The organism is Effusibacillus dendaii (assembly GCF_015097055.1).
Classification (GTDB): domain Bacteria; phylum Bacillota; class Bacilli; order Tumebacillales; family Effusibacillaceae; genus Effusibacillus; species Effusibacillus dendaii.
In genome coordinates this window covers 472,501-528,809 of record NZ_AP023366.1, presented here as the reverse complement: position 1 = coordinate 528,809, position 56,309 = coordinate 472,501, and the positions used below count along the sequence as shown (strand labels likewise).

Below are 56,309 nucleotides of genomic sequence, written 5' to 3'. Positions count from 1 at the left end.
TTTTAAAAACGATAAATAAATAAGTTATATTGCAGGCTTTCGATTTGCGCCAAATATTGATTTACTTCGTCCTGTACATAATTGTTATTCTCAAAATTAAACCGGGATGGCAACCACCGGATCCCCTCCTGCGGCCTGAATCGCTTGGATGGCAGAAACGGCATCAACATACTCCATGGAAACATACGCAACTCCCTGTTTGCCGTCTTTCTCACTTCGGGAAAATCGCGTCTTGTAAAGATCTCCGTAAATTTCGTCACAATACCCATTTTCCAATAACGCATGCATAATATGTTGCTTGTAATACATGTTCCGCTTTCTGCAAACCGTTCTACTTGCTCTCGGGATATCCGATAACCCGCCGCAATGATCTTGTCGATCATTTCAAGTGAGACCTTGTGGCGCTTCTCGATTACAGGATTACAGAGCAGTTCAATCGCAGGATGTCCCGGCTCCACATAGAATCCAAGAATATGCGCCCGTGTCTTTCTTTCAAAATCATACGCTGATATTTCAATACCGGGTACGATTTCTACACCCAACTCCCGCCCGATGACCATCGCCTGTTCCAGACCTTTTGCAGCAACGGGTATCCTTCATACATTTCAACCAGTATGAGATCTGCTGTTTTTTCCTGCTCAAGCGTACCCAGTTACGCATCAATCCCCAGCGCTTGTGCAGGATTGAGACTGATCTTCCTTACTGCTTGGGGCAAATCGATTCCCTCTGCAACCAACTTGCATACAACTGGCAACATCGTCGATGGATGATAATCGGAGCACAGCACGTCCGCATACCCCGCTTTGATTGCATCGATCGCTTTCATGTTGTTGCCGTGGGAACTGCCGCGAACCACATTTGGCGCACCCACGCAGACATGAATATTTCTTTCCTTTGCTCGGCGCGCCGCCTTCAGATTCACAGGAAACTCACTGATCCTGATACCATACCCAAGCATCTGATCCACTTTGTCCGGCGAATCATCGTCGTGGGAAGCGACGCTAATATTAAGGGACTTTGCGTACCGGGCAAGTTTCTTCAGCCGGTTCCATTCGATTTGTTGCTGCCATGCAATGATTTTCTCAACCATCTCCTTGGCCAGTTCATCCTTAAATCCATAGGTTTTCATGACATACGCTTCATACGTCCCTGGCGCAGCGAATTGCCCCTATCCTGGTGTATGGTCCATATAGGAGAGAAGGTCGATCTTACCCTGCTGCAAAAGATGTTCCACGGCTTGCAGTCCGGGAAGGTTCGTTATCTCGTACCGCAAGTGAACGCGGTGCCGGATCGAAGACCGGGTATTTCGGTGCCGGACAATATTTTCGATAATCTGGACCACCATATCATTGTTCCGAACCCCGACTCCGTCTGCTAACGAGACAGAGTGATACATCGTAGTGATTCCGTTCCCGGGCAGCAAATACATCCTGGTTGCATCCAATGCCTGATCTGATGGCTCGTCTGCTGTAACCGGAAGCCCAGTTGGCCGTATCTCCGCTATGCGATCCCCTTCAACCAAAAGATCGCCTTTTATTACCCGGTCAGGAAGGACCATCTCGGCATTCCGAATGCAAAGCCGCTTTTGACTCATACCGTCACCCTCCCGCCGTTTAATACTCCTTGGTGCATGGTGTAGCGGGAATTCACCACCGAATCCATAAACTCCAGATCATGAAAAATACCGAGCATACTGGTTCCTGCTTTTTAGGCCTGTAACCATCTCTTTGACAGATTCTTTGGAACGGTTGTCAAGCGACGCAACTGGTTCATCGAGTAACAGGAGCTTCGGGCGTCTTACCAACGCTCTTGCCAGATTTAAACGTAACTTTTCCCCGCCGCTAAATGTGTTCGGGTAAGCATCCCACAGCACTTCCGGAAGTTGGAAGTGCCGCAGCATCTGTTTGGCCTCCTCGACTGCTTTCGCCTCATCGCATCCGATTTCCATAAGTCCCTCTGCCACCACACCCAACGCTGTAATCCGGGAAGCACTTTTAAAAATTGGGACACATATCCGATCTCGCACCGTCGGATAGCGATAACCTGCTGTTCGGAAGCAGTTGCGAGGTCGATTGTAGCGAACTGTTCCGATTGAAAACGGATCGATCCCGAAGTAGGAATATAGGTTCGATAGATGCATTTCAGGATGGTGGATTTCCCCGCACCGCTTTATCCGGTTATGCCGACAAATTCACCCTGTTCGATTGTAAAATTTGCCTCTCTGCAGCCAACAATCTGTTTTTGCTGAGTTTGGTGAAGCGTGAATGACTTCGTTAAATTTTCCGTATGCAGTAGCAAGCCCATTATGTTCCCTCCTCAGAGCATCGAATTGATTAAAATCTGGGAATACTCGTGCTGCGGATCCTCCAGGATCTGGTCGGTAAGACCTGCTTCTACCACACGTCCGTTTTTCATTACCAGCGTCCGGTTGGTTAACATTCGAATCACGGAAAAATCATGGCATACTACGATCATTGTGATGCCAAGCGTTCTTTGGATCTGTCGGATCAAATCCAGCACGCGTGCCTGAACAGAAACATCAAGGCCAGTGGTGACCTCATCCAACAACAGCAGCGAAGGATTATTTGCCAACGCTTTCGAGATCTGTACGCGTTGCTGCATCCCGCCGCTGAAATTCTTTGGACAATCGTCCATTCGTTCAATCGGAATTTCCGTTCTTGCAAGCAGTTCTTGTGCCCGTTCCCGGATCTTACCGACATGGTGCCAATCCGCTGTCAACAGCTTCTCCGCGTTATTTCCGCCGCTCGTAAAATCGAGCCGCAGCCCGAGTTGCGGATTCTGGTACACCATACCCATCAAACAATTGCGAACCCGTCTTTTCTTCTGGCTGCTGAGGGCAAGCAGGTTGGTTTTCCCTTCTTCGTAGTTTTGCAAGTACACCTCTCCCGACGAAAATGTGTCATCGAAGTAGAGCGACTTGATCAAGGTGCTTTTACCAGATCCGCTTTCTCCCACAATGCAAAGGATTTCGCCCGGATACACATCAAAGCTGATAGGACCGCCGGCAACGATTGAACCGCATTTCGGACAAATATTGCTTTCTCTCTCAGGTCCCGTTCCTTCCATACATTCCCCACAGCTTCGGCCATAGATTTTACTGACATTCCTTACGCGAAGAAGCGGTTGTTCCGGGACAGCCATTCTTCTATTCATTCCATCGGCCCCCTAATTCCACTGGAATCCCCTGTGCTTTGTTTCGCATTTTCAGACAATAACTTGTATCTGAACAGTAGAAATGACGTTCTCCCGTTTGATTGTCGAACACTTCATCCAGGTAAGAATCGGTGCTCCCGCAATATTCGCAGGATTTTTCGCCAAAATCTTCAACGTGGAAATGATAATCTTCAAACTGGAGCGGAACCACGTCGGTATAAGGAGGAATCGCATAAATCCGTTTCTCCCGGCCCGCACCGAACAGGAACAATGTTTCTGCCTGGTGCAGTTTGGGCACATCAAACCGTGGAATCGGCGAGGGGTCGATCACATAACGACCATTGACTGATACGGGGTATCGGTGAGAAAGTGTAATTTCTCCCCACTTTACGATATCTTCATACAGGAATACCCATCGTTTGCTGTAATCCTTTTCCGCATGCATTCTTCGGGTTTTCCTTTCACTGGGCTCCCCCTAGCGCAGTGCTTCGGGATAGGGAACCTGAAACACCCGTATTTGATGTTCCTTCATTTTCTCTTCCGGAATCCGGTGCCGGGTTTGGATGATGGTTGCCTTCAGTGTGTCCATTGTTGTCTCGACGTTGGTTGTCTCTGCAATCAGTTCACGCAGGTTGCAGGCGTTAACGCTGTCGTCACAGCCTTGGTCAATGACTTTAACGATGTCATCCTTTCCCACAATCGATAATGTAATCTGCAACCCGCCGGTTCCCCAACCTCTCGCGATCGGCAGTTCACGTGATCCAAACGGGACCTGATAGCCGGGAATGGCGACCGCTTTTAACAGCTTTCTGCGGATTTCTTTCTTTGTATTCTCATCAAGAAACCCATAATTGTAGATGCTCATTTTTCATTTGCCCCCGTTTCTGAATCGACCGGACCCAGATCGATTCAGCCTGAAAATCTACATAGTGCGGAAGTTTCCAGTGAGAGACAAATCCGGATGCTTCGATGCCGTCAATAATAAGCAATGCCATCATGGCTCCGGTTTCCCCGCGGGCAAGCGACTGCAGCCGCATGGCGCAGGAAGCCGGAAACTGAATGGAATGCCGAGTGATATCGTCGATCGAATCCTGATTCGCATTGCCCTTATCGCGGTCTTCCAACAGACCTTCACTCCGCAGCAACTCCACGACTTTCGGAAAATCAGGAATGGGCTGATCCGGTTCCGTTTTTACCTCGGAAAGATATTGCTCCGTGAAGGCACGCACATGCTGTTCGGTTTCATCTGCCAGCTCAAACTTGAGCAGCCGCTTCGTATAATCCCGAGTTGGACCCAGGTACTGGCCGCCGGGAATATTCTTGAAAGCGGTCGAAATCCGGCGAACCACCCTGATTTTTCTTCTATTGATTGCCCGGAAAGCATTCAGCAGAAACCTTGAAACTACGTAAAAAACAGGATGCGGCGTGATATTTCTCGCAGCTGACAGGCCCAAAGGCATACTTAGCAATATCCCGAGCACGGTTTCCAAAAGAGCAATTTGGACCGTTTCATACATCGCAACCAGATAGCGCTGTGTACCGGTAAAATCCATCGGAAACATGCGGCCGGTAAAATCAGACATGGCAGCCCTGCCATCTATCAATTCCGGTATGCTAAAGTTGGTTTCTTCTACAGTCCATATCAGGACAAGAACAACAAGCAAAGTAAACAATAGATTTTTGAGGTTGGTTAAAATTCTTCAGCAAGTTCATTACCTGAATCGAGGTCTTTGGGTCCAAACTCACGACCGGTTCATCAGCCAACAGAATGGAAGGTTTCTGTAAAAGAGTGCGTGCGATGGCGACCCGCTGCTGTTGTCCCCCGCTAAGTTGATCCGCTCTCTGGTACATCTTCTCTTTCATCCCGACTCTGTCAAGGCACTGAACCGCGAGCTCCATAATACATTTTCCAAAACAGTGATTCGCTTAACCAGGTTAAATTGTTGAAAGATCATCCCACAAGCGATCGAACCTTTTTCAAGTCTTTCCTGTTTTTTCCCAACTGAATATTATCGACAATTACGGAACCGTGCGTGGGAGTTACCAGTCCATTAATGCAACACAAAAGAGAAGATTTGCCAGCACCGCTGGGGCCAAGAAAAACCACAAATTCACCTTGCTGGATTTCCATATGAATGTCACTGAGCGCTTTAACACCCGTGCCATAGACCTTCTCCAAATTTAGAATCTGAATCATAGGCAAATCCCTCTTTTCACAAGATTTCTCTTCTTATTTTTTCTTAGCCAAATCAATTCCCAAGAGGTTTGCCGCATCACGAACCGGGTTGTAAAATTCCTTGTTTGTTTCCATGTACTTCTCAACTTTGCCAATACCACCAATCGCGCTGGGGTCTTTTTCATGAACACTGATCAAGGCCTGTTTGAGTTTCTTTTTGATTTCAGGATCCAGGTCGCTCCGTACGGCAATGGGTGACCCCGGAATCAGGTCAGATTTCCAGATCACATTGATTTCATCTTGCTTGATCACACCCTGGCTGATCATTGCTTGACACCCCCTTGGTCTTGCCCGTTTATTTCGAGAGAACCACCTCCCCAAAATCAACGAGACACTGGTTCATATCGCCGCGAATCCGGGTTATTCCGTATTCAACCGGAAACCCGTCCGGATGATGCATCACACTTTCAATCCGTAAAATGGGCACATCTTCCGGCATATTTAAAACTGCCGCATCCTTAATAGTCGGAAATATTGCCGAGAAAACGGATCTTTTCCGAAGCGGAGTGAAATGATAATTCTCCTTTAATAGTCCGTAAAGCGACCGGAAGTCCTTGAGGTATCTCTCGAGACCAGGCACCATTTTTTCCGGTAACACAGATGTTGTTACGGACAATGTTCATGTTGTCCGTAAACCGGAAGGAATCCCCGTTTGTCTTTGAATCATAGGTCCCCTCCCCTTCTGGCCATGAAAGCAAAAAAGCGGGAACATTGAGACCGGTTCCAATACCTCCGATTTAGTTTAACGGTCGATATGGAACTTACGAGTTTTGGAACGAATTCTGTCTGTCAAAAGCTGAGAATTCACAAAATCTCTTTTCCGAATCACCGGTGCCGAATCGACATATTTCTTTGCAAATTCCATGAAAAAGGATTCCGGTTTCCCGTACCGCTCAATTACTTGTTGTCTGGTCAATCCGTGTACCATTTCGCAATGTACCGTTGTCAACAATTCCAACAATTCCGAGCAAACTGGGCATTTTACCACCCGCACCGCTCCTTTTCCCTGTGTTGCAATTAAGTTACCAAATATGTATGAAGATCTTGTTTTCGGACTGTTAATTTTTTGTATAGAGAGAAAGGCTTCCAGTTAGTATACTCTCTTACAATTTCTTAATGAATCGACCATAAAATCTCCATAATATAACGCTACACTGAAGCTGTAATTGAAATCTGGTTTACAGGAGTTTGATAGTGATGGAACCTGTTATCACGCTGGCTGAAAGAGAAGATTTTGCCGAAATGATACAATTGGCAGATTTAACGCTGCCTGACAGAATGAACCTGCATGAGTTGAAAAAGTACTTTGAACTGTTTCCCGATTTGATTTTCAAGGCAACATATGAACGTAAGATCATTGCATTTTGTTGCGCCGGCATCGATATGTATCAATCTACCGGGTGGCTGCTGTTCAATATCGTAAAAAAAGAATTTCAAGGGAATGGAATCGGGAAACGATTGATCCGGACCCGGCTGACAGCTCTTGAAAAATTTCCGACTGTAAACCGGGTATTGGTTACCGTAAGTGAACTGAATAGGCCCTCCATCCGTGCGTTAGAATCATTCGGATTTAAATTCGTAGAAAGAGAACCCAATTATTACGGGCCGGGTAAGCACCGCGACATTTTTGAGCTGCCAATCGTCAGAAAACAACCGAAAGCATCCCCACTTGTTGCTTCTTTCCTATGACGAATGGTTTTTGATCATCCGCTGCCATACGTTTTCACTCGCAGTCTCACTGTTTTCAATTCGTTCGATAGCCATTTGGACCTGCATTCCGACTTCAAACTCAGGGTCGTTTTGGGCAGCGCACAGAGCTGGAATGGCTGACTTGTCCCCTACTTCGTACAAGAATCGTGCGGCACGCCAGCGAACGATTTTACTTGGATCTTTTAGCGCCTCCTGCATGGGGCCGATAGCAGTTGGATCCCCGAATCCACAGACATACCGATGTGGGATAGGTCCAGAGAAATAGTTGTTCCCGCCAAATGAGTATCTGTCTCTTTCATTAACTCCAGGAATTCGTTTTTAGCCCTCATGCATTCTTCGGCTATTCGGGTATTTTCCCCTATGTATTCAAGAGAAAAAAAATATCCCTTCTTTGTTAGATCTAACGCCTTCGCAATTCCATCTCTCCTCGTTTCCCCTGTTACGAAACGCTTGGCTGCACGAAGTAATAAAGGATACAACTCTGTCGAATTTTGAATATACTCCTTAATTTGCACATTCCGGGCAATCGATTTCAATGCGCTTGCTGCAAGCATTTCTTCGTTGGACATCGTATGTAAACCCCTTTCCATCCATTTGATCAACTAAACTTTTTATTTCTAAAATACCGTGGTAAACTGGTTTCCAGTAGAGCCACTTATAATTCATTTTGTTGGTGGAATTTTACCAATTCAACGGCGTGTTCAATTGATTCAGTTCGCCCGAACAGCTGGCTGCTACATTGTGGAGGATGATTACGACAGTGAATTTCGTTATGAAGGAGCTCCTCTTAATTCCTTGCAGGGGCTGGACCCGGATCGAGTCATCTATATCGGGACATTCAGCAAAATACTATCTCCTGCACTTCGACTTGGATATTTGATTTCCCCCCCCTCTTTGACAGAGCGTTTCCGAAACCTCAAATGGTTTACGAATCTACATACGCCGTCACTGAAACAATTGACTCTTGCCCGATTTATTGAAGAAGGACATTTAAAACGCCATATCGCAAAAATGAAAAAAACATATCACAAACGTCGGGATTATTTGATCGATTCCTTAACCCGATATTTCCCGACTCGGATAAATATTTTCGGTCATTCCACCGGGCTGCATCTGGTGGTTGAATTTTCGGACGTGGAATTTACTCAACCGTTGCTGGAAAAAATCGAACAAAACGGTGCTCGGGTATACCCGGTTGAAATCCATGCCATTGAGAAAGGCGACATCAAAATCGGGTAATTTTGGGGTATGGGAATTTGACTGAAGAGAAGATTGAAGAAGGGATTCATAGATTATATGAGGTATTATCCTAAATACATATGGAAACCACACCATGCGGATGTGGGTTTCCAAGTTCGCAGATTCCGCATCCTGCCTCATTGATATTGGCTCATATCATATTTACGCAACAAGCTTTCCAATTTCAACGCCTCTCCGATATTCCCTTTGATTTTCAGCTTGCCTGTCATGAAAGCGGCTGTTCCGTTCAAGTTTCCAAGTAGAAAGTCTTTAACATTATCTACCGACATTTCGAATACGCAGGCGGCCTCAGCGGGTGCACCATTTTCGACCTTTGCTGTTCCGTCGGATAAATGTAGCTGGTAGATTCCGGCCTCATTTCCGGACAAATCGTATTGATATACGACATTCATACCTTGAATCGGTTCCGGATTTGCATTCAATACCTTTTCTATTTGCTGAAAAATTTCCTCTACGCTCGAATTTTTAATCATTTCCCATTCTCCTTTCTTTTCTGAAAAATAAATGTATAGCTCACACGCTTTAGAGACCGGCCGCAATGACTTTTTTCTGAATTTGATTTGTCATCATCCATTCCCTAAGCTGTTAAAAAAGGACAGGTTCAGCCAATTAAATGGCTCCCCTGTCCCTTTTAATTTATTTTTCCGGTATTTCGGCAAAAAAACGCCGGGGGTACAAGTTTTGCAGGTAAACGTTTTAAAGAAGAAAGCAATAGACGATCATAATACTTTCTTGCCCAGACTTGTATCCCCAAAGGCATCCCTGCCTGATCAAGGCCTACCGGAATAGATGCTGCCGGGATGCCTGTGATACTGCTAATCACCGTCATCAGCGGATCGCAGGTAGATTGAAGGCCTGCAGGAGCAGATCCCAAAGTGGAAGGAAGCATCACGATATCAAATTCATCAAATAGAAGATCCACTTGTGCACTTAATTCATTTCGCCTATTCAAAGCTTCAAAATACGAATCGATTGTAATTTTTTTGCCGTCTTCAATCACGCCTCTTATTTCTTCCCCTACTTTTTCCCTATCGCCTTGCTCCACGATGAAACCAAGCAAATCACTTGCCTCTGCCAGAAAAATAGGCTGGTATATTTTTTCTGCAGACAAAAACCAATCCGGCAAAGGGATTTCCTTAACACGATACCCTTCTTCTTTAAGTCGGCGAGTATACTCCTTCATTGCCTGACTCATTTCAGGGCTCAAAGAGACCTGCTTGTCGCAATCAAACACCCCAATGGTTAAATCGGAAGAAAATTCCTGTGGGGGCGCTAAATAACTTGATGACGGATCCTTTCTATCGTACTGAGCAAGAACTTCAAACACACTTGTTATATCTTCCGGACTGCGGGCAAGTATACCCGGATGGTCGAAGGAGCGGGTTAAATGCGTCATACCGGCGGAACTGATGACACCGAAACTTGGTTTAAAGCCATATATACCGCAAAAGCTGGCAGGCCGGATTGTTGAACCCTTTGTTTGGCTTCCGATTGCAACCGGAACCATGCCTGCCGCAACGGCAGCCGCAGAACCGCTGCTTGATCCGCCAGGCGTATGTTTTAAGTTATGAGGATTTCTCGTTGGGCCAGGGCGGAACCAACAAAATTCGGTCAATTTGGTCGTTCCCAATATGATGCCGCCGGCATTTTCAATCAGACGTACCAAAGTTGCATCCGCTTCCGGTATTTTTACAGGTTTCACGTTGGCGCCGTTGCCTGGTGGACGCCCTGCAATTTCAAAAATATCTTTTAATCCGATTATCAGTCCTTTCAGCGGACCAGACTTCGTACCGCGATCCAGCAAGTCTGCCTTAACACGAGCTGAATCTTCAAAAACGGTTTCCCAGGCATGCAACTGATGATCCATACTTGCGATCGCCGCAAGACAAGCTTCCACATTCTCACGTACAGATTTGAATTGATTTCCCATTGATTCGCCTCCTCAATTCCCTTTGATGATTTGCTGTATTATATAAGTAATTCAACTAGTTAAAATTTAAACCTTCGAAATCCGTCGATGTGAGCATACATAAGAGTCCATTCAACAAATTGTTTACCCCTGAGCCGTTATTGATGAGCAGAAGTTCCAACTCCTCGGCAGGCAGAGCATCACTGATCAGATAGCCTTGTACTTCGTCACAGCTTTGCATGCACTGGAAAAGCAGCTGGTCTCCCGTCCGAATAGTTGATATAAAGTTTCCATCCATGAAAGCCCTTGGCGTCCCACTTTTGGGATCTATTAAGAGTACGGTTGCCTGGTGCGCTTCCTCGCCGCAGTTGCGATTTTCTTTCCAGAACCCCGGCAGCCTTTAGTCCAAGTGTTTCAATATTTGGTAAGTAACCTGCCTTTACGCTAAATACCGCATTATTTAAAATTACTTCTCGGATAACGGGGTAAGTAAAACCTTCTTTCGAGGAATGTGCCATATATGCTTCCTTAACTGCCTGTATCACACTTTCAAAAGTGAGTACACGTTTTAAATCATTTGTTGAAAGACATAAAATATCGGTCATTAGCTCTACACGCCTCCAAATTCATTTACCCTAATTTTTTTCTTTTAACTTCGTCCAGATACCCGTATATGGTCAATAGCTCCTTTTATTAAAAACAGCCCTTTTTCATTAAGGAAAGAAACAATTTTTATTTTGTCAGCTTTCGTCATTTCTTCAATCGAAACCGGATATTCATTGACGGCATGCCGGATCATATCTGTTACTACATTCCATACGTTATCAACGATCTCACTTTCTTCTTGAGAGGGATCTTCCTCATCAATTCGTAAAAATTCATCCAGAAATGAATTGGATTTCAGCAAATCGCCGATATCGAAATTAATACAAAAGGCCCCCACCGTTACGCCATCATCATCACGAATTAAAGCGGTTGTAGACTTAATGATTTTCCCGTTTGGTGTTGTGATTTTGTAATTACTAAGATAGTCGTTTCGAAATTTCCCTGACCGTAATACTTGGTAAAATAAATGACGGAACGACTCCCCTACTTTACGGTCTGTCACCCATCAGTTTTTTTGTGTATACTACGGAAGATTGGGGACGCGTTAGATCATGAAGCACAATTTCACACCGTGAACCGAATGTTTCAGCGACTGATTCGGCGATAGGAATAAATCTGGCAATATATTTATTGATCTGATTGTCAAATTCTTGTGACACAACAGTCCTCCTAACGAAATTTCCTCAACTCTATTGTAATAGACTAGAAAATACATTCATAAAAAATTATCTACAAAGAATAAAATTTTATCGATCACAACATCATATGCACAGCCCATAAAATAAAGGGATGACCCTAATTATCGGTCCATCCCCATCGCTCTCATTTCCTTACATCAGAACATCAGAATATTATTTTCATTTTCTCCAGGAAACATTACAATAAGATCAATGCGTAAAGCTAAGTCTTATTTTGACAGGAGGGGTTGCGATGAAAGATCAAAAAGAAGAGTGCGCAATCGACCACACTCTTCAAGATGTAAAGGAGAAGCTGCAGCCATTTCTTGCATTGGAATTTGGAACAAAATTAAGTACGCTTCTGGAGCAAGAAAAATTTAACCAGCAGCAACTCAATGAATTATTTCATCACTTGAAGAAGCTTACTAAATACCAAGATAAAATTAATGAGATCATTGAAGAAGTCAATTAAAAACTCCCCGTCTTGCCTAATGGAGAAAATCCGGCGCATCTTTCAATAGATTCCGCAATCGCCAATACTTTTTCTTTCTCGTGGAAGCCTCCAACAATTTGAATACCAAAGGGGAAACCCTCTTTCGTCCTTCCCACGGGCACAGTCGCCGCCGGATATCCCATTGCGTTCACAAAAACAAGATACGGGACAATCCGCCTTCCCAAATTCGCATGGACACGGTTCGTAACAAAACCGTGTTTGGGGGCTTCCACTGGAAAGACCGGGGTCAGTAACACCCCGTTTCCTTGAACGAGTTCCGTAAACCTCAGCCGTAAACGCTCCACTTCATCCATAAGAGTCCGTACCTTTTCCTCACTCGGAGCAAACAATCTCGCCCCTAAAAGAACAGACAGTATCCAACGATCGTAACGGCTCTTTGCAAAGAGAGACTTGAAATACTCCCGGTAAAAATGGAATTTTTCATCCTCTTTTATTTCTTCAATAATCTGCTCCCCTTTGTCTTGCAGAATGATTGACTGCCAGAGAGAAACAACCCCTTTTAAGTGTTTTCCGTCCATTTCCCGGACCGGACTGCGCAGTTCCATTTCCAACTCCTTGATCACTTTCCGACAAGTATCCAGGATATAAGACTTAACGGGTGCTCCAGGAATCTCCGGCATCCAAAACAATGGAAAGCTCTTCAAATCGACAGATTTGGGTTGGTGATCACTTAAAACAGAATAAAGAATCTTGAGATCGCCTGCTTCTCTCTCCAAAGATCCGATCGAATTCATATGCGCCTGGTGTTCAATATGTGGGTACTCACTATCAGTGGGAATACGATCATAGGAAGGTCGTATTCTGGTCGTTTTATTGAAGTATCCTTAGATCATTATTAGACTCACTTGATAATATACAGAATCGTCAAAAATACGGTTTTAGAAAAATCCCCCTACTAAAGTAGGAGGTAAATGAATCAAGGCTTACAGATCTTCAGATTTCTCATTTTGCGGATGAGCGTGGAATGGTCAATTTGCAGACTGGCAGCCGCCTGTCGGATGCTCCCGTGTTTATGAAGCGCATTTTGGATCATTGCATATTCTACCTGTTCAAGAGCCTGTTTAAGACCCCCGTGATGGTTCCTCTCATCTGACAGAAGAGTTATTGTTTCCGGTTCCTTTGCGGCTAGATATTGCGGTTCCGGTTGATTTTTCATGCAGTCAGGAAGGTGTGTGGGCAAAATTTCAAAAGAGGTCGTAGACACAATCAAATTTTCAAGCAGGTTACGCAGTTCCCGAATGTTGCCGGGCCAGTGATAAGATCTGAGACAGTCCAGCGTATCAGGCGCTATACGTTTCTTGATCCCGTATTCCTTACCGTATTTATGCATGTAATAGTCCAGCAAAAGGGGTATATCTTCAATCCGTTGGCGGAGCGGCGGAATGTGGATGTCGATGACGTTCAGCCTGTAGTACAGATCCTCACGAAATTGGCCGATCTTCACCAGTTTTTTTAAATCTTTGTTGGTCGCCGAAATTACCCGAATATCAATCGGGATCGTTTTGGTACTGCCTACCCGCCGTAGTTCCCGCTCCTGGATCACACGAAGCAATTTGGCTTGAAGATTGAGCGGCAAATCCCCAATTTCGTCCAGCAGGATCGTCCCACCAACGGCAAGTTCAAACAGCCCCGGTTTACCGTTTGGATGAGCACCTGAGAAAGCCCCTTTTTCATACCCGAACAGTTCCGATTCGAGCAAATTTTCCGGCAGAGCTGAACAATTTACTTTAATGAACGGTTTTTTTCGCACGGGGACTGTAGTGATGGATCATGGAAGCAATCACCTCTTTGCCGACACCTGTCTCCCCTTGCAATAGAACAAAAGTCGGAAATAATGAGATTCGTCTGATCCGTCTTACAATTTCTTTCATTGCCTCGCTTTGCAGGGGGAATTCTGCCTCAACCGGGCTGCCAAACCGAAATTGGGAAATTCCCCTCGAGAAGGTCTCATTTGATTCTCTTGCTTTCTCCACTTCTGCTTCGAGAGCTTTCAAATATGTGATATCACGCGCATGGTGGACTACCAGACTGATGTTTTCCTCTTCATTCTTTACAGGTGTACCCGTCACCAGGATCTCTTTCTGGTTTGCCAGCTTCTGAATCCGACTGACGGCAGTTTTAGACGTTAACACCTGAAGGGTAACCGATTCTGAAATCAGCCCCTTCTCCTCCAGCCAGCTGATATGTTTCCCAATCAGATCTTCCCGTTTGAATCCGATCATTTTTTCATAAGCAGTATTCACGCGCAGCGTATATCCATCACCATCTGTCAGATAAAGACCGTCTTGGCAAGATTCAAAGATTGCATCCAATTGGTGAGCCAATTTTTTATAGGTATCCAATTCTTTTATGATTGGTTCGAAGTGGGAAAGGTCCTGCAAAATCCCGACAGCTCCGTAAAGTTTGTTGTCGATGTTGTTCATGTGTGAATTCTCCCCCTTTGCTTGGTTCGTATTGACACCGATTGGTTCAAAGCTGCACCGTCAGTCTTCGTTATATCTGCCACAAATGGTGCAATCAAACACCGAAAGAAATGCTCATTATACTCAGTCTATTCATTTTCCTGAAAAAATAGGGTTGGCATGGAGATTGCAAGATATCCTTCTGAAATATATTCAAGGAGGTTCAGAATATGGCAACCCCAAAACTATATGTACTTGATACAGGAAGAATGAAAATGGACAAAGGCTTTATGGTGGCTATGCATAACCCTGCATCCGTACTGAATCCGAATCCCCCCGCCGAATTCGTAGAGTTCCCCGTCTATGCGGTTTTGATCGATCACCCGGAAGGAAAAATCCTGTTTGACACCGGGTGCAATCCGGAAGGAATGGGAGATCATGGCCGCTGGCCGCAAGGTGTACAGCAATTGTTTCCGTTTACGGCATCGGAAGAATGTTACCTCATCAATCGTTTGGCCCAATTACGCGTTCGCCCTGAAGATATTAAATACGTGGTAGCTTCTCATCTGCACCTTGATCATGCCGGATGTCTCGAAATGTTCAAAAACGCGACGATCATTGTGCATGAAACCGAACTGTCCAACACGATGAAAACCTACGCAATTAACAAGGACATGGGCGCATATGTATGGGCTGATATTGACGCGTGGGTAAGAACCGGACTGAACTGGCATCCGATTCGTCCAACCGAGGATGAAATTCCCCTGGTGGAAGGGGTGAAAATCCTCAACTTTGGCGCTGGCCATGCGTGGGGCATGTTGGGGCTGCACGTTACACTCCCCGAAAACGGAGGAATTCTTTTAGCTTCCGATGCGATTTACTCCGCGCAAAATTATGGGCCTCCGGCAAGAATTCCTGGCATCATCTACGATTCGGTTGGATATATCAATACAGTACAGCGGATTCGTGAATATGCGGCCCGGACCCATTCTCAGGTCTGGTTTGGGCATGACAGTGAGCAGTTTGAAACGTTTATCAAATCGACCGAAGGTTGCTACGAATAATCGAATTTCTGAAAAGTCGGGAGGGATTTTTGTATGACAGGAAAAGTAGCGGTAATGACGGAACCGGGAAAATTGGTGTTTGCCCAATATGACCTGCCGGAAGCGGAACCGGGCGCTGTGTTGGTAAAAGTGATTCGGACCAATGTATGCGGATCCGAATTGCACATTTGGCAAGGCCATCATCCGACTAAAAAATCAGGTGTCATGGGTCATGAAATGGTAGGTCAAATCGAAAGGCTCGGCGTCGGCGTGGAAACAGATTTTGCCGGCAGTCCGGTTCAAGTTGGCGATCGAATCGCTGCCGCCTATTTTTTGACTTGCCGGAAATGCACGCCTTGCCAGCAAGGCCAGTTCCATCTTTGCGAAAATGCATACCGTTTCTGGACGAAGGATCCGGAAGAAGCGCCCCACTTTCACGGATCATTTGCGACTCATTATTACATCCATCCCGATCAGTATTTTTACAAAGTTCCCGACAATGTTCCGGATTCTGCGGCCGCAAGCGCAAACTGTGCGTTATCCCAGGTGTATTTCGGGATTGAAAAAGCCCATTTGCGTTATGGCGAAACCATTGTGATTCAGGGAGCCGGCGGTCTGGGCCTGAATGCGGCAGCCGTAGCCAAGGAGTTTGGCGCGACTGTTATCGTGATCGACGCTGTACCCGGACGTTTGGAAAAAGCAAAGCAGTTCGGAGCCGATCATCTGATCAACATGAAAGAATATGATACAACTGAAAAACGGGCCAAAGCGGTATATCAACTGACTGGCGGCAAGGGTGCCGATGTGGGAATGGAATTGACAGGTGTACCAGCCGCATTTAATGAGGGAATTCAACTCATTCGTCCCGGCGGTCGCTACGTCAGTATCGGGAATATTTCACCAGGACAAATGACTCCTTTTGATCCGGGACTGATGACCAGGAAATCGATTGAGATCATTCCGGTTGTGCGTTATGATCCCTGGTATTTGAATAAGGCATTGCAATTCCTTTCCAGGACAATCGACAAATATCCGTTTGGCGAGATGCTCGACGCGGATTTTACCCTTGAGGAAATCGGTCTTGCCCTGGACAAATCGGCCAGCCGGGAGATCACTCGGGCTTCCATTATTGCAAACCCGTAAACGAAACAGGGAGGAATTCAATTGACGGAACAATTGAAAATGTATATCGGTGGGTGCTGGGTTGGGAGCAAGTCAGGAGAAACATTTGCTACTATCAATCCGGCAACGACCGAACCGATTGCTTATGTCCCACGTGGAAACGCATCAGATATTGATATGGCTGTCCGAGCGGCACAAAACGCATTTGAAGCAAGTGAATGGAGAGATATCGTTCCGTCTGAACGGGGCCGGTTATTATTCAAAATCTCCCAACTGATTCGAGAACAGAAGAATGAGTTGGCACATTTGGAAACACTTGATACCGGAAAGCCTCTCGCACAGGCTCAGAACGATGTAGAAGTGGCAGCTCGTTATTTCGAGTATTACGCGGGGGTAGCCGACAAAATTCTCGGTGAAACGATTCCTGTACGGCCAGAAATTTTAAACTTTACGGTGCGAGAGCCACTTGGTGTAACCGCTCATATTGTACCGTGGAATTATCCGATTCAAATTGCCTCTCGCAGTCTTGCTCCGGCTCTTGCGACAGGCAACACGGCAGTTATCAAGCCGGCGGAAGACACTCCGCTTACCGCTTTGCGGTTGGCGGCAATTTGTGAGACGGTTGGAATTCCACCAGGGGTTGTTAATGTAGTGACCGGATATGGAACAGAAGCGGGAGCCGCTCTCGCTGCGCATCCGAATATTGACCATGTAACGTTTACAGGCTCCGTTACAACCGGTACTTTCGTAATGAAGGCGGCTGCCGAAAATATTAAACCCATTACGCTTGAATTAGGCGGAAAATCGCCAAACATCGTTTTTTCTGATGCTAATTTAAACGAAGCGGCGCAATGGGTGGTGCGTTCTATTATCCAAAATGCGGGCCAAACTTGTTCAGCCGGTTCCCGACTTTTAGTGGAAAGAACCATCCACGAATCATTTGTTTTGAAAGTGTCGGAACTTATGAAACAGTTGCGGATTGGTCCTGGTATTGATAATTCCGATATCGGACCTATCATATCCGAAAAACAACTGAACCGGATCGAATCGTTTATAAACCTGGCGAAACAAGAAGGTATTTCGGTGCATCTGGGTGGACAGCGGATGAAAGATGCCGGTAACGGGTTCTTCTTTGAACCGACTATCCTTGATTCGGTATCTCCCAATAGCCGCCTTGCCCAGGAAGAGATATTCGGGCCTGTTCTTGCAGTTCTGCCTTTCGATACGATTGAGGAGGCGTTATCACTTGCTAACAGTACAGAGTATGGCCTCGTGACAGGTATCTGGACATCAAACCTTGACAAAGCCCATTGGCTTGCCAACCGTGTACGCTCCGGACAGGTGTTTATCAACAACTACGGTGCCGGTGGAGGCGTGGAAATGACATTTGGCGGCTATCGAAAAAGCGGGTTTGGACGAGAAAAAGGCCTTGAGGCTCTTAAACACTATACACAGGTAAAAAATATAGCGGTCAAGATTCAGATATAAAGTTTCGGCGCCTCCTATCGACATTGTGCCAATAGGAGGCTGTTTTTTATCCTTTTCACTCACCTCGTTTCTGCTGAAAGATCCCGGGAAAAAAGACCCCACCGATGGGACGAAAGTTTGATTACCCAGAAAACAAAAGAGCCTCTCGGCCCAATTGTTTAGAACGTGTTATATACGTTTTCGCAAGTTTCGGCGGTTGGTTCATAAAAGCAGTGGAGCTTATAACGTCCCGCAAACGGCTGATTGTACCATTGCGGCGGACAAACTCCCGTTTCCGGTCGAAAATACCACAAACTGTATTTTGCCGGCCAATGTCTCTCTCCGTTAATGCACCGACGAGCCAACGCTTTTTCTCTTTCTCTTGCTTTTTGATAGAAATAGCTATGGATAACAGCCTCAAAAGCATGTGGTTGAAAAACCATTTGTGGAATGGTACGAATCCCTTTAAAATCGGAACAATTCGCTCTTATCCGGTTAATTCCTACATTTCCGACCAGCAGCATACCGAATTTGCCTTCTCCTTCCGCCTCTGCCCGGAGTAACCTTCCTAAGAGCGCAACGTCAGATGCCCTGGCTTTCACAACTGCCATAGCTTCACCCTCCTGAAGTATTCTAACGACAGGATATGTGCGCCATAGGATCTTGTTACCTGATGATCCTTTGTTCTCGCAGTTGCTGCAGCTCCTCGTCCGGCACCCCCAACTGGGACAGCACTTCATCCGTGTGCTGACCGAGCAACGGGGATCTTTTAGCCATTCCGGTTTTTCTAACACCTTTGTGCAAAACCTTCCCATGTTCGTTGGTTAGCCGCCCCCAGCATCACATACCCGTTTTTTGTACGAAACGCTTGGTACGGCGCGGATACCCGGTGACGTCCCCCGGTCGGCTGCGGGATCATTCCGTTCCCAAAGAAAGCGGCTGCCTCCCATATAAACCAAGCCAACCCGGATTTCAGCAGCGATACGTCCAGATGCTGACCCTTTCCCGTCTTCTGCTTATAAATGTAGGCGGACAAAATACTGTACAGGGCGGTCTGTCCCGCTCCAATATCAAACAGGGCAATCCCTGCTTTTACCGGCCGTTGTCCCGGCAGTCCGGTCATGCTCATCAGACCGCTCATCCCCTGCACGATCAAGTCAAAACCGCCCTGCTTCACATAGGGACCCGTTTGGCCAAACCCGGAAATCGAACAGTAAATGATGCCGGGATTCAGATGGCGGATGGTCTCATAATCGCAGTGCCGGAATACTCTCCTCCTACATCCATAGGAACGGCCCAGGCCGGACCGATCACACACTCTAAGAAAAACATGGAGGCGGTCAAACAGTATACAGCCGTATAGGGATTGGAAGTGTTGCGGCAGGTATAAGACAAATGGCCGAACCGAGCATTCCCGTTATGGCGTTATGGCCACAACTTTTCGCGCAAATTTCGTGTTTTTCGTTTTTTCCAAAATTTTGTCCGTTATGATTCCTCCTACGGTATCTCCAATCACTCCGGCAAATAAGGGGAGAGAAGCAAATAACCCCATTTTGACCAGAGAAAAGTGGCGATAATCAACGAGGTAGGTAGGCAGCCATGTTACAAAGAAATACAGACAATAATTGTAGCAGGCGTAAGCCGCCATAATGTACCACATATTGGAATTTGCCAGCAGAGTCCTCCAGGGCACTTTCGGCTTTTTCTTCGTATCAAACGGTTTATTAATATTTCCCTGTTCGTCTAAGCCCCTGATATGAGCTAATTCAGACTTGTTCACCCATTTATGTTCCTCCGGGATGTTGCGGTACACAATGAAAAAGAGGAAAGCCCAAACAAGACCTAATCAGAAAACATTTCGATCATCTCCTTCTCCGTTGAACTATAAGATAGAATGCGTGTTTTTTTGTACGATTTAACAAGCAATAACCATGCCAACTAGTTTCCGCCGCAAACGAAGCAGGTTTAGGAAGATAAAATGTTCGAAAGTGAAACGGAAGTGACTTACATAAAAAAAGCCATGACTTTTTTTCAAGTCATGGCGTTGGCGTTTGCCCCGTTATTGTTTTTTGGTCATCCAATCGGGCTTTCCGAAACCTTTAAACTGATCGTCGATCGTTTGTTCAAATTCTTTTGATTGAATGGCTGCTTTCAAATCTTTCGTAAACTGTGCGTCAAGGTCTTTCGTTTTGACTGCCAGTATATTTCGATACTCTTCCGGCATATTTTCCAATTTAATAGCGGATAAAAGATCCATCTTGGCTGCCAGTGCAAAGTTTCCCGGAACTGCCGACACATCTACTGTATCCACTGCGCGAGGAAGCTGTGCGGCTTCGAGAGGCGTAATTTTCAGGTTTTTGGGGTTTTCCGCAATGTCTTTTTCAGATGCTTTCGTAGGATCGACATCGCTTTTGATCTTAATTAAACCTACATTCTGCAGCAAAATCAGTGTTCTGGCCAAGTTGGACGGGTCATTCGCGATAGCGACCGTGCTGCCCGGCTTGATTTCGTCAAGTGATTTGTATTTCTTCGAATACAGTCCCATCGGGGCTGTTGGAACACTGATGACGGCAGAAAGATCGAGTCCTTTGTCAGCCGCAAATTTCTTTAGGTATAACGTATGTTGAAACAGGTTTGCGTCAATCGATCCATTCGCAAGGGCTAAATTCGGCTGCACGTAATCCTGAAATTCAACAACGTCTACCTTATATCCTTTCTTTTCCATAATCGGCTTAATGGCTTTTGTCACCATATCGCTGTAAGGTCCTGCTGTAGCCCCGATTTTTAACTCCTTCTTTTCGGTCGGCTGCGAGCCCTGTTGAGCTGTCGATTCGGTTTTGCCGCCGCCGCAGCCTGCCAACAAGGAAACTGACAGGCCAAGTGCTGTGATGACTTTCCATGCTTTTTTCATCTTGTTCTCTCCTACTCCTTAAAAATTTTTTATGTTTACCGCTTGTCCACTTTGTTTCTTGCCCAGTCACCCAGAAACTGAATGATTTGAACAAGTGCAATAAGGATAAGAACGGTCACCAACATGATTTCATTATCGTAACGATAATAGCCGAACCGAATGGCCAAGTCGCCAATTCCGCCGCCGCCGACAATACCGGCCATCGCGGAAAAACCCAGCAGACTGATGGCGGTGATGGTTAACCCCGCAATGATGCCGGGTCGCGCTTCTGGAAGCAATACTTCTCGGATAATGAGCCAGGGGGACGCTCCGGTTGAAATGGCCGCTTCGATTACCCCTTTATTGATCTCACGCAGGGATGATTCAACGAGACGTGCGTAAAAAGGTATCGCTGCAACTGATAATGGGACAGAAGCAGCAGTAGGGCCGATTGTGGACCCGATTAAAAATTGGGTAAATGGCAGTAAAGCAACCAGCAGTATAATGAACGGAACCGACCTGACAATATTGGCCAAGGTCCCAAGCAACAAATTGATGAACCGGTTTTCAAAAAACAAGCCTTTATCGGTCACGAACAGAAGTATTCCCAGCGGAATTCCGATAACGATCGAGATGAAAAGCGATACTCCCACCATATACATCGTGTCATTAAACGCTTTCATCAGGTCGGGCAGGAGTTCAATCACTTTATTTAAGGACATCCGCGATCACCTCCAATTCAGAAGTTCTTTCCCGTAGGAGACCGAGTGCTTTATCCACTTCTTGTGAATCACCGCTCAACTCCATAATGAATATGCCAAGCGGCACATTTTGAATATATTCGATTTTTCCGTGCAGAATATTTCCTTTTACCTTGCAGGATTGTAGAACGTCAGACACAATGCTCTCTTCCGCAATTTCGCCTTTAAATTGTATTTTCACCAGAATTCCGTGCGGATTCCGATGCTGTAAAACCTCACTGGGTAACTCAAAATGCAGAACCGTCTCGATAAACTCTCTTGTAAGAGATTGCTTCGGATTCGCAAAAATATCGTAGACATTGCCCACTTCGATAATGTCTCCTTCTTTCATGACAGCCACCCGATGGCAGATTTCTTTGATGACTTCCATCTCGTGGGTGATCAAAACGATCGTTAATCCGAGTTTTTCATTGATTTCTTTTAACAAGGCGAGTATCGATTTGGTAGTCTTCGGATCAAGAGCGGAGGTCGCTTCATCACAAAGCAAAACATGCGGGTCATTTGCCAATGCCCTTGCAATCCCCACTCTTTGTTTTTGGCCTCCGCTGAGTTGACTGGGATATTGGTCTGCCTTATCGGCTAACCCTACCAATGCAAGCAGCTCCGGCACCCGTTTTTCAATAAAGTCCTTTGACTTGTTGGCAGCTTTTAAGGCAAAAGCAACGTTTTGAAAAACGGTTCGACTGCTGTTCAGGTTAAAGTGTTGAAAAATCATGCCTATCTTTTGACGTGCTTGACGCAGTTCTTGCGTGTTTAATGTCGTCAAATCCACATCATTCAACCGCACAACTCCTGTTGTGGGTCGTTCCAACAGATTCATGCAACGTAGCAGGGAACTTTTTCCCGCCCCACTGTATCCTACAATCCCGAAAATTTCTCCCGGTTCGATCTTTAGACTTACATGGTTAACAGCAATCACTTTTCCACGTTTTGTTTGGTACTCTTTATATAAATCTACCAGTTCAATCATGGCCATACCCCCAAAATGAAAAATGCCTTTTCAACAACGAAAAGGCATGGACACGTTCTGCGATGCCTTATCTGCCAGGATCCTATCCTGCTGGAGTTAGCACCTTACCGAAAACCGGTAGGTTGCTGGACGTCATAGGGCCAGTCCCTCGGTCAGCTCTTGATAAGGATATATTAGGTTGTTTAATTTGTTAGACAAACTAATAATTATATTATTCGACAAGATTTTGCATGTCAACAGGCGGAACGGAGAATTTGTCACATTTCACGGGAAGCCGTTAAAGGTTAAGCCGTTTTTCGCGGTCTACTCGTGTATAAGTTCTGTGTAAACAACGGAATTACACGCTTGAGTTAACTGGTCTGTATACTGCCCTATCCGTTTGGAAACGGCGTTCTTATTGAATCGTTCGCCTCACTTTGCATGAAAAGAACCAACAGATTCGCATGTACGAGAAACTCGCGTTCAAAGCTGGCTCTAAACGGCAGGCTGTTTGATTCTGCTGATCCGTTGATTTTCTTTGTAAAATGCCAGAAGATCTTGCCAAAATTCACGTCTTCTGTGTCAAATAAACAACGGTAGGCCTCCGACAGGTTTTTGTATGCGGCTTCATAATCCTTCTTCTTATAACGCTCCAACGCTTTCATAAGAAAATCGGCGTGCGTATTCAGACCACGCATAATGTTATCCTTGGACTGAGGGTTTCGGGACAGGAAGAAATCAAACAGTTCCTTTTGATACTGTATAAAACGAGGTTCCACCATCTTCTTCCAGTCCTGATCGTTGCGGTCTATGTTTTTGATCGCATCTACACATAGATCAATCTGTTCGCCCCAGATTTTCTGAAACTCTTTCTTGGCATTTTGCCCATAAATCAAACCAACGGCGGATGCAAGAGAACTTGCGTTCTGCTTAAGCGCGTGGATGTCAGCCTCCAAATCTGCAGACTTCGCATGTTTTTTCATCAAATCAATCGTTAGATCAAGATGTTCCAGAAACAAATATGTAACCGAGATTTGGGCCTCCTCATCTCCCGTATTAAGTTTTACATCTTGCTTGACTTCCACCAGAGCTCCCTCTGCCGAGACATATCCAGCAGGAATGCTTGTCGTTAAAAAAGATGCCATGCTGACCGACAACAGTTTCATTTTCCAATACATCGTATCCCACTTCCCTTCATTATTTAATCTTGATTAAGGTTTAACGTCCAATTGCTCATATGCTGGCAAAGTGGGCATCATGCAATCTTTGTGGAATGGATATGACGCCCACTCACTGGTCTCCCCGCCTCTTGCGGAAAACATAACGGTACTCGGCCAGAGAGTAAATAAAGGACAGAACGCTCATGGTGTTCATGAAATGCGACAAACCAATCCCATAAAGATTCGGAGCTGCTCGTAAGGGGATAGATGAACTTGCAGCTAAAGCAATACTCACTACTTGTGCAATGGTTCCCCGCTCTACATGATTTCTGTTTTCATGAATTGCCCGCTTAAAACCGTTCAAACGGTGTCCGGCAGTTCTTCTGACTGGTCGCTTGGCCATGAATAGAATCACATGTCTTTTGGCTAAGGCCTTCACACAAACACCTCCTATGTGTTATCGAAATAGGTTTATGTGCGTTCGATATTGTCCTACCACAAAAAACGGATCCCCAGATGTGGAGATCCGTCGTAGTCCGAACACTGTGTTTGGTTTTCACTAATCGTTAATATCCGGCACTATAATTATTCCAGCCGTATGATCGCATATTGGTCTTCCTTGACTCGCAAGTATCCAAGTTCAATCAGTTCCCGTAAATTGCTTCTGACCTTGAATAATGGCAATTTCATTTTTGTCGAGATTTCTGCACTTGTTGCTGGTTTCTCTTGGATTACGCTTAAATAAGCGTTTATTTCAGATTGTGTCAGTGAACTTTCCGATTTTCCGCAGGCCATACAACCGCTCTCCTAGATTTTCAAATCTTTTTTCGCCAAATACCAATCAATCACTTCCAGACTTTCATCGTTCACCCGTTCTTCCGCCAATTGTTGCGAAGCGGGCGGCGGAACGAGAACTTTATCTCCGGGCACCCAATTCGCGGGAGTGGAGACTTTATGATTGGCGGTTGTTTGCAGTGCTTTCACCAATCTGAGGATTTCCTCCATGTTTCGACCTGTTGACAATGGGTAGTAGATGATGGCACGAATGATTTGACTTTCATCAATCACAAAGACGGCTCTGTTTGTCTCGGTTGAACTTTCTCCCGGATGGATCATGCCGTATTTCATCGCAACATTTTTGTTCAAGTCGGCAATAACAGGGAATTCAATTTTGGTTCCTTGCGTTTGCTCAATATTGCGGACCCAGGCAATATGTGAAGAAACACTGTCCACACTGATTCCCAACAGCTCACAGTTCAATTCTCGCAGTTGGGGATATATTTCTTGGAAAGCTACAAATTCGGTCGTACACACCGGTGTAAAATCTGCCGGATGAGAGAACAGGATTAACCAGGAACCCTTATAATCCTCCAATTTGATCGTTCCTTGTGTTGTAACAGCCTCAAATTGAGGAGCTGGATCTCCAATTCGCGGCAAGCTGGGTAAAACTTGGACGTTTTCGTTTGACAATCTAAACTCCTCCTTTAAGGTATACTGGCCGCTCAATCTAGGAACAAAGTCGCCTAGTCGCCTATTTATTCTTTAAAAATGTCGTTCCAATCCCAGTACGTTTACTACCAGTATAGTAACAAACGAACGGCGAGCTGTATGTGAGACAAATTACATTCCGGTCAATAACCGGTTGGCCAATTTGACAGCAATCGCTTGCTTTTCACCCCGTTTGCACAAGAATACTCAAGGGCACGGCAAACAAATTTGCGCGTATCCTGCGGGTCTATCAGATCGTCAATCAAATGCTTTCCGGCCGCCCAGTGCCTCCGGCGATATAGCGATTTGCCCAACTTCGCCGATTTTGCAAGGTTCATCTTTTTCATTTAGGATGGCCGCTTCCACCAATGAAGATGGCGCTCCCATATACCCTTTTTTAAAATCGGTCTTGCCATCGCGGACAGGCATGCCATAATTGCTTGCGATCTCCATGATTTCCCGTCGGGAATACCCCTTGTACAGGTCATCCGGCGTTCCTTCCGTTTCATCCAGTTCATGGATTAAACCTGAGAATCCGGCTCCGGATTCCGTTTGACCAAAACCGACAGTGACAAAATCAATGCCGAATCTTTTGGCCACCTGATAGTGATATTCGGGGAGCGGCTGCATGTGGACTTTATTTAATGAGTTTCTTCGATCGTCCGGTTTTTCCGCTTTCAAAAGCCAGGGGATCATGACATCCAGCAGTGTGGCGACAGGCGAGCCGCTTTTATGGATTCTGTCCCCAAAATGATGCAGGCTGAATTTATCCCATGCGGCAACCGAGCACCCTACAAAAGCTTCCCGTGCAATATTAAAAAATGCCCCGCCGACATGATAAAGCGGAAGGTCGTTGTAAATGACATCTTCTCTGTTCAGCAGCTTTCTCTTAAATGTGTAGCCATTGATCCAACGAAACGGCTGCGCCACACCTTTGGAGGGACCTGTGGTGCCTGACGTATAAATAATATTGGCTGTATCCCCAAAGTTTAACTCCACGCTCAAATTGTCCGATTTACCCTTCTTTACCTGTTCAAACGATACTTCGGCAAATTGTTGATCCAGCTTGCTGTCCGCCAGTTCAGGCTGAAAATCATGGTCTGTCAGCTGCGGATCGTGGACCACGACGGTTACGCTTTCGGGCAATAGACAGCCCCTGCCTTCCAGATCGCAAACAATGATAATGTGGCGATCAACGAGTTTCGCAAAAAAAACGGATATTCTGTCCCCTTTTTGAATGCCCAAGTCCTGCAAACTATGCGCTATGCGGTTCGTCAGCCGGTTAAACTCTCTATAGGGGTGAAAAGCCGATTTTCCTCACCGTAAAAAAAGAAGGGGCTGTCGCCGGCTGTGTCAGCCCATTTTTCCAGATATCGGGTGACTACTTCTTCCTTTGCGATTTCCGACACGCACTCATTCCCTCTTCTGTTTAGAACAGTTTCTTCAGTTCTTCTTTTTTGACCTTTCCTGTCGTGGTCAAAGGAAACTCACTTATAATCCGGATTTCCGGCACTTTGTACGTCGCCATATTTTGTCTGCACCAAGCATCCAGGTCCGCTTCTGATAAGAGAGCTCCCTCACAGAGCTTAATGAATGCAACAGGCACTTCTCCTTTTTCTGCGTCCGGTCGTCCTACCACGGCGCTCCCCTCAATCGCAGGATGGCGTCCCAGCAGGGTTTCGATTTCGGAAGGAAACACACTCATGCCGCGCACTTTCAGCATTTCCTTTTTCCGGCCAAGAAAATGAAGAAATCCTTGTTCATCGAGCACGCCAATGTCCCCTGTGTAAAACCACCCGTTTTGAAGCGATTGTTGACTCGCTTCCGGTTTGTTCCAATACGACTTGAGCAGTGACGGCGTACGAATCACAATTTCTCCTTTTTCTCCTAAAGGAAGCAGTTCCCGCGTGGCAAAATCGACGATTTTAAATTCAGTTCCCGGCATGGGCAATCCGCAAAAAACAGGTTCACTTAAAAGGTCCATGTTATTCTCCTGAAATCCATTGGTAAACGTATCCATCGTGTGCGTTTCCGTCATTCCGTAAGCACCTTCACGTATGACACACTGAGCACCGGCAATCTCTTGCCAACGCCGCCGGTAGCTCACATTCATTTTTTTGATAAAACTCATCGCAAGGACAGTTTTAAGACTGGTCAGATCATATTCCGGAACCCGTGGATGCTCCATAAGTTCCACCAGATTATCGACAACTCCGCCGGTATTGGTGACTTTGTAAAGATCGATCGCGGTAAGAACCGCTTCCGCGTCCCATCTTGTCAGCAATATGCATGTATTCCCTGTAAAGACCGGCGCGATCAGCCCGCTGTTTTCGCCTGCAATCCAAAAAATAGGCACATAGATCAGGCTGATGTCGCCCGGTTTAGATTCAATGGTGTAAGTTGCACTGGTGGCAGCCGTATAGATCATATCCCGCTGCGTGTGCTCGCAGCCCTTTGGCATCCCTGTCGTGCCGCCGGTGTAGTTAAAAGCCACTACATCGTCCAAGCCTACATCCATGTTCGGATAATCCGCCTTTTGCAGAAGAAGTGTCTCCATAAAGGGAACGGTTCCCGTAAGATCCACATTTGCATCCGTCATCGTTTTGTGAACAGGAATCGTCGGATTTTGCGGCAAAAAATCGGAGAACCGCGTCACAAGCACCGTATGTACGGGCGTTTGATCCACGACAGATTGGACCAGCGGCACAAACTGATCCAATGTGACAATCACACGGGCGCCACTGTCACTGAGTTCATAAATAAGTTCCAGTTCTTTAAACATGGGATTAACCGGAACATGGACACAGCCCAGTTTCAAAATTCCGTAAAACGCGATATGAAACTGCGGGCAATTCGGCAGGAAAACAGCCACCCTATCCCCTTTTGTAAGCCCCAAATCGGCAAGACAGGAAGAAAACCGGCTGCTGAGATCATCCAGTTCGCGAAAACTCACTTCCCGCCCGTAATAGATCAAAACCGGATGATCGGGCTGCCTTTCTGCCCATCTTTGCAGATAGGTTGTCAGCGGAACTTCGCCAAAAGGATAGTTCGGTTCCGACGGCAAATGATTGGGCCACTGCTGTTTCCAAAGAGTTCGCAGGGTTTCCAGATACATTTCTTCTTGCATACTCTCACCTCATAACAATTTTATTCATAAAGAAAACAGGCGATTTGACGATCCTCCGCCACAGTAAGAGGCGTCGGTTCTTCCGTTTTGCAGCGCTCCATGGCCGTTGGACAGCGGGTATGAAACCGGCACCCTTTTGGCGGATTGGAGGGGCTTGGAAGATCCCCGCTTAAAACGATCCGCTCCCGTTCGCGGCGACTCGGATCCGGTTCCGGGACAGCAGAAAGAAGAGCTTTCGTATAGGGATGCAGAGGATTGGAAAAAAGAGAATCTCCCTCAGCCTGCTCGACGATTTTCCCCAGATACATGACAGCAATCTTGTGGCTGACATATTTAACGGCTTGCAGTCCATGTGAGATAAACAAATACGAAATTCCCAGATCCTGTTGGATATCCGTGAGAAGATTAAGGATTTGCGCCTGAATCGATACATCAAGCGCCGATATCGGTTCATCACAGACAATCAGTTTTGGAGAGAGGGCTAACGCTCTGGCAATCCCGATCCGCTGACGCTGACCTCCCGAAAATTCATCAGGATAGCGGCTTGCATGATAGGAGGCAAGTCCGACCCGCTCCAGGAGTTCATCCACCCGTTTATCCCGTTCCGCCCTGCTTCCCCAATTTTGCAGCAAAAGCGGTTCCGCAACGATTTGCCGAATGACCATGCGGGGGTTGAGGGATGCATACGGATCCTGGAACACCATTTGCAAATTTTTGCCCGCATTACGCCGGATTGTCTTTTCCGCAATCGATTGGCCCTGAAAGAAAATCTCTCCGTCTGTCGGTGCCAACAGGCCTACAATCATCCTGCCTGTCGTAGATTTTCCGCAGCCCGACTCGCCGACAAGCCCCAGCGTTTCCCCTTGCCCGATAGCAAAACTGACACCATCGACCGCCTTTACGGCGCGACGCGTTTTCCTGAACATTCCTCCGCCTGCGGAGAAATGCCGTTTTATGTTTTGCACGGAAAGAAGCGGCTCAGACATACGATTCCTCCCTGTTCAGAGGATTCCAGCACGCAGCAGATTGATTGGTATGCTTTGAAATGGCAGGAAACTCCGCCTTGCATGGATCTGTTGCATAAAAACACCGCGCGTGAAACGGACAGCCTTGCGGCAGATCAAATGGACTCGGTACAGTACCTGGAATCGAAGCAAGACGTTCATTCTTTCCATCCAGTTTGGGAACACTTTGCAGAAGCGCCCTTGTATAGGGATGCAACGGCCGCTCGAAAATAGCAGCCACATCCCCCTCTTCCACAATTCGCCCCGCATACATCACAAGTACCCGGTCTGCCATTTCCGCAACCACACCCAGATCATGAGTAATCAGCAAAATGGAAACTCCCGTCTGTTCTTGCTGTTGTTTCATGATCTGAAGCACTTGCGCTTGTATCGTCACGTCAAGTGCGGTTGTAGGTTCATCGGCAATCAGCAAAGAAGGTTTACAAGCAAGCGCCATCGCAATCATGACACGTTGCCGCATGCCGCCTGACAGTTGATGGGGATATTCGTCAAGCCGTTTTTCCGGATCGGATATACCCACTTGCTCCAAAAGCTGTTTGGCGGCGCCCAGCGCCTCTTGTTTGCTTTTCTTTTGATGAAGCAAAATCGGTTCCATGATCTGCTTCTTAATTTTGTGCACTGGGTTTAGCGATACCATCGGATCCTGAAATATCATCGATATTTGATTGCCGCGTATGTCTTGCATCACCTTGTTTGGCAGATCGAGCAGCTCCTGTTCATGGAAACGAATGGAACTGTCGGCTCCATAACGGATTCCTGCGCCATGCAGCCGCATAACCGAAAGAGCAGTGACACTCTTGCCGCTTCCCGATTCGCCAACAAGCGCTACAATCTCCCCTTTATTTACATGAAACGATACGTCATGGATCACAGAAATATGCCCCGCATCTGCAGGAAACGAGACTTGCAGATGGCTCACCTCAAGGAGGGGACGTTGTTCACCCATACTTTTCCTCCTCATGTCCGTTTCATTTTCGGGTCAACGGCGACACGCAGTCCGTCTCCAAAGAAATTCCCGGCCAGGACGGTAAAAAGAATGGCAAGTCCCGGGAACACCATCAACCACGCATTTTGATAGATTTTGGTATAGGCTTGTTGCAGCATCATCCCCCAACTAATCTGGGGCGATTGTGCGCCAAGTCCCAAGAAGCTTAGAGAGGCTTCCACTAATACGGCAAAACTAAAACTAAAAGATGCTTGCACAATAATCGGAGACAGGGTATTGGGAATAATATGTTTGCACATAATCCAAAACGGACCCGCTCCCGCAATCTGCGCCGCTTCTACATAGGCGGATTTCCGAATTTGCAGCGTTTGCCCCCGCGCGAGTCTAGCAAATTGCGGCGTAAACACAATACCGATTGCAATCATCGCATTTTTAAGGCTTACGCCAAGCGCACCGGTAATTCCCAAGGCCAGAAGAATGGCTGGAAACGACAAGATGGCATCTACAACCCGCATAAAAATATCATCCAAGACGCCCCCGATATACCCTGATACAATCCCTATCGGAACGCCAATCACCAGCGGGATCAAAATCGCAACAAAACCGGCTTCAATTGCCGCTCGTGAACCAAACAGCAATCTGCTCAATACGTCTCGGCCCAGTTCATCCGTCCCAAACCAGTGATGGGCATCGGGAGGCTGCATAACAGCATTCAGATTTTGCGCTTGCGGATCATGGGGAGAAATCCAGGGTGCAATCAGCGCAATAACTATCAATGCTATCAAATAAAAGAAGCTTGCCAAGGCCAACTTTTCTTTCCTGAACCGTTTCCAAATGGCTGCTGCACGCAACCCTATCCCCCCTAATACTCGATTCTTGGATCGACAATCGCATAGATCACATCCGTTATGAAATTGATGGCAAGAACGAGAATCACCATGACTAGAACAACGCCCTGTAGCATCGGAAAATCACGCTGCAAAATGGATGAGACGGCAAGCTGCCCCATACCCGGTATAGCAAACAGGGTTTCAACAACTACGGTAGCTCCCAGCAGGCTCCCAAACAAAAGGCCAATTGTGGTTACCACCGGCACAAAAGAGTTCCGCAGCCCATGCTTCCATATGACTCCCCACAGCCCAAGTCCTTTCGCATATGCCGTACGAATGTAATCGGCATCCAGAACTTCCAGCAGGGAAGAACGAAGCTGTCTGGTAATTTGCGCCGCACCAAAAGCACCCAGGGAGATCGCAGGCATGACGGCATTTTCCAGAAACTTGCCAGGATTCTCCGTGATACTCACAAACCCTGTTGCAGGAAGCCATTTCATTTTTACACTGAACAGAAAAACGAGCAGCATCGCCAGCCAAAAGTTGGGAACGGCCGTACCCAGCATGGCGATCAGCCGCGCAATGTAATCCAGCCAACTGTTGGGGCGAATCACCGATATGATGGCAAAAAACATGCCCACAAGAATCGCAATGAGCATCGCAAATACAACCAGTTGCAGTGTCACACCGACCCGGGTACCAATCGCAGAACTTACAATTTCCCCCGTAAAGAGGGATCTGCCCAGATCCCCATGCAGCGCACGAACAAGCCAGTCTGCGTACTGTACGTAAATCGGCTGATCAAGACCCAGTTGATGGTTCAACTGGGCAATTTTCTCTTCCGTAGCGTTCTCTCCCAGCAGTGCCAAAGCCGGATTTCCGGGAATGAGAAGAATCAGGGAAAAAACAACAAGTGTCGTTACGAGAACCATAGGCACCACGTACAGGAGTCGGCGCAACAAAAACCTTAGTAACATCGTTCTCCCTCCTCTTCCTCCACGGCTATTCAAGCCGCAGGAAAGCGAATCGCGGTTTTCCCAAGGCTGTCGGTTCAAACCCTTTCACATGGCTGTTCATTGCACCTGTCTGCTTCAGAAACAGAATCGGAATATCCATCGCTTCCTGTACAATCGCGATCTTGTTGATCTGATCGTAGAGTTTGGCCCGTTTCACTTGATCGGTTTCTTGTGCCGCTTGCGAGATTAAAGACTCTTTTTCCGGCACCGTATAACCGCCAGCGTTATAGAACCCTTTCGAACCTAGGAAAAGATTGACCGTTTGCTGCGGATCCGGTCGGCCCGTCCAGTACGATAGAAAAGCAGGCACTTGCTTTTCTGAAAAATAGGTAGCGACCGCTTTTGTCAACTCTGCCGGCTTGATATTGACCGTAATGCCGATTTGTTTAAGCTGCTGCTGCACTGCTTCCGCAATTCTTTGGTCACGGGCATTGGCTGCCACTTCCATATCAAACGAGACAATGCTTAAACCCGAATTTTGCAGATATTGTTTCGCTTTGTCAGGATCATACGGAACCATTTGATCAGAATGCGCCCAGTATCCGCTCGGGAAGGTGGAATATGCAGGTTCACCGATTCCATTAAATAGACCTTTCACAATTTGCGGTCGATCAATGCCATACAGCAGCGCTAAACGTACATTCTTGTTGTCAAACGGTGGTTTCGTCGTATTGAGATAGATATTGGCAAATAGGAAGGTCATTTTTCCGCTTAACGTAATGCTGGAGTCGTTTTGCAGCGTTGCGTAATTATCCGGTGAGACGTTCCAGTAAAATTGCACCTGACCGGATTTGAGCGCATTTAAACGTGAATTTTCATCTGGCATGATTTTAACGGTGATTTTATTGAGATGCACTTGATCCTTTTGCCAGTAGTCAGCAAATTTTTCATATTGAATTTCTCCGCTGTGCACCCAGTTGACCATCTTAAATGGACCGGCTCCTACAGGATGCTGCGAATAATCGTTTCCGTATTTTTTAACGGCGGCGGGAGATACCATCATGCCCGCACGGTCTGAGAGAGCCAGAATAATCGAAGAATCAGGTTGTTTCAGGTGAATTTTAACAGTGTGAGGATCAGCCGCTTCGACCGACTCTACATTTTTCAGGTCGGAAACCTTGGATGAATCAGAATTGGCACGTTCGATGTTGAATTTGACAGCTTCCGCATTAAAATCTGTACCGTCCTGGAATTTGACATTTTCCTGCAGGTGAAGTGTAATGGTCTTTTTGTCGTCAGAGAACTCCCACGATTTTGCAAGACCGGGTTGCGGCTGCATCTCGCCATTATAATTAACAAGAGTTTCATAGGCCAAATAGAGCATCGCGTGGTCATTGCCGGAGCTTCCCAGGATTGGATCAAAATTGGTGACATCGCTGTCATATGCCACAACCAGCTCCCCACCGCTTTGTCCGGACGAAGAGGGCTTGTTGTCCGATCCGCATCCGGACAGTACAATACCCAGTGCGAGAGTCATGAGGGCAAGCAGTGATAGAAACGGTCTATGTTTCCTATCCATAAAACATGAACCCCTCCCTTAAAATGAATTGCTAAGATAGATAGTTTTAGTTAGCAACGCCTCCTAATTTCACAATATTCGGATTAATGGCCCCGTATGTTGAGACTGAAAATTATTGAAAGATTTTCCATCAAAATTTAAAATGATCCCGAGGTGATCTAAATGTCGCAATTTGTTCAATCTCTTCCGGAATGCCAGCCCTATCAAACAAGAGATGGGGGTAAGCTCTTTGTTCGGCACTATCCCGCAAAATCTTCTATCGCTATGATTATCCTGCATGGAATCTCAGAAGACAGCAAATACCTGAAACCGCTTGCTGAATTTATTTCAGCCAACAATCTTGCGAACGTATATACACCCGATCTTAGGGGATATGGCGAAAACCCGGTACGCAGAGGCGACGTGGATTACATTGGACAAATTGAAGATGACATAGCCGATCTGATCGAATGGATTGCGACATCCCACTGCCCTGCCAAAATAATTTTGGCGGGACACTCGGCTGGCGGGGGAACGGCCATCCGTTTTGCAGGAAGCAAGTATGTAAAGCTTGTTCAAGCGTACCTTCTGTTAGCTCCGCTTTTAGGTCCCGGCGCTCCAACCGAAAGACCGTCCGATGGCACGCTTCAGATCAATAAGAAACGTCTAATCACCCTTTTCCTCTTAAATGGCATAGGGATTAAAAAATGGAATTACCTTCCGGTGATGAAAAATAACAAGCCGGAAGAACTCAGACACGGCAGCGAAACGCTCGAATTCAGTTTTCGCCTGCTTATTTCCCGAACGCCCATGAAATACAAAAGAGATTTGCAGAAACTCAACAAACCTACACTTGTTTTGGCTGGCTCCAATGACGAAGTATTCGCTTCCGACCAGTATGAGCCTGTTTTTTCTGAATATACCAAAGCTAAGGTTGCAATCGTTCCAAATGAATCTCACGATGGGATACTATCTAACGCTGAGATTCATCAACTCGTGAAAGACTGGATTGCCAATTTGGATCTTTGAAAAAAAAACCGGAATTAAGTTCCGGCTATACTCCATGCTGCCTGCGGCAGCTTTCAATAATTTTTCTGTATAAGCTGATCAAGCCTTTTAAATTCGTATCCCTTTTGCCTGGCGTCATCAATGATTCTTCCCAACGCCTTGGCGTTATCCTTGGACACGGAATGCAGCAAAATCACGGCGCCAGGATGAAGTTGGTTCATCACTTTCTCATACGCGTAGTTGGCCCCCTTTTGGTCCTTGATATCCCAGTCTTTATAGGCAATCGACCAAAAGACGTTTGTATACCCGAGTTCTCTGCTGTACGCCAATGTTCGTTCACTAAAAATCCCTCTCGGTGTACGTAAAAAACGCATCTCCTTTTGCCCGGTCACCTCTGTCACACGCTGTTTCACTTGATCCAGCTCTTCCTTCATTTGTTCGTTTGAAATTTGAGTGACATCCGGATGATTCCATGAATGATTGCCGATCAGATGTCCTTCCGCCACCATCTGTTTCAATAACTCCGGTTGATCTTTTATATACTGACCCGTCACAAAGAAGATGGCCGGCACCTTTTTTTTCTTCAAGGTTTCCAAAATTTGCTTGGTGTACCCATTTTCATATCCATTGTCAAAGGTAAGGTACAGCTCTTTTTTTGTGGTGTCCCCCAAAAAGATGGCGCCATTTTTTTGCAGAAACTCCTTAAATCCTTCCTGGTCAATAGAGGGAAGCTGACCGTTTTTACTTTTCTTAAAGCCAAAGTGATAGGGAACATCCGAAACCGCGATGGCTGAGTTCTGCAATAACCCAACACATGCCAATGCAAAAACAACGGAAAGAATCAAATACCGTTTCATTGTTTCTGTTTCACTCCTTTGTAATGGGATCTCCTGTGTTTTTCCAGCACCTACTGTAATATCCCACCAAATTCAAAAAGTTATTTTGGAGTGAATGCAGAAAAAAACTTGGCTTTCGCCAAGCATGGTCGAAGGTATTGGCATGATGAAAGGTATTATACAAAATCGACTGCCAAATCAAATTCTTCTTCAAATTGTTGGCAACAGCCCACTTTTCTGCTGCGCTCCATTGAAATGCTTTTGCCATTTCATCGATCAACAGAGGATAGACAGCAGCAAGCGAATCTCGTTTGAAAAACAGCCGTCCCGTCCTTCGAATCAGACAATCACTGATATGGACTACCATTTCTTGCTCGATACCATACCATAACTCGGCGACTGCCAACCGTTGCTGCGGATCGTATGATGAGTCGTTGACTCGCCCCATTTTGTCTATAAAGCAATGGTGATTAACCTGCTCACGCGGTATGGCAAAGATCATGCGCCCGTCCGATACATCAAAATAAACGGATTGCTGCAGGGGGAGCTTGGAGTGCGGAACCACAAGATGGACTCCCTTCGTAAGGTGAAGACGTTTGCCGTACAGGGAGTTGTCTTTTGATCACAACTGATCCACCCACGGACCGGCGGCGTTAACGATTTTTCTTGCGAATATCTGATACTCGGTTTGGGAAAGAAGTTCGGTTACAACAACACCGATTGCTTTTTGATCCTGGTAAATGAAGCGGGTGGCTTCCGCATAATTGGCGCAGAGCGCTCCATAGGCAGCAGCGGTTTTGATCACCTCAATCACAAGCCTTGCATCGTCAGTCCGATATTCAATATAGAGCCCGCTTCCCTTTAAAATATCTTTGCGCAGCAAGGGCTCCTGTTTCTCTGTTGCCTGTTTGGACAGCATGACACGCCGTTCTTCTTTTTTTACACCGGCCAGCCGGTCATAGAGCCAGAGAGCAAACGAAGTGGCAAGTTTTCCGTAGGTGCCATTTGTGACTATCGGCAATAACATTTTCTCCAGAATTACGATGTGGGGAGCGTTTCGATAGAGTATGGCCCGTTCCCTTCCCACTTCTTTTACCAGTTGTAATTCGCCTTGTTTCAAATAACGCAAACCGCCATGGATCAATTTGGTGGATCGGCTGCTTGTGCCTGCAGCAAAGTCCTGCTTCTCCACAAGTCCAACCGTTAATCCGCGAGACGATGCATCTAACGCAAGCCCGGCACCGGTAATGCCGCCGCCTCTCACCAATAAGTCCAATCGCTGCTGAGCCATTTCCTGCAGTTTGTTGATTCTTGTAAAAGAAGATAGTGCTCCTGTTTTCTCCATGTTCCTCCCGAAAATCCTATTCTTCGTCCTTTTCCCAGCTCATCGTTCGCTTAACCGCTTTTTGCCATCCTTTGTACAATTTGGTTCTGGTTTGTTCATCCATTTGAGGTTCAAATACGGCATTCAACTGCGAATTATTCGCAATCTCCCCCATATCCCAGAAACCTGTTGCCAACCCCGCCAAAAAAGCCGCCCCAAGTGCGGTTGTTTCCGTCACCGCAGGGCGTTCGACTTTCACCCCCAAAATATCCGACTGGAATTGCATCAGCAAATTGTTCGCCACCGCTCCTCCATCCACTCGCAAAGCCTGCAATCTGATTCCGGAATCATCTTCCATCGCCCGCAAAACATCTCTGGTCTGATAGGCCAGCGCTTCCAGCGTAGCTCGAATGATATGTTCCTTGCTTGTTCCCCGAGTCAATCCAAAAATCGCGCCGCGAGCGTACATATCCCAGTAAGGAGCCCCCAATCCGGCAAAAGCGGGAACCACGTAAACACCGTCCGTATCCTTTACCTTTAGCGCATAATACTCCGAATCAGGTGCTGAATCGATCAGTTTCAGTCCGTCCCGCAGCCATTGTACGGCAGCTCCGGCAATAAATATGCTTCCTTCCAGCGCATACTCGACTTTTCCATGAATTCCCTTGCTCTCTTCTCGATTTATAAACAAATAACGGTGGTACTCTGAGAATTTGTCAGCCCCTGTCGCTGCTATACCAACATCCTACAGCTGCATGAGATGTTGTCAATTAGGGACGGTTTTTTTCATTTGACTGCTCTCAAAGAAATTAGTGGCCGCTGCAACGGGAATCGTCTGATACGAAACCAGTTCTTCAAAAAATGCCAAGTCTGCCAGATGGGTATCCAACAGCCCACGATGGCTCGGGCGGTCGAAGTGCCGCTTCCTGAACAGATATGCGACAATGAATTTTCGTCCGTTTCCGTCCTGTTTGGCCTGATCTTCTGCTTCCTTCAGAATCTGAACCAACTGGAACACGTCGACCAAATAGTCGGCAAACGCCTTCAGATGATAGGTCATGACTGCTTCCGACTGTTGCCAAATCTGCTGCAAGCTTTCCTGAATTTCCTGCAGGGCGCTCCGCAAAACGGGTTTAAACGGTTCTGACAAAGGGTTCTGCAGAGCGGCAATGTCCCGTGTCAGAATGCGGAAAAACGACTGGTGCCCATTCTCCTTTTTCATCACCCGAACCAGATCCAGTGCCAAAATATTGGCTGTTCCTTCCCAAACGGTCAGCACCTGCGAATCCCGCAGCAGGCGCGGTGTCACGTACTCTTCGATAAATCCGTTGCCGCCGTGTGTTTCAAGCGATTGATGGGCTGCTTTTATCGCCAGTTCACCGGTCCTGTATTTTAAAAGTGGAATCAGGAACCGGGCCATCGCTTTTTCATCCTCGGAAGCCGCTTGGTCTGTAACCATCTTGTCGAAATAATGGATCATTTCAAAGCACGACCCTGTATTGACCTCCAGTTCCACCAGCAGGTCTGCCAACGTTTCTTGCACCATGGAATACTGAATGATGGGCTTGCCAAACGCCTTCCGGCCTGACGCGTACTGAACCGCCTCATAAAAGGCGCGCCGCATGATTCCAAGCGATGCGATTGCATTGCAAATTCGGGAAATATTGAGAGCTTCCGCCATATACTTGAATCCTTTATCGGCGTCTCCGATCAAATACCCTTCCGCATCTTCCAGAATCACCTCGGCGGAGGGAACTGCGTTCACTCCCAGTTTTTCTTTTAACCGGCGCACATAGATCTGGTTTTTTTGCCCATCTGGCTTTATCCACGGAACCAAAAACAACCCTAACCCTTTTGTGCCGGGCAATTCCGGATTGATTCTAGCCAGCACGGTTGCCACCATGGCCCCCGCATTGCTGGCGAAAAATTTTTCGCCCGTTAGCCGATACACTCCCTCCCCTTGCTCCGGATCAGGTACTGCCATGGTCAAGTTGGCGCCCACATCCGACCCGCCTTGCCTTTCCGTGAGCCAAGTGGCTCCTTCATACAAAAAAACCAGGTTCCGCCTGGCTGAGCAGGTACCCTTGTAAATACGAATAGGCATAAGGGGCTTTCTCGTTCAGTTCCGGAATCTCATGATATAAGTAGCCGACAATACCGGATTCATAAACCTCTTTAACGGTCTGCTTGTAACCGTCATTCGTGATAATTTCGGAAATGTCTTCTCCCAGCCGATTGTATTTCTTCAGTTTTGGACGGCCTTCCCCATCGGTAAAAAAGGCCCGCTGATCTACAGGGCCGGCAATCAAGGCGCCGAACCGGGTTAATTCGCGATCTGCCCATTCCTGCAACTTTTCTGGCAAATAACGCCTCATCAAATATTGGATATTTGCATCCTCTGTATAAAAATTCGCATCTGGTTTGGGACGCGGCAGATTATCCGAATAAAGAGACCGGTCAATTTCCTTTTGAATATTTCGCATGTTAAACACCCCTATCGTCAGGTTTTTTTGTATTTGGGATCACGGGCAGCAGGATGTGTGACGGATACTGTTCGTTATGGAAAATGACTTGCTGCGCTTTTTCATTTCCGCACTTTCGATCGTGGTGCCTCCCGTATTTGGATAACCGGCGTAAACACCCCGTGCGCCCCGGGTCCAATAATCAATTTTTGCCAGGTTCGAGCTCTCTCGCCAGGGGCTTTTTCCCGCATTTCCGTAAAGTTTTTTAGTGTCGGACCGAGAAAGCAGTCATACCATCCGCCCAGATGATAAGCGGGAACATCCAAAATCGGGTATTCTTCGACGATGCTGAGCTTTTCCCATACCGGTTCCTCCAGCTTATGATTCAAAATGGCCGTTAAATGAGGAGGACGCTGGGTGGCACCCTCTTACATCCTGAACGATCACCACCTATCCGTTGCCGGCAAACCGAATCGGGTCCACAAAGCGGTGTACATACCGGGGAAGATCCTTGTTGTAGGGCAGTCTTGTCAACAGCACAGAATATTTTTCCGCATCGTTTGGCCGGTAAATATCGGCGCGCAAAATCGTGCCGTCCCTCATTGGGCAAGGTACGTTTTTCTCTACCAAAACTTGCATGGTATCCAATCAATAGGCCTCCTTTACGACTTGACCGGATTTTTTCCGATTGTATGAATTGCGTAATTAATCTGACTATATTCCATATTCGCTTCTAATATCCTGCGTCCCGTATCGAATCAGTACCGAAAACAGTGATGTAAAATCTGATGGGGCCAATGCAAAAAACTGACCTGTTTCAGGTCAGTTCGAATTGTTGTGTCCGAGTTTAGTACATCATCTGCAGCTGGCTCTTCACATTTTCATCCTCTAAATACTCATCGTACGTCATCACTTTATCAACCAGACCCTTTGGCGTAATTTCAATAATCCGGTTGGCAATCGTCTGCACAAATTGATGGTCATGGGAGACAAACAAAAGACTTCCCGGGAAGTTTATCAATCCGTTGTTGAGTGCGGTGATCGATTCCAGGTCCAAATGGTTGGTCGGTTCATCCAGCAACAGGACATTCGCGCCTGTACACATCATCCTGGCCAACATGCAGCGAACTTTCTCGCCTCCGGAAAGAACATTTGCTTTCTTTAGCGATTCTTCACCGGAGAACAACATCCGTCCCAGAAAACTCCTGATAAATGTTTCATCCTGCTCTTTCGAATATTGACGCAGCCAATTGACCAAATTCAAATCAGTTTGAAAGTATTCGGCGTTATCTTTTGGAAAATAGGCTTGTGTCGATGTGATTCCCCATTTGAATTTCCCGGAATCCGGCGTCAATTCGCCCATCAACGTTTTGAACAGCGTCGTTTTCGCCATTTCATTCGGCCCGACAAAAGCGATTTTGTCCCCTTTATTGACAGTAAAGCTGATATCGTCGAGGATTTTCTCCCCTTCTACCGTTACCGTCAAATTGTTTACGGTCAATATATCATTTCCCGCTTCGCGCTCCGGTTTAAAATCGATGAACGGATACTTGCGCGAAGACGGCTTAATGTCATCCAGGGTGATTTTTTCAAGCTGTTTTTTGCGGGAGGTTGCCTGTTTCGATTTGGAGGCATTGGCGCTGAAACGCCGGATAAATTCCTCCAGTTCCTTAATCTTCTCTTCCTTTTTCTTATTGGCGTTTTTCGATAATTGCAAAGCCAGTTGGCTCGATTCATACCAAAAATCATAGTTGCCTACATACAACTGGATTTTTCCAAAATCGATATCGGCAATATGTGTACACACCTGATTCAGAAAATGCCTGTCGTGCGAGACCACGATCACCGTATTCGGATAATCCAAAAGGAAATTCTCCAGCCACTTGATCGATTCCATGTCCAGGTGGTTGGTCGGCTCATCCAACAACAGAATATCGGGATTGCCAAACAACGCCTGCGCCAAGAGCACACGCACTTTCTCACTGCCGTCCAGTTCTTTCATCTTTTTCGAATGAAGCTCGACAGGAATGCCCAGTCCCTGCAATAAATCGGCCGCTTCCGGTTCGGCCGACCAGCCGTTCAAATCAGCAAATTCGCCTTCCAATTCGGCCGCACGCATGCCATCCTCTTCGGAAAAATCGCCTTTTGCATAAATGGCATCCTTCTCTTCCATAATTTCATACAGCCGTCTGTGACCCATAATGACCGTTTTCAACACTTCAAATTCATCAAATTCGAAGTGATTTTGTTTCAAAATCGCAAGCCGTTCACCGGGGGTAATCAGAACTTCCCCGTGAGTCGCCTCGATTTCACCGGAAAGAATTTTCAGGAAGGTTGATTTGCCGGCCCCATTGGCTCCAATCAATCCATAACAGTTGCCTGGCGTGAATTTTATCGTTACATCTTCAAATAATGCCCGTTTTCCATATCGAAGCGTAATGCCGTTTGTGCTGATCAATCAAACAACCACCTTTTTTGAAAATAACCCATAACTTATTTACTTTACCATGAAATTTCGGCAGTGTCATGAAATAGGGCAAAAATAAAAGAAAGGCCCGTTCTAGCGGACCCTCCCCGGATTGGATGAATGCGAACCTACCGGCTGTTCTTCTTGCCCGTTTTGGCCAAGCCGTTAGATTTCGGTTTTGCCTGGAATGGCTTCTGATCCACAAATTCACCTTTAAAAAGCGTTTTCTTTCGAATCGGAATCCCGAGGTGTTTGCCAAACTTTTTTAACAGCCCTTCCTGGTTTTCCGTAATGATGGAAATTACCGTTCCGGCTGCCCCCATCCGGCCCGTCCGGCCTGATCGATGTATGTATTGATCCGGCGTGTCCGGCGCATCAAAATGAATGACATGAGTAATTCCTTCAATATCCAATCCCCTGGCGGCCAGATCGGTCGCAAGCAGCAACGGGAACTTGCCTGCCCGGAAGTTTTTCATGATTGTCTCCCGTTCCGTTTTACTGCGTTCGCCGTGTAAAACTTGCACAGGTATCCCTTTATATTCCAGTTTTGCGGCCAGTTCGTTAAAATCGCTGGTGCCGTTGACAAAGGCAATCGCCTTAGAAGCACCCATTTTTACAACTCGGCGCAGCAGATCAATCTTTTCTCGTTTCTCACAGATCAGATAGATGTGTTCGACTGGCGAAAAAGCAAGGTTCGCCCGGCTGACCCGTATCACTTCCGGCTGTTTCATCATGTGTTTTCCTGTTTGCTCGACACGGTCCGTAACGGTGGCGGAGAAAAACAAGAGTTGACGGTCTTTCAGTGTAGTTTTGACCACTTCTTTGATCGTGTCGAGCAGATGCATCTCCATCATCTGGTCCGCTTCATCGACGACAATCGTTTTGACTTCATGCATTTTCATTTTTTTCACTTTGATTAACTCTTGAATGCGCGCAGGCGTTCCTGCGACAATCTGCGGGTGTGTTTTTAATTTCTCGATTTGCCTTTTTATATCCGCTCCGCCAACCAGGGCGATTCCTCTGATGCCACCTTTTTCGGCGAACTTTTGTATCTCTCCCTGAATCTGCATGACCAATTCGCGGGTAGGAGCCAGAATGACAGCCTGGATATCCTTTCGATCCGGATCCATCCGTTCCAATACAGGCAACAAATAGGTAAGCGTCTTGCCGGTACCGGTAGGTGATTCTGCGATTACATCCTTTCCTTCCAAAATCAGCGGAATCGATGTCTGCTGGATTTCTGTAAAGGAAGCGAAACCGGATTTTGTCCAGGTTTCCTGCAAAAATGGTTTCATTTCGGTTATCGAAAACATATTGTTCATCTTTCAATCTCCCTGCGAACCCCTTGTTTAGCCCAGGCTTCCACATTCCATTCTTCCGTAATCCAGTCTTTGTAAAACTCCGGTTCGTGGGAAACGAGCAGAATAGTGCCTTTATAGTTTTTCAATGCAATGGCCAACTCTTCTTTCGCCTCCACATCCAGATGGTTGGTCGGTTCGTCCAGCAGCATCCAATTGCTCGGCGTCAGCATCAGTTTGCAAAGACGCACTTTTGCCTGCTCGCCCCCTGACAACGCAGACAACTTCGATGTGATATGTTCGTTGCCGAGACCGCAGCGAGCCAAATTCGCCCGTACCTCCTGATTGGCAAGATGCGGGAAAGATTCCCAGACATCTTCCAGCGCTGTTACATTTTTAATGATTTTGCTCTCCTGTTCAAAATAAGCCGGATGCAAATAGTCACCTAACTCAACAGAACCGGCCAGCGGCTGTAAAATCCCCATCAGCGTTTTGAGCAGAGTCGACTTGCCCATGCCGTTGCAGCCGGTGATCGCAATCTTCTTGCCTCTTTCCACCGAAATGGAAAGTTCCGGAAGCAAAGGGAACGAATAGCCGATCTGCAGGTTTTTGGCAGTGACCACTTCTTTTGAAGACAGTCGCGCTTCCGCAAACTGGAAGGACGGCCGCGGGTAGGTAACGGGCCGTTCGATTCGTTCCATTTTGTCCAGCATTTTTTGCCGCGATTTGGCCCGTCCGGACGTTGCCGCCCGTGCTTTATTGCGTGCGATAAAATCTTCCAGGCGGGAGATTTCATCCTGCTGGCGTTCATACGCATCTGCGTGCTGCTGGCGTTTCTGTTCATATACTCGCAGAAACTGCTCGTAATCTCCCGCATAAGCGGACAGTTTGCCGCCCTCCAGATGATAAATCCGGTTGACCACATCGTTCATAAACAGCGTATCATGTGAAATCAGCAGAAAACTGTACGGATATTCCTGCAGGTAGCGGGTTAACCATTCGATATGTTCGGCATCCAAATAGTTGGTAGGTTCGTCAAGCAGCAGCACATTCGGCTTTTCCAACAACAATTTGGCCAATAATACTTTTGTCCGCTGGCCGCCCGACAAATCGTTCACATCCCGGTCAAGACCGACTGCGGTAAGGCCCAACCCTTTTGCCAACTCTTCAATTTGCGCATCAATCATATAGAAACCGCTGAGATCCAATCGTTCCTGGACTTCACCCATGTCCTCAAGCAGTTTTTCCAATTCTTCAGGCGATGCGTCCGCCATTTTTTCAGCGATTACGGTCAATTCCTGTTCCAATTCAAACAACGGACGGAAAGCATCACGAAGAATGTCGCGGATCGTTTTGCCGGGTGTCAGTTTCGTATGCTGATCGAGATAGCCGACAGTTGCCCGGGTGGACCATTCGATTTTGCCTTCGTCCGGTTCGATCGTTCCTGTAATGATATTCATCAGGGTAGACTTGCCAACTCCATTGGCGCCTACCAGTCCGATCCGCTCACCGCGCAGCAGGCGAAATGATATTTTCGTAAACAGGGTCCGAGCACCAAACCCATGGGAAACGTCTGTTACAGTTAAAATACTCATGCCGACCCTCCGTTTCTATCAATAGGCACAACTTATAATTATATCATATCTGCTGATTCGGAGGTAAAATTTATCGGAATGACTTGTTTATCTTTCGCCATGATGCGGATCGATTGCCGCCCCGACCGCGTATCCCAGGAAAGCCAGGATCACTCCCGCTGTGTAACTGATTGCCAGGTACCAAATGAGCGCTTTCCATTGTTTTTTCTCGCCGAGTTGTAAAGACTCCCATTTGAAAGTGGAGAAGGTCGTAAAAGCGCCCATAAATCCGGTTCCAAATAAGAGGCTGACGGCAGGCGCCCATCTGCCGCCGGTTATCAGCCCCAATAAAAAGGATCCCAGCAGATTCACAAATAACGTACCGTAAGGGAACACAGAGGGAAACCGCTTGCCAAACCATTGGCTGGCTATGTACCGGGCGACCGCTCCGAAGAAACCTCCCGTTGCCACCAGTAAAGCGTTAACGATCATGCCGATTCCGCCTCCTTCGCCCTTTTTTGCAATTGGGACCGGGCAATTCTGCAGCCGACCCAAGCCATCAAGAGTCCTCCCCATAAGCTCAATAGAACATAAAGCAGTGCAACGCCCCATAGATCCCGTTTTAACAGCTCCACCGTCTCCAGACTGAATGTCGAAAAAGTGGTGAACGAACCAATCAGCCCTGTTCCAAATCCAAGACGAATCCATGTCTGGAAGGAACCCGGTTTCAAAAGCCGTGTCGTAATCCATGCCAGAGCCACACACCCGATCAAGTTGGTCAACAGCGTCCCTAAAGGAAACGGAGATTGCCACCAAAAATGAACGTAGAGACCCAGCAAGTAACGCAGCAATGCTCCCAAAATACCTCCTACTCCGACAATCAAGTAGGGCACAGCGGCCACCTCCCCTTTCATGCAGCACTAAAAAACAAATTCCTACCAGCAAGAGACTGGTAGGAGTCATTAGCCAAACGGCGGTTATGGCGAACTCCATCGCCTATCCATTTGATTGATCTTTCATTGATTTAACCCCAGTATATTGTAAAAAATCGACATGCGCAATCTGCATCTTCGTTTGACGTCTAGTGGTTCAGAGTCCTCGCCAGTTCGATAAAAAACGGGAGCGATTCCGGATTTCCCATCGAGTCGGGATTGACCGCTTTTTCAATCGGAAAACCGAGCAGGATTTTACGGATTGGCACTTCCATTTTCTTGCCGTTTAATGTTCGGGGTATTTGTGAAACTTGATAGATTTCGTCCGGAACGTGGCGCGGTGAAACAAACTGGCGAACCCGGTCTTTGATTGTTTTTTTCAACTCTTCCGTGAGGGAAACGCCTTCTTTCAGCACCACAAAACAGGGTAGGAATGATTGTCGGCCCAAATGTTCCAGATCCACCACCAAACTGTCGATCACTTCGTCAACACCTTCAACAGCCTGATAAATCTCACTCGTTCCCATCCGAACGCCCTGCCGGTTGATGGTGGAGTCGGAACGTCCGTAAATGACGCAGCCGCCGCCTGATTTGATTTTAATCCAGTCACCGTGCCGCCAGTAACCGGGGTACATGTCGAAGTAACTTTCCCGATAACGCGTTCCGTCAGGATCGTTCCAAAAATAGACCGGCATTGTCGGCATTGGCAGCGTAATCACCAGTTCGCCCACTTCATCCACAACGGAATTTCCGTTATCATCAAACGCTTCTGCCTTCACGCCGAGCACCCGGCATTGGATCTCGCCTGCCCGAACCGGAAGCGACGGAGTTCCACCGACAAAAGCGGTGCATACGTCGGTGCCGCCGCTTGTCGAGTTCAGCCACAAATCCTTTTTCACGTGTTGATAGGTCCAGTGAAATCCGTCGGAAGTGAGCGGCGCGCCTGTCACGCCGATTCCTTTCAATTTGCTCAAATCATACTGATCGCCAGGACGGATGCCCGATTTCATGCAAATGCTGATAAACGCGGGACTGATTCCCATAAATGTAATGCCTGATTTTTCAGCGAGTTCCCAAAGAACATGCGAACCCGGATAAGCGGGGCTTCCGTCATACTGGACTACGGTCGCGCCAACCAGCAGTGTGCTGACCAAATAGTTCCACATCATCCAGCCGGTTGTCGTAAACCAGAAGAAACGGTCCTCCGGGGTCAGTGCGTTTTGAATGCAAAATGTGGTCAGATGCTGCAGTATAATGCCGCCTTGCGGATGTACAATCGCTTTTGGGATACCGGTGGTTCCGGACGAGTACAAAATCCAGAGCGGATGGTCAAACGGAAGCTGTTCATAAGCTAGCTCCGCTTTTTCCTCCAGAAGATCCGGGAACAGGACTGCGTTTTCCAATCCGTCCGTGTTCGAATGCTCGTGGAGATACGGAACGAAAATCGTCTTTTGCAAGCTGGGGAGCGATTCTTGCAGTTCTGCCACAACCGATTTTCGATCAAATGATTTGCCGTTGTAACGATATCCGTCTACCGCGAAAAGCACTTTCGGTTCGATCTGTTTAAACCGGTCAACAACGCTCGGGGTTCCAAAATCAGGCGAGCAGCTTGACCAAATCGCGCCAATGCTGGCACATGCCAAAAAAGCGATGATTGCCTGCGGGATATTCGGTATGTATCCGACGACCCGATCCCCCGGCTTTACGCCATATTCACGCAGCGTTTTCGCAATGGAAGCTGTTTTTTGTTCCAGTTCCGCCCAGGAGATTTCGGTGAGTGGAACATGCTCCGATTGGAATAAGACAGCCGGCTGGGTGTCCCGCACATTGCGAAACACATGTTCGGCGTAGTTGAGCCTGGCGCCGGTAAACCACTTGGCTCCGGGCATCACACGTTTTTCCAGCACTGCCGGATAGGCCGTGGATGACCGGATATTGAGGTATTCCCAAACGCTCTCCCAAAAATCTTCCAACGAATCGACTGACCAATTCCATAACGAATGGTAGTCCGTAAAGATCAGACCTTTATTTTGAGCCAGCCAGTTGATAAATTTTTGCACGCCTGATTCGTTTACCCGGTCTTCACTCGGTTGCCAAAGTACCGTTCCTTCTGTGAGTATTGTCATTTGATCACCTCATTATGATTCGATGATTGCCATCGCCCGGATCTGTCCTCCTGTCGCTCCCAGATACGGAATCGGAGCACCGGAAAACAGGAATCGGGCTTTCGGAATTTGGTCGATATGCACAAGATTTTCAATGATGGCGATAAAATCGGAGTTATCGAGTCCAAGGGAACGCGGCCGCAAAAAATTCATATGCACCGGATGCGCCATATCATGTGCATCCAGATTGCAGGAATCAATCCCGACCGTCCTGACTTTTTTCTCACGCAGCCATTCACCGGCGTCTTTCGCCAGTCCCATAAAATGGGTCGAGTACTCCGCCGGATCTGTAACGGAAGACCAGCCCGTATGAATCAACACGATATCGTTCGGAAGAATGGAAGCGCCGGAACGAAATTCCGCCTCTTGCAAATCTTTTGCGGAAATCTGTCCTTTCGGTTTGAATTTATGGGAAACATCGAGCCAGATCGCGTTCCCAAACCCGCATTCAAGCGGCATGCGGTCAATCGTGTAACCGCTTTCAGGATCCGCATGAAAGCAGGAATCCATGTGAGTTCCTGTATGACCGCATACAATAATCTGTTCGTTTTGGAAGGATACGCAATCGTCAGGATCATATGGATTGGGATATTCCAACCGTTTCCAAAAGTCGTGACTGCGTGTTCCCGACAAAAATACAGGCGACTTGCCATGCGCCGGATGTTGCGCCATTCCTTCCTGAATGACTCTCGTCAAATCAATGATTTTCATACGGTTCCTCCTTGCCCGCCTAAAGATTGCGACTAGTTTAATCATAACAAGAGTTTTGAAAATTCGCTAGAAACAAAACAAAACCGACCCTTCCTGGAGTCGGTGAGCTTGTCCTCTTGAATCGAATCATACATGTACAAGTTAGGATGATTTGGGATTTTTGTTTTTGTCGATAGATTGCTTGATTTCCAAAGGAAAATGTGAAAAGGCGGCCGCCCGTTGCGCAAAGTCGTTGATCGTTTCGATGAGGCTTGCATTCTCTTTGACCACCTGGTTGTATTGTTCCTGCAGGTGGTTGTTTTTTGTACGTTCTTCCCGCAATTTGCTTTCCAACTGATCAATTCGATGCTGGCTCTCCGATCGCACCCGGTTCAGATCCACCATCAACTGTTTGTTAGCCAATTCTTGTTCGCGCAATACATTTTGCAATTGCTGATATTTGCTTGCGCTGTCCTCCCGAAACTCTTGGAATTCATCGTTCAGTTGATCGTTTCGGATTTTGCTGGTCAGCAGTTGTTCTTTCAACCGTTCCACTTCTGTTTCGAGATTTCCGATTTTCTCCAGTAAATACTCTTTTTCGTTTGTAAGATTGCGAACATGTTCTTCCGAATCGTAAAATTGCTGTTCCGTTCCCCGCAATTGGTTGGCGATTTCCTGCCGGGATTGCAGCAATTCCATAAACGACTCAAAGCATTTGGTAGCGACTGCATCCGTCAATAATTGGGTGTTTATCTCCTCATAGTCGGAACCGTCATCTGGTTTATTGGAATTCGTCTGATCTTTTTTGATGAGAGAAGTTACTTTGCCAATGTCTTTTATTTTCGATATTAGCATTCTACCACCCAACCCTTTCTCGGGTCTTTCCCTTTTAAAAATTATATTTTAAATTCCGACATTCTTCAACACATTTTGCTTCTGGATTCTATTTTCTACCAAAGCAACTCCCCCTTACGCTTTTACGGGAGAAAATGGTATGATCAGAGAGATGTGTTTGAAAATTCACGACTTTGGAGGAAACCCAGTTGAAACTTTATCTGGTTCGTCATGGTGAATCTGAGCATAATGTGGATCGTTTTCGAATGGCGGAAATTCACGATTCCAAGCATAGCCTTACCGAATTGGGAGTCAAACAGGCGCAGTTGACCGCCCGATTTTTAAAAGATCTTCTGCAAGGAAGCACCGTATTATATGTATCGCCTTATCGGCGCACGATGCAGACAGCCAGAGCGATTCACGCACTGCTGCCGGAATCTACCCCATTCTTTGAAAATCCACTGCTTCGCGAATGGGAACTGGGAAATTTATACGATTTCAACAACCGCACACCGGAGGCAAAAAGAGAGTTTAAAGCGGCAGGTCCTTTTTATTTTCGGTATCAAAACGGGGAATCGCTGGCGGATGTGTATCTTCGCTCTGCTATGTTCATGCATACCGTTGTAAATCCTCTTATCCAGCGACAACGTTATGAAAATATGGTTGTCGTAACCCATGCCGCTTTTATTCAAACGATGCTGGCCTTTTTGATGAATTGGCCGGTCGAACAACTGGAGGGCTTTCAACCTGTCGAAAACGCATCTGTAATCGCCGTGCAGGAACAACAGGGCGAGTATCAGTACGAGAAGATTTTTGTGCCTGTTGTTACGGATTAAAGGATTTCCAGAGAGAGCCTTGTGTGTCGATGATATTTTTTAATTCATCAAATGAGATTTTATATTCCGGAAACCCATACGCATACGGAGTGTGCTCATAAGGATAGAAATATACCACCACACCGTCGTCTGTCACATAAAAACCGTCTTGTTCCGTGACACCCGGAAACGGCTTGAAAATATCCAGGCGGTGGTCCGTATCTTTCGCCCGGACCAAATCGCTGAGCACCTTCAGATACTCGCTGTTTTCTTGAAACAGATCTTTCATTTGATAGGTCTCTCCTGTTTCCAGATTGACCATTACCGCTTTCCGGTCCGGCATGCCGTGCGCGCCCCCGGTGTACACATAGCTGTTAAACAGGAACGTGACCAAATTTCCTTTTTGCAATTTGACTTCGTAATTGGCCGTATAGTCAACCAGATTCGGGTCGTTCTGGGTATATTGCGCCTGTTGTTTCAACAACGCGTTGATTTTATCCTGTACCTGCTGATCGGGCAATCCATTGATGTGAGGATAAGAGATTTTCAGCCGGGAATCTTCGGATTGCCAATCGATCTTCTGAATGGTTACATTTTGCAAAGGGCCGCTTGCGGCGATCGTACGGCTGCCAATCTGGATAGCCTGATTGCTTTCGTCATAATCAACCGGAAGTCCCAGCAGTTTGGAAAGGAACCGAATGGATACATACGCTCTCCCGTTATAGGCAAGTGAAACGGGTGAGTTTTGCTGGAATGATGAGTTCGAGTAGTCGGGCGGTGTTTTATCGATCCCGTTCACTACAAATTTGTACGCGCCAGAAACAGCCTCTATATGATCAGCGAAAGCAACTCCGCCAATGGTTAACAACACGCCTGCCGTAAAACTGGCTGCCATTTTGGCTCGTATCCTGTTTGTGGACATGTTTATTCCTTTCCTCCTGTGTGGTCGTGTAAGACCTGATTTACCTTCTCTTTTAATTCGTTGGAAAAGGTGTACTGACCTGCTTCAACGGCAGACGATACATGTCCGGTTTTGGTAGCGCCTACGATTGCGGAAGTGATCTGTGGGTTGCTGAGTACCCAGGCAAGGGCAAACTGGGCCACTGTGAGCCCACTTTCCTCCGCAACAGGACGCAGCCGCTCCACTAACCTGAAGTTGTTAGGGGTAAACAGCTTATACAGGTTTCGTTCACCGTGAAACGCGCGGCTTTCCTCCGGCACATCATCTGAGCTTTTGTATTTTCCTGATAACATGCCGCGTGCCATCGGACTGTACACGATCACACCGACATTTTCAGACTGGCAAAAGGGAAGCAGCTCCGCCTCAATATCTCTCACCAATAAACTGTACTGGGGTTGGACCGATACAAATTTTTCGAGATTACGTGTTTCACTGATCGCATAGGATTTTGCGATTTGCCAGGCGGCAAAGTTGGAACAGCCGATATATCGGACCTTCCCTTGACGGACCAAATCGTCCAGCGCCCGCAGGGTTTCTTCCAGCGGTGTGCGGGGGTCAAAACGATGCACCTGATAAAGGTCGATATAATCGGTCTGCAAACGGCGCAGCGACTCTTCCGCCTGATGCATGATATGAACCCGCGACAAACCGGATTGGTTGGGACCATACCCCATCGCCAATCCTACTTTGGTTGCCAGTACGACATCGTGCCTGCGACCTTTTAAGGCGCGGCCTAAAATCTCTTCGCACTCGCCGGTACCAACGGGCTGCTCTGCATCTTGCCCTTTTCCATAGAAATTCGCGGTATCGATAAAGTTAATCCCATGTTCAAGCGCTTGCTGCAAAATTGCATTTGACGTTTTTTCATCAATCCACCTGCCAAAACTCATGGTTCCCAGGCATAATGTGGATACCTGCAATCCCGTTCTGCCCAATTTTTTATAATTCATCCGTTTCTTCCCCCCTTTTAAAAATCAACAACCATCACCACAAGATGTTTCGGGCCGTGCACACCTTTCACAATTTCGAGGGCAATATCGGCACTCGTGGTGGGACCGGAGATAAAATTGGTGTACGACGGCAGCGTGTTTGTTTCCGTCATGCGATGCATTTCCTGCATAATCCCGGACCACCTTGCATGAATTTGCTCCTTTTTCACAAAAACCAGATGGGTTTGCGGCAGAAGGCTGACAAGGCGTCCTTTTCCGGCACGGTTCTGCAAAACGATCGTGCCTGTTTCCGCACAAGCGGCATCTGCCCATGTAATACCCAATTGCGAAGCTTCCACCTGCATCGTCAACTGACGTTGGTCGTTTTCTCCTGACCAACGGGTGCATGCAATTCCCTGCTCCGCGAAAAACGATTCTAACTGCAGGTCGTTCAGTCGCGGATCGTCCCATATGGCCACTCGCTTGACAGCTCCTTTTTCAAGAACTGTTTGCAGCTCCTCATACATTTGGTTGCGGTCGGTTACTACGATCACTTTGGCAGATTGGGATGTCAACGCCTCCTGAAAAATCCGGCAAAAATCATCTGCCGTTTTCCCTTCACAATAGGAATCCCAAGGATTCGTCCGATAATTTAGTTTCACAATTTGGCTTGCATGACGTCTGGGCCGTCCCAACCGGGCTGCTACTTGATCGAGAAATTGCGGCTGTTCCATCAACGTTCTCCCCCTTTGTGCTGTCTCCACCAGTCGCGAAACGTCTGTTTGGCGGGTTCTGGCAAGTCCCGATTCTCCTGCCATGCTTTCATCGGACCGGCTGCAGATGACAAAAAGGGCAACCGGGCTGCTTTTTGCCCCATTTCATACAAAGAAGGATGGGCAGTGGCCGTTCCAAACAAATGGGCCACCATTCGTTCCGACCATGTATCTTCTGAAGTTTCCGTCACATCGTGACGCAGTTCAATCAGATACTCGTGGAGCGGAATCTTGACTGGACAGGCTTCGGTGCAAGCTCCGCACAAACTGGAAGCAAAGGCAAGTTCTTTCCACTCCGGCAAATTTTCCATCAGAGGCGTAATGACTGCGCCAATTGGACCGTTGTAGACGCCCCCGTAAGCATGCCCGCCGATGTGCCGGTACACGGGGCAAACATTCGAACAATTCCCGCAACGGATGCAGTTTAACGCCTGTTGATATTTGGTTCCCAGTAGTTTGGAACGGCCGTTGTCAACAATCACCACATGCCACTCTTCCGGTCCATCCAGATCATTTTCCCGTTTCGGGCCATGTATGGCCGTTGCGTAACTGATCGTTCTTTGCCCGGTGGCGCTTCTTGGCAGCAGACTAATTAACACGTCCAATTCCTCCCAGCTTGGAACCAGACGTTCCATTCCCATCACCACCACATGCACACGCGGGAGAGAACTGGTCATTTCGACATTTCCCTCATTGCTGACAATCACAACCGAACCGGATTCGGCCACTCCGAAATTGCAGCCGGTAATTCCCATATCCGCCCTGAAAAATTTGTCCCGCAGATATTCCCGGGCAAACCGTCCTAACTCTTGTGCATCGGCCGGCAAAGTTTCGCCCGCTTTTTTTGAAAAAATCTCGGCCACCTGCTGTTTTGATTTGTGCATGGCCGGTCCGACAATATGTGACGGTCGGTCGTTGTCCAGTTGTATAATAAATTCCCCTAAATCTGTTTCGAATACTTCCACCCCGATATCCTCCAACGCGCCGTTCAGGTGGATTTCTTCCGTCACCATCGATTTGGATTTGACCACCGTTTTGACCTCGTGTTGTTTCGCGACCGATTGAATATAGCGGTTTGCCTCTGCAGCGTCAGCGGCAAATGCTACATGGCCGCCATTTTTTTGAATGTTTTCGGAGAACATTTCCAGGTAGGCGTCCAGATTTTCAATCGTATGGGATCGGATTTGCGCTGCCCGTTCCCGCCATTCCTCTACATTGCCAAGTTCCTCGAAAATGTTATTGCGCATCGCCCGGAAATAATCCTGCACTTTGCCCACAACGTTTCGTCGGTACGCATCCTGCAACCCCTCTGATACTCTTGTCCGGAAGGTTTGATTCGGCATCGACATCGTCTCACCCCTTTTGATTCGCTAGCACTTCTGCCACATGCAGCATGCGAATACCATTCCCTTGCCGCTTCGCAAAACCTCCGATATGCATCAAACATCCCAAATCAGACGTGATGACCAAATCGGCTCCGGATTCGTTGATATGTTTTATTTTTTCACTCGCCATGGCAACTGAAATTTCCGGCATTTTGACCGAAAAAGTGCCGCCAAATCCACAACAATCTTCCTGATTCGGGAGTGGTTCGATTTGCAGTCCTTCCACCTTGGACAAAACCTGCAGCGGTTCGTTGATTAACCCCAAACCACGACCCATATGACAGGATTGGTGGTAGGTAGCTTTCGCCGGGAAGGAGGCCTGTAACTGTTCGAGGCCCAGCACATGAACGAGAAACTCGGAAAACTCATAGACGCGCTCCGCGACCTGTTCCGCCCTTTTTTTCCAGTTTGGTTCATCTTCGAACAATTTGGGATAATGCAGCCGGATCATACTGGCGCAGGAGCCGGATGGAGCAATGATATACTCTTCGTTTTCGAATACTTCGATGAAATGTTTAGCCGATTTTTTGCTGTCTTCCCAATATCCGCTGTTGAACGTAACCTGTCCGCAACAGGTTTGATCCGGCGGAAACACGACTTCTACTCCCTGTGATTCAAGAACCTGCACCACACTTTTGCCGACGTCCGGAAAAAACACATCGGCCAGGCAGGTCACAAACAAAGCAACTTTCATGTCAATTACCCCCTTTTTGCAAACTTTTTTGCTTTGCGAACTCTTTCTTTGCCTTGCTTACTTCTTCTTCCTACATTCGAAATCCTCTCGCAACGTTTTCCCCGTACCGATATATGGATATGCAAAAAAGCAATCAGGTACGCCGTCAAGCGTTTCCTGATTGCTTTTTTACAACGACCTCACATTGTTTTTCCAAAGGTTGAATGATGGCTGACATATCCAAATCGGCCAGCCCTTGTTCCACTGCGAGATTTAACACCTCTACGGCGCTGTTTCCGGTGCGCGGCTGCAGACCGATTTTGGCAAACAATTCGATTGCTAGATTGACATCTTTCAGAACGTATTTGAGCGCCCCGCCCGGTTCAAAATTGCGCGGCAGCACATACGTTTCCATATGGCGTCGCAGCATGCGGCTGTCTCCGTAACTGGTCCGCAAAATATCATATAGCTGCTCGGCGCGAAGTCCCAGTGCCACACCGGTCACCATGGCTTCCGAAGCAGCCAGCGAATGAGCCGCCACCAAGTATTGATTGATCAATTTGGCCACACTGCCAAGCCCCGAGTCCCCCAGATATTGAATGTTTTGACCCAACACATTCAATATCTGCGATACCTGTTCAAAAGCGGTCTTGTTGCCGCCCACCATAATCGTCAACGATCCCTGTTCGGCTCCCTCCGGTCCGCCGCTGACAGGTGCGTCCAAGTAATCGATCTGTTTGGCTTTTGCCTGGTTGGCTAAGTCTATGCTGGTGTCCATCCCGACTGTTGTAAAATCAATGCATACCGTTTGCGGTCTGCTGTTTGCAAGTATTCCATCCGGTCCTTCATAGACGGCCTTCACATCACTTGGCATCGAAAGACAGGTGCAGATCACATCCGACTGTTTTGCAAGTGAACTGATGTCGGATGCGGCAGTCGCACCTTGTTGTAGAATCGGTCCCATTTTTTCCGGGGTGCGGTTATAGACGATCACCTCATAACCCGCGTTAAGCAGCCGTCTTGTCATACGGGATCCCATAACCCCAAGACCGATAAACCCAATTCGTTTCCTGTTCATTTACACACCTCTTCGCGCTAAGTCTACCGCATCTGCCAGCCATTTGAAACTTGTATCGCTCGATTCTTTCGGCGTATATTCCAAGCCGATATACCCTTCGTAACCTATCTCTTTCAAAAAACGGAAAATATTTGGATAGTTGATTTCTCCAGTACCCGGTTCGTGTCGTCCCGGATTATCGGCAATTTGAATGTGTCCTATCGCATCTTTATATGTTTGGTAGGAAGCAATGAGTTCTCCCTGAATCCGTTGCATGTGGTAAAAATCGTACTGTATCTTTACATTTGGCATGTCC

Annotated in this window: 63 protein-coding genes, 10 pseudogenes and 2 riboswitches (1 of these 75 running past the window's edge); of the genes and pseudogenes, 8 read left to right on the top strand and 65 right to left on the bottom strand. The window is 47.0% G+C overall.

Annotated features, from left to right (window positions below):
- Positions 1–96: 96 nt before the first annotated feature.
- The 14 genes and pseudogenes from skT53_RS02815 to skT53_RS02760 form a co-directional block, all read right to left on the bottom strand.
- Positions 97–309, bottom strand: a complete 213-nt coding sequence (locus skT53_RS02815) for a hypothetical protein (protein ID WP_200759668.1) — start codon at positions 307–309, stop codon at positions 97–99.
- 343 nt (positions 310–652) lie between these two features.
- Positions 653–1,129 carry an amidohydrolase family protein gene (locus tag skT53_RS02810; protein ID WP_200759667.1) on the bottom strand — a complete coding sequence of 159 codons (477 nt, stop codon included), beginning with the start codon at positions 1,127–1,129 and terminating at the stop codon, positions 653–655.
- Between the two features lie 39 nt (positions 1,130–1,168).
- Positions 1,169–1,594, bottom strand: a complete 426-nt coding sequence (locus tag skT53_RS02805; RefSeq protein ID WP_200759666.1) for an amidohydrolase family protein — start codon at positions 1,592–1,594, stop codon at positions 1,169–1,171.
- A 78-nt stretch (positions 1,595–1,672) separates the two neighbouring features.
- Positions 1,673–1,948 carry an ATP-binding cassette domain-containing protein gene (locus tag skT53_RS18975; protein ID WP_318978586.1) on the bottom strand — a complete coding sequence of 92 codons (276 nt, stop codon included), beginning with the start codon at positions 1,946–1,948 and terminating at the stop codon, positions 1,673–1,675.
- 38 nt (positions 1,949–1,986) lie between these two features.
- A pseudogene (locus tag skT53_RS18970) lies at positions 1,987–2,157 on the bottom strand (ATP-binding cassette domain-containing protein); the annotation flags it as partial.
- A 12-nt stretch (positions 2,158–2,169) separates the two neighbouring features.
- Complete coding sequence (locus skT53_RS18965; protein ID WP_318978585.1) at positions 2,170–2,304, bottom strand: hypothetical protein; 135 nt, start codon at positions 2,302–2,304, stop codon at positions 2,170–2,172.
- 12 nt (positions 2,305–2,316) lie between these two features.
- Complete coding sequence (locus skT53_RS02795) at positions 2,317–3,174, bottom strand: ATP-binding cassette domain-containing protein (protein WP_404828929.1); 858 nt, start codon at positions 3,172–3,174, stop codon at positions 2,317–2,319.
- A pseudogene (locus tag skT53_RS02790) lies at positions 3,167–4,039 on the bottom strand (alpha-D-ribose 1-methylphosphonate 5-phosphate C-P-lyase PhnJ). The gene skT53_RS02795 and the pseudogene skT53_RS02790 overlap by 8 nt, the downstream one beginning before the upstream one ends.
- Positions 4,011–4,757: a carbon-phosphorus lyase complex subunit PhnI gene (locus skT53_RS02785; protein ID WP_200759665.1), complete on the bottom strand. Its 747-nt coding sequence runs from the start codon at positions 4,755–4,757 to the stop codon at positions 4,011–4,013. The pseudogene skT53_RS02790 and the gene skT53_RS02785 overlap by 29 nt, the downstream one beginning before the upstream one ends.
- Before the next feature lie 31 nt (positions 4,758–4,788).
- Positions 4,789–5,073 (bottom strand): ATP-binding cassette domain-containing protein, encoded by a 285-nt coding sequence (locus skT53_RS19080; protein ID WP_200759664.1) that lies wholly within the window; start codon positions 5,071–5,073, stop codon positions 4,789–4,791.
- 52 nt (positions 5,074–5,125) lie between these two features.
- A complete protein-coding gene (locus skT53_RS18780; protein WP_200759663.1) occupies positions 5,126–5,371 on the bottom strand; it encodes an ATP-binding cassette domain-containing protein in 246 nt (81 codons plus the stop codon).
- 33 nt (positions 5,372–5,404) lie between these two features.
- Positions 5,405–5,677: a PhnD/SsuA/transferrin family substrate-binding protein gene (locus skT53_RS02770; RefSeq protein WP_200759662.1), complete on the bottom strand. Its 273-nt coding sequence runs from the start codon at positions 5,675–5,677 to the stop codon at positions 5,405–5,407.
- Between the two features lie 28 nt (positions 5,678–5,705).
- Entirely contained in the window at positions 5,706–6,008 is a 303-nt protein-coding gene (locus skT53_RS02765; protein WP_226375405.1) for a UTRA domain-containing protein, read from the bottom strand.
- 144 nt (positions 6,009–6,152) lie between these two features.
- Positions 6,153–6,398 carry a hypothetical protein gene (locus tag skT53_RS02760; protein WP_200759660.1) on the bottom strand — a complete coding sequence of 82 codons (246 nt, stop codon included), beginning with the start codon at positions 6,396–6,398 and terminating at the stop codon, positions 6,153–6,155.
- Positions 6,399–6,607: 209 nt separating this feature from the next.
- On the opposite strand from skT53_RS02760, the gene skT53_RS02755 reads away from it, so the two are divergent.
- Positions 6,608–7,099: a GNAT family N-acetyltransferase gene (locus skT53_RS02755; protein WP_200759659.1), complete on the top strand. Its 492-nt coding sequence runs from the start codon at positions 6,608–6,610 to the stop codon at positions 7,097–7,099.
- On the opposite strand, the pseudogene skT53_RS02750 reads toward skT53_RS02755, so the two are convergent.
- Positions 7,094–7,342: pseudogene (locus skT53_RS02750) on the bottom strand (HEAT repeat domain-containing protein); the annotation flags it as partial. The gene skT53_RS02755 and the pseudogene skT53_RS02750 overlap by 6 nt on opposite strands.
- Positions 7,303–7,689: a hypothetical protein gene (locus skT53_RS02745; protein WP_200759657.1), complete on the bottom strand. Its 387-nt coding sequence runs from the start codon at positions 7,687–7,689 to the stop codon at positions 7,303–7,305. The pseudogene skT53_RS02750 and the gene skT53_RS02745, both read right to left, overlap by 40 nt.
- Before the next feature lie 100 nt (positions 7,690–7,789).
- On the opposite strand from skT53_RS02745, the pseudogene skT53_RS02740 reads away from it, so the two are divergent.
- Positions 7,790–8,433 (top strand): annotated as a pseudogene (locus skT53_RS02740) (aminotransferase-like domain-containing protein); the annotation flags it as partial.
- A gap of 63 nt (positions 8,434–8,496) precedes the next feature.
- On the opposite strand, the gene skT53_RS02735 reads toward skT53_RS02740, so the two are convergent.
- From skT53_RS02735 to skT53_RS18765, 6 genes are all read right to left on the bottom strand, one after another.
- Complete coding sequence (locus tag skT53_RS02735; protein WP_200759656.1) at positions 8,497–8,853, bottom strand: SCP2 sterol-binding domain-containing protein; 357 nt, start codon at positions 8,851–8,853, stop codon at positions 8,497–8,499.
- A 158-nt stretch (positions 8,854–9,011) separates the two neighbouring features.
- Complete coding sequence (locus skT53_RS02730) at positions 9,012–10,310, bottom strand: amidase (RefSeq protein ID WP_200759655.1); 1,299 nt, start codon at positions 10,308–10,310, stop codon at positions 9,012–9,014.
- A 55-nt stretch (positions 10,311–10,365) separates the two neighbouring features.
- The gene (locus skT53_RS19075; protein ID WP_404828948.1) at positions 10,366–10,620 is read right to left on the bottom strand and encodes a hypothetical protein; all 255 of its coding nucleotides are present in this window, start codon (positions 10,618–10,620) and stop codon (positions 10,366–10,368) included.
- Positions 10,517–10,894, bottom strand: coding sequence for a hypothetical protein (locus tag skT53_RS18775; protein WP_264175994.1), 378 nt, complete (start codon positions 10,892–10,894; stop codon positions 10,517–10,519). The genes skT53_RS19075 and skT53_RS18775 overlap by 104 nt, the downstream gene beginning before the upstream one ends.
- 44 nt (positions 10,895–10,938) lie before the next feature.
- A complete protein-coding gene (locus tag skT53_RS18770; RefSeq protein WP_200759654.1) occupies positions 10,939–11,397 on the bottom strand; it encodes a PAS domain-containing protein in 459 nt (152 codons plus the stop codon).
- The gene (locus tag skT53_RS18765; protein ID WP_200759653.1) at positions 11,384–11,554 is read right to left on the bottom strand and encodes a PAS domain-containing protein; all 171 of its coding nucleotides are present in this window, start codon (positions 11,552–11,554) and stop codon (positions 11,384–11,386) included. Before skT53_RS18765 ends, skT53_RS18770 begins: the two co-directional genes overlap by 14 nt.
- Before the next feature lie 271 nt (positions 11,555–11,825).
- Here skT53_RS18765 and skT53_RS02710 point away from each other — a divergent pair, with 271 nt between their 5' ends.
- Entirely contained in the window at positions 11,826–12,044 is a 219-nt protein-coding gene (locus skT53_RS02710; RefSeq protein WP_200759652.1) for a group-specific protein, read from the top strand.
- On the opposite strand, the pseudogene skT53_RS02705 reads toward skT53_RS02710, so the two are convergent.
- From skT53_RS02705 to skT53_RS02695, 3 genes and pseudogenes are all read right to left on the bottom strand, one after another.
- A pseudogene (locus skT53_RS02705) lies at positions 12,041–12,889 on the bottom strand (amidase family protein); the annotation flags it as partial. The gene skT53_RS02710 and the pseudogene skT53_RS02705 sit on opposite strands and share 4 nt — an antisense overlap.
- Positions 12,890–13,002: 113 nt before the next feature.
- Positions 13,003–13,785, bottom strand: coding sequence for a sigma-54 interaction domain-containing protein (locus tag skT53_RS18760; RefSeq protein ID WP_264175993.1), 783 nt, complete (start codon positions 13,783–13,785; stop codon positions 13,003–13,005).
- 28 nt (positions 13,786–13,813) lie between these two features.
- Positions 13,814–14,509, bottom strand: a complete 696-nt coding sequence (locus skT53_RS02695) for a PAS domain S-box protein (RefSeq protein ID WP_200759650.1) — start codon at positions 14,507–14,509, stop codon at positions 13,814–13,816.
- A 209-nt stretch (positions 14,510–14,718) separates the two neighbouring features.
- Between skT53_RS02695 and ahlS the strand changes: the two genes are divergently transcribed.
- The 3 genes from ahlS to skT53_RS02680 are packed head-to-tail and all read left to right on the top strand — an operon-like array spanning position 14,719 to position 18,141.
- Complete coding sequence (gene ahlS, locus skT53_RS02690) at positions 14,719–15,552, top strand: AhlS family quorum-quenching N-acyl homoserine lactonase (RefSeq protein WP_200759649.1); 834 nt, start codon at positions 14,719–14,721, stop codon at positions 15,550–15,552.
- Between the two features lie 33 nt (positions 15,553–15,585).
- Complete coding sequence (locus skT53_RS02685; RefSeq protein WP_200759648.1) at positions 15,586–16,674, top strand: zinc-binding dehydrogenase; 1,089 nt, start codon at positions 15,586–15,588, stop codon at positions 16,672–16,674.
- Between the two features lie 39 nt (positions 16,675–16,713).
- A complete protein-coding gene (locus skT53_RS02680) occupies positions 16,714–18,141 on the top strand; it encodes an aldehyde dehydrogenase family protein (RefSeq protein ID WP_200760844.1) in 1,428 nt (475 codons plus the stop codon).
- Between the two features lie 158 nt (positions 18,142–18,299).
- On the opposite strand, the gene skT53_RS02675 is transcribed toward skT53_RS02680, so the two are convergent.
- The 18 genes and pseudogenes from skT53_RS02675 to skT53_RS02595 all read right to left on the bottom strand — a co-directional run bounded on the left by skT53_RS02675 (position 18,300) and on the right by skT53_RS02595 (position 33,831).
- Entirely contained in the window at positions 18,300–18,731 is a 432-nt protein-coding gene (locus skT53_RS02675) for a cell wall hydrolase (protein ID WP_200760843.1), read from the bottom strand.
- Between the two features lie 176 nt (positions 18,732–18,907).
- A complete protein-coding gene (locus skT53_RS02670) occupies positions 18,908–19,438 on the bottom strand; it encodes a CoA transferase (protein WP_226375316.1) in 531 nt (176 codons plus the stop codon).
- A 99-nt stretch (positions 19,439–19,537) separates the two neighbouring features.
- Positions 19,538–19,951, bottom strand: a pseudogene (locus tag skT53_RS02665) (MFS transporter); the annotation flags it as partial.
- A 228-nt stretch (positions 19,952–20,179) separates the two neighbouring features.
- The gene (locus skT53_RS02660; RefSeq protein WP_200759646.1) at positions 20,180–21,031 is read right to left on the bottom strand and encodes a MetQ/NlpA family ABC transporter substrate-binding protein; all 852 of its coding nucleotides are present in this window, start codon (positions 21,029–21,031) and stop codon (positions 20,180–20,182) included.
- A gap of 35 nt (positions 21,032–21,066) precedes the next feature.
- Positions 21,067–21,732, bottom strand: a complete 666-nt coding sequence (locus tag skT53_RS02655; protein ID WP_200759645.1) for a methionine ABC transporter permease — start codon at positions 21,730–21,732, stop codon at positions 21,067–21,069.
- Positions 21,719–22,741, bottom strand: a complete 1,023-nt coding sequence (locus skT53_RS02650; protein ID WP_200759644.1) for a methionine ABC transporter ATP-binding protein — start codon at positions 22,739–22,741, stop codon at positions 21,719–21,721. Before skT53_RS02650 ends, skT53_RS02655 begins: the two co-directional genes overlap by 14 nt.
- A 64-nt stretch (positions 22,742–22,805) precedes the next feature.
- A riboswitch (SAM riboswitch) is annotated at positions 22,806–22,910 on the bottom strand.
- A 202-nt stretch (positions 22,911–23,112) separates the two neighbouring features.
- Entirely contained in the window at positions 23,113–23,898 is a 786-nt protein-coding gene (locus skT53_RS02645; RefSeq protein ID WP_200759643.1) for a hypothetical protein, read from the bottom strand.
- Positions 23,899–24,010: 112 nt separating this feature from the next.
- Positions 24,011–24,319, bottom strand: coding sequence for a hypothetical protein (locus skT53_RS02640; RefSeq protein ID WP_200759642.1), 309 nt, complete (start codon positions 24,317–24,319; stop codon positions 24,011–24,013).
- 146 nt (positions 24,320–24,465) lie between these two features.
- Complete coding sequence (locus skT53_RS02635; protein WP_200759641.1) at positions 24,466–24,675, bottom strand: helix-turn-helix domain-containing protein; 210 nt, start codon at positions 24,673–24,675, stop codon at positions 24,466–24,468.
- A 12-nt stretch (positions 24,676–24,687) separates the two neighbouring features.
- The gene (locus tag skT53_RS02630; protein ID WP_200759640.1) at positions 24,688–25,350 is read right to left on the bottom strand and encodes a peroxiredoxin; all 663 of its coding nucleotides are present in this window, start codon (positions 25,348–25,350) and stop codon (positions 24,688–24,690) included.
- Positions 25,351–25,626: 276 nt separating this feature from the next.
- Positions 25,627–26,514 (bottom strand): AMP-binding protein, encoded by an 888-nt coding sequence (locus skT53_RS02625; RefSeq protein WP_200759639.1) that lies wholly within the window; start codon positions 26,512–26,514, stop codon positions 25,627–25,629.
- 128 nt (positions 26,515–26,642) lie between these two features.
- The gene (locus tag skT53_RS18755) at positions 26,643–26,777 is read right to left on the bottom strand and encodes a hypothetical protein (RefSeq protein WP_264175992.1); all 135 of its coding nucleotides are present in this window, start codon (positions 26,775–26,777) and stop codon (positions 26,643–26,645) included.
- 20 nt (positions 26,778–26,797) lie between these two features.
- Positions 26,798–28,495: an AMP-binding protein gene (locus tag skT53_RS02620; protein WP_200759638.1), complete on the bottom strand. Its 1,698-nt coding sequence runs from the start codon at positions 28,493–28,495 to the stop codon at positions 26,798–26,800.
- A gap of 20 nt (positions 28,496–28,515) precedes the next feature.
- Positions 28,516–29,481, bottom strand: coding sequence for an ABC transporter ATP-binding protein (locus skT53_RS02615; RefSeq protein WP_200759637.1), 966 nt, complete (start codon positions 29,479–29,481; stop codon positions 28,516–28,518).
- Entirely contained in the window at positions 29,474–30,466 is a 993-nt protein-coding gene (locus skT53_RS02610; RefSeq protein ID WP_200759636.1) for an ABC transporter ATP-binding protein, read from the bottom strand. Before skT53_RS02610 ends, skT53_RS02615 begins: the two co-directional genes overlap by 8 nt.
- Before the next feature lie 11 nt (positions 30,467–30,477).
- Positions 30,478–31,317: an ABC transporter permease gene (locus tag skT53_RS02605; protein ID WP_200759635.1), complete on the bottom strand. Its 840-nt coding sequence runs from the start codon at positions 31,315–31,317 to the stop codon at positions 30,478–30,480.
- Between the two features lie 11 nt (positions 31,318–31,328).
- Positions 31,329–32,273: an ABC transporter permease gene (locus skT53_RS02600; protein WP_200759634.1), complete on the bottom strand. Its 945-nt coding sequence runs from the start codon at positions 32,271–32,273 to the stop codon at positions 31,329–31,331.
- Between the two features lie 25 nt (positions 32,274–32,298).
- Positions 32,299–33,831, bottom strand: coding sequence for an ABC transporter substrate-binding protein (locus skT53_RS02595; RefSeq protein ID WP_200759633.1), 1,533 nt, complete (start codon positions 33,829–33,831; stop codon positions 32,299–32,301).
- 162 nt (positions 33,832–33,993) lie between these two features.
- Between skT53_RS02595 and skT53_RS02590 the strand changes: the two genes are divergently transcribed.
- Positions 33,994–34,839, top strand: a complete 846-nt coding sequence (locus skT53_RS02590) for an alpha/beta hydrolase (protein WP_200759632.1) — start codon at positions 33,994–33,996, stop codon at positions 34,837–34,839.
- A 53-nt stretch (positions 34,840–34,892) separates the two neighbouring features.
- On the opposite strand, the gene pdaA is transcribed toward skT53_RS02590, so the two are convergent.
- The 15 genes and pseudogenes from pdaA to skT53_RS02520 all read right to left on the bottom strand — a co-directional run bounded on the left by pdaA (position 34,893) and on the right by skT53_RS02520 (position 49,421).
- Entirely contained in the window at positions 34,893–35,675 is a 783-nt protein-coding gene (pdaA, locus tag skT53_RS02585) for a delta-lactam-biosynthetic de-N-acetylase (RefSeq protein WP_200759631.1), read from the bottom strand.
- A 10-nt stretch (positions 35,676–35,685) separates the two neighbouring features.
- Positions 35,686–36,102 (bottom strand): glycerol-3-phosphate dehydrogenase C-terminal domain-containing protein, encoded by a 417-nt coding sequence (locus tag skT53_RS19070; RefSeq protein WP_226375400.1) that lies wholly within the window; start codon positions 36,100–36,102, stop codon positions 35,686–35,688.
- A 33-nt stretch (positions 36,103–36,135) separates the two neighbouring features.
- Positions 36,136–36,999: pseudogene (locus skT53_RS02580) on the bottom strand (FAD-dependent oxidoreductase); the annotation flags it as partial.
- 16 nt (positions 37,000–37,015) lie between these two features.
- Positions 37,016–37,642: pseudogene (locus skT53_RS02575) on the bottom strand (FGGY-family carbohydrate kinase); the annotation flags it as partial.
- Positions 37,643–37,744: 102 nt separating this feature from the next.
- A pseudogene (locus tag skT53_RS02570) lies at positions 37,745–39,461 on the bottom strand (acyl-CoA dehydrogenase family protein).
- A 101-nt stretch (positions 39,462–39,562) separates the two neighbouring features.
- Positions 39,563–39,841, bottom strand: a pseudogene (locus skT53_RS19065) (CocE/NonD family hydrolase); the annotation flags it as partial.
- Between the two features lie 49 nt (positions 39,842–39,890).
- Positions 39,891–40,079 carry a CocE/NonD family hydrolase gene (locus skT53_RS02560; RefSeq protein ID WP_226375398.1) on the bottom strand — a complete coding sequence of 63 codons (189 nt, stop codon included), beginning with the start codon at positions 40,077–40,079 and terminating at the stop codon, positions 39,891–39,893.
- A gap of 208 nt (positions 40,080–40,287) precedes the next feature.
- Positions 40,288–41,898 (bottom strand): ABC-F family ATP-binding cassette domain-containing protein, encoded by a 1,611-nt coding sequence (locus skT53_RS02555; protein WP_200759628.1) that lies wholly within the window; start codon positions 41,896–41,898, stop codon positions 40,288–40,290.
- A 137-nt stretch (positions 41,899–42,035) separates the two neighbouring features.
- Positions 42,036–43,220: a DEAD/DEAH box helicase gene (locus skT53_RS02550; RefSeq protein ID WP_226375397.1), complete on the bottom strand. Its 1,185-nt coding sequence runs from the start codon at positions 43,218–43,220 to the stop codon at positions 42,036–42,038.
- A 5-nt stretch (positions 43,221–43,225) separates the two neighbouring features.
- A complete protein-coding gene (locus skT53_RS02545) occupies positions 43,226–44,800 on the bottom strand; it encodes an ABC-F family ATP-binding cassette domain-containing protein (RefSeq protein WP_200759626.1) in 1,575 nt (524 codons plus the stop codon).
- A gap of 87 nt (positions 44,801–44,887) precedes the next feature.
- A complete protein-coding gene (crcB, locus tag skT53_RS02540) occupies positions 44,888–45,271 on the bottom strand; it encodes a fluoride efflux transporter CrcB (protein ID WP_200759625.1) in 384 nt (127 codons plus the stop codon).
- A complete protein-coding gene (crcB, locus tag skT53_RS02535; RefSeq protein ID WP_200759624.1) occupies positions 45,268–45,693 on the bottom strand; it encodes a fluoride efflux transporter CrcB in 426 nt (141 codons plus the stop codon). Before crcB (skT53_RS02535) ends, crcB (skT53_RS02540) begins: the two co-directional genes overlap by 4 nt.
- 32 nt (positions 45,694–45,725) lie before the next feature.
- A riboswitch (Fluoride riboswitch) is annotated at positions 45,726–45,785 on the bottom strand.
- Positions 45,786–45,860: 75 nt separating this feature from the next.
- A complete protein-coding gene (locus skT53_RS02530; protein WP_200759623.1) occupies positions 45,861–47,837 on the bottom strand; it encodes an acetoacetate--CoA ligase in 1,977 nt (658 codons plus the stop codon).
- Positions 47,838–47,849: 12 nt separating this feature from the next.
- Positions 47,850–48,587 carry a cyclase family protein gene (locus skT53_RS02525; RefSeq protein WP_200759622.1) on the bottom strand — a complete coding sequence of 246 codons (738 nt, stop codon included), beginning with the start codon at positions 48,585–48,587 and terminating at the stop codon, positions 47,850–47,852.
- 141 nt (positions 48,588–48,728) lie between these two features.
- Positions 48,729–49,421, bottom strand: coding sequence for a hypothetical protein (locus skT53_RS02520; RefSeq protein ID WP_200759621.1), 693 nt, complete (start codon positions 49,419–49,421; stop codon positions 48,729–48,731).
- Positions 49,422–49,609: 188 nt separating this feature from the next.
- Here skT53_RS02520 and skT53_RS02515 point away from each other — a divergent pair, with 188 nt between their 5' ends.
- Positions 49,610–50,236 carry a histidine phosphatase family protein gene (locus skT53_RS02515; protein WP_200759620.1) on the top strand — a complete coding sequence of 209 codons (627 nt, stop codon included), beginning with the start codon at positions 49,610–49,612 and terminating at the stop codon, positions 50,234–50,236.
- On the opposite strand, the gene skT53_RS02510 is transcribed toward skT53_RS02515, so the two are convergent.
- From skT53_RS02510 to hyi, 7 genes are all read right to left on the bottom strand, one after another.
- Positions 50,226–51,137, bottom strand: coding sequence for a DUF3298 domain-containing protein (locus skT53_RS02510; protein ID WP_200759619.1), 912 nt, complete (start codon positions 51,135–51,137; stop codon positions 50,226–50,228). The genes skT53_RS02515 and skT53_RS02510 overlap by 11 nt on opposite strands.
- A 2-nt stretch (positions 51,138–51,139) precedes the next feature.
- A complete protein-coding gene (locus skT53_RS02505) occupies positions 51,140–52,126 on the bottom strand; it encodes an aldo/keto reductase (RefSeq protein WP_200759618.1) in 987 nt (328 codons plus the stop codon).
- Positions 52,127–52,143: 17 nt separating this feature from the next.
- Positions 52,144–52,839 carry a LutC/YkgG family protein gene (locus tag skT53_RS02500; RefSeq protein WP_200759617.1) on the bottom strand — a complete coding sequence of 232 codons (696 nt, stop codon included), beginning with the start codon at positions 52,837–52,839 and terminating at the stop codon, positions 52,144–52,146.
- On the bottom strand, positions 52,839–54,227 hold the full coding sequence (locus tag skT53_RS02495; RefSeq protein ID WP_200759616.1) for a LutB/LldF family L-lactate oxidation iron-sulfur protein: 1,389 nt from the start codon (positions 54,225–54,227) through the stop codon (positions 52,839–52,841). Before skT53_RS02495 ends, skT53_RS02500 begins: the two co-directional genes overlap by 1 nt.
- A gap of 4 nt (positions 54,228–54,231) precedes the next feature.
- Positions 54,232–54,957 (bottom strand): (Fe-S)-binding protein, encoded by a 726-nt coding sequence (locus skT53_RS02490; protein ID WP_200759615.1) that lies wholly within the window; start codon positions 54,955–54,957, stop codon positions 54,232–54,234.
- Positions 54,958–55,102: 145 nt separating this feature from the next.
- Complete coding sequence (locus tag skT53_RS02485) at positions 55,103–56,014, bottom strand: NAD(P)-dependent oxidoreductase (protein WP_200759614.1); 912 nt, start codon at positions 56,012–56,014, stop codon at positions 55,103–55,105.
- On the bottom strand, positions 56,015–56,309 hold the final stretch of the coding sequence (hyi, locus tag skT53_RS02480) for a hydroxypyruvate isomerase (protein ID WP_200759613.1). 503 nt of this gene lie beyond the right edge of the window; 295 of the gene's 798 nt are visible here — the last part of the coding sequence; its start codon lies off the right edge, out of view; the stop codon is at positions 56,015–56,017.

Coding starts and splice junctions, on each gene's coding strand:
- skT53_RS02815 (WP_200759668.1), bottom strand. CDS start 309: ATGTATTACAAGCAACATATTATGCATGCGTTATTGGAAAATGGGTAT.
- skT53_RS02810 (WP_200759667.1), bottom strand. CDS start 1,129: ATGAAAACCTATGGATTTAAGGATGAACTGGCCAAGGAGATGGTTGAG.
- skT53_RS02805 (WP_200759666.1), bottom strand. CDS start 1,594: ATGAGTCAAAAGCGGCTTTGCATTCGGAATGCCGAGATGGTCCTTCCT.
- skT53_RS18975 (WP_318978586.1), bottom strand. CDS start 1,948: ATGGAAATCGGATGCGATGAGGCGAAAGCAGTCGAGGAGGCCAAACAG.
- skT53_RS18965 (WP_318978585.1), bottom strand. CDS start 2,304: ATGGGCTTGCTACTGCATACGGAAAATTTAACGAAGTCATTCACGCTT.
- skT53_RS02795 (WP_404828929.1), bottom strand. CDS start 3,174: ATGAATAGAAGAATGGCTGTCCCGGAACAACCGCTTCTTCGCGTAAGG.
- skT53_RS02785 (WP_200759665.1), bottom strand. CDS start 4,757: ATGTCTGATTTTACCGGCCGCATGTTTCCGATGGATTTTACCGGTACA.
- skT53_RS19080 (WP_200759664.1), bottom strand. CDS start 5,073: ATGGAGCTCGCGGTTCAGTGCCTTGACAGAGTCGGGATGAAAGAGAAG.
- skT53_RS18780 (WP_200759663.1), bottom strand. CDS start 5,371: ATGATTCAGATTCTAAATTTGGAGAAGGTCTATGGCACGGGTGTTAAA.
- skT53_RS02770 (WP_200759662.1), bottom strand. CDS start 5,677: ATGATCAGCCAGGGTGTGATCAAGCAAGATGAAATCAATGTGATCTGG.
- skT53_RS02755 (WP_200759659.1), top strand. CDS start 6,608: ATGGAACCTGTTATCACGCTGGCTGAAAGAGAAGATTTTGCCGAAATG.
- skT53_RS02745 (WP_200759657.1), bottom strand. CDS start 7,689: ATGTCCAACGAAGAAATGCTTGCAGCAAGCGCATTGAAATCGATTGCC.
- skT53_RS02735 (WP_200759656.1), bottom strand. CDS start 8,853: ATGATTAAAAATTCGAGCGTAGAGGAAATTTTTCAGCAAATAGAAAAG.
- skT53_RS02730 (WP_200759655.1), bottom strand. CDS start 10,310: ATGGGAAATCAATTCAAATCTGTACGTGAGAATGTGGAAGCTTGTCTT.
- skT53_RS18775 (WP_264175994.1), bottom strand. CDS start 10,894: ATGACCGATATTTTATGTCTTTCAACAAATGATTTAAAACGTGTACTC.
- skT53_RS02710 (WP_200759652.1), top strand. CDS start 11,826: ATGAAAGATCAAAAAGAAGAGTGCGCAATCGACCACACTCTTCAAGAT.
- skT53_RS02695 (WP_200759650.1), bottom strand. CDS start 14,509: ATGAACAACATCGACAACAAACTTTACGGAGCTGTCGGGATTTTGCAG.
- ahlS (WP_200759649.1), top strand. CDS start 14,719: ATGGCAACCCCAAAACTATATGTACTTGATACAGGAAGAATGAAAATG.
- skT53_RS02685 (WP_200759648.1), top strand. CDS start 15,586: ATGACAGGAAAAGTAGCGGTAATGACGGAACCGGGAAAATTGGTGTTT.
- skT53_RS02680 (WP_200760844.1), top strand. CDS start 16,714: ATGTATATCGGTGGGTGCTGGGTTGGGAGCAAGTCAGGAGAAACATTT.
- skT53_RS02675 (WP_200760843.1), bottom strand. CDS start 18,731: ATGGCAGTTGTGAAAGCCAGGGCATCTGACGTTGCGCTCTTAGGAAGG.
- skT53_RS02660 (WP_200759646.1), bottom strand. CDS start 21,031: ATGAAAAAAGCATGGAAAGTCATCACAGCACTTGGCCTGTCAGTTTCC.
- skT53_RS02655 (WP_200759645.1), bottom strand. CDS start 21,732: ATGTCCTTAAATAAAGTGATTGAACTCCTGCCCGACCTGATGAAAGCG.
- skT53_RS02650 (WP_200759644.1), bottom strand. CDS start 22,741: ATGATTGAACTGGTAGATTTATATAAAGAGTACCAAACAAAACGTGGA.
- skT53_RS02645 (WP_200759643.1), bottom strand. CDS start 23,898: ATGTATTGGAAAATGAAACTGTTGTCGGTCAGCATGGCATCTTTTTTA.
- skT53_RS02635 (WP_200759641.1), bottom strand. CDS start 24,675: ATGGCCTGCGGAAAATCGGAAAGTTCACTGACACAATCTGAAATAAAC.
- skT53_RS02620 (WP_200759638.1), bottom strand. CDS start 28,495: ATGCAAGAAGAAATGTATCTGGAAACCCTGCGAACTCTTTGGAAACAG.
- skT53_RS02615 (WP_200759637.1), bottom strand. CDS start 29,481: ATGTCTGAGCCGCTTCTTTCCGTGCAAAACATAAAACGGCATTTCTCC.
- skT53_RS02610 (WP_200759636.1), bottom strand. CDS start 30,466: ATGGGTGAACAACGTCCCCTCCTTGAGGTGAGCCATCTGCAAGTCTCG.
- skT53_RS02600 (WP_200759634.1), bottom strand. CDS start 32,273: ATGTTACTAAGGTTTTTGTTGCGCCGACTCCTGTACGTGGTGCCTATG.
- skT53_RS02595 (WP_200759633.1), bottom strand. CDS start 33,831: ATGGATAGGAAACATAGACCGTTTCTATCACTGCTTGCCCTCATGACT.
- skT53_RS02590 (WP_200759632.1), top strand. CDS start 33,994: ATGTCGCAATTTGTTCAATCTCTTCCGGAATGCCAGCCCTATCAAACA.
- pdaA (WP_200759631.1), bottom strand. CDS start 35,675: ATGAAACGGTATTTGATTCTTTCCGTTGTTTTTGCATTGGCATGTGTT.
- skT53_RS19070 (WP_226375400.1), bottom strand. CDS start 36,102: ATGGGGCGAGTCAACGACTCATCATACGATCCGCAGCAACGGTTGGCA.
- skT53_RS02560 (WP_226375398.1), bottom strand. CDS start 40,079: ATGCAAGTTTTGGTAGAGAAAAACGTACCTTGCCCAATGAGGGACGGC.
- skT53_RS02550 (WP_226375397.1), bottom strand. CDS start 43,220: ATGTTTTCGATAACCGAAATGAAACCATTTTTGCAGGAAACCTGGACA.
- skT53_RS02545 (WP_200759626.1), bottom strand. CDS start 44,800: ATGAGTATTTTAACTGTAACAGACGTTTCCCATGGGTTTGGTGCTCGG.
- crcB (WP_200759625.1), bottom strand. CDS start 45,271: ATGATCGTTAACGCTTTACTGGTGGCAACGGGAGGTTTCTTCGGAGCG.
- crcB (WP_200759624.1), bottom strand. CDS start 45,693: ATGAAAGGGGAGGTGGCCGCTGTGCCCTACTTGATTGTCGGAGTAGGA.
- skT53_RS02530 (WP_200759623.1), bottom strand. CDS start 47,837: ATGACAATACTCACAGAAGGAACGGTACTTTGGCAACCGAGTGAAGAC.
- skT53_RS02525 (WP_200759622.1), bottom strand. CDS start 48,587: ATGAAAATCATTGATTTGACGAGAGTCATTCAGGAAGGAATGGCGCAA.
- skT53_RS02520 (WP_200759621.1), bottom strand. CDS start 49,421: ATGCTAATATCGAAAATAAAAGACATTGGCAAAGTAACTTCTCTCATC.
- skT53_RS02510 (WP_200759619.1), bottom strand. CDS start 51,137: ATGTCCACAAACAGGATACGAGCCAAAATGGCAGCCAGTTTTACGGCA.
- skT53_RS02505 (WP_200759618.1), bottom strand. CDS start 52,126: ATGAATTATAAAAAATTGGGCAGAACGGGATTGCAGGTATCCACATTA.
- skT53_RS02500 (WP_200759617.1), bottom strand. CDS start 52,839: ATGGAACAGCCGCAATTTCTCGATCAAGTAGCAGCCCGGTTGGGACGG.
- skT53_RS02495 (WP_200759616.1), bottom strand. CDS start 54,227: ATGTCGATGCCGAATCAAACCTTCCGGACAAGAGTATCAGAGGGGTTG.
- skT53_RS02490 (WP_200759615.1), bottom strand. CDS start 54,957: ATGAAAGTTGCTTTGTTTGTGACCTGCCTGGCCGATGTGTTTTTTCCG.
- skT53_RS02485 (WP_200759614.1), bottom strand. CDS start 56,014: ATGAACAGGAAACGAATTGGGTTTATCGGTCTTGGGGTTATGGGATCC.